We start from the raw sequence: 57,671 nt of genomic DNA on the forward strand, positions 1-57,671 counted from the left end.
CAAGCACAACAAACGAACCCACATCCTCCCCCTGCTGCTCGCCGGCGCCCGGGCCCGCGGGCGGCCGGCCCCCCCGCGGGGCCCCCCCCCCCCCCCGCCGCCATCCTCATGACGCTCGTCGTGGCGATCTTCGTCGGCGGCCTCATCCCACTCTCATCGTCGCCTCCGCCCTCGGTGACCACGCTCGCTGGCCGGCGGCGCGACGGAGTGCCCAGCCGCCCGCCGTCGTGCCGCGTCGGTGAGGCGTTCGCCGGCGTGCGACAACAGGCGGCGGGGGTGCCCGGACCGGGCCGGACTCGGTCGTGCTCATGTCGGCAGCGAGCTGATGGGCGGCAACCCCGGTACGGGAACCCGGGGACCGACAACTCTCTCGTTGCCAAACAGGCAGTTATGGCTGATCATGGCCTTGATCACTCGTCGACCGCTGGCAGCGGCTCCTTCCAGCCCTCGGGTTCGACCTCTTCACGATGTCGGAGCCAAGGAGGAACCGAGTCCTTCCACTCCGTCGACAGCCACCTTCGACCAGGCGACCCGTTCCCGGTCGCTGTCAACTCCTGCACGCCGATCACCGCTTGCTGCGCCAGTTGGAGGCAGACCATGTCCTGCTCCTGTCAGCCTCGGCCGACGTCGACCCGCTCCTGCCACGGCACGCCGCACCACCTGCGCGTCGCGACCAGGGCAGGGGGCGCCTGATGGGCTCCACCGGCCCGGTGTTCCTGGGCACGCACCCTGGTGCTGGTCACCCTCTACGGCGGCAACGACGGCCTGAACACGGTCGTCCCATACGCCGACCCTGCCTACCACGACGCCCGGCCCGAGTTGGCGTACACCGGCGAGGAGATTAAGCGGCTGGACGACGAGGTCGGGCTCAACCCGGCCCTGGCCGGCCTGCACCGGTTGTATGGCGAGGGCCGGCTGGCGGTGGTCCGGGGCGTCGGCTACCCGGAGCCGGACCGTAGTCACTTCCGCTCGATGGACATCTGGCAGACCGCCGAACCGCAACGGCCCGGCAACACCGGATGGCTCGGGCGTTGGCTCGACCGGGCCGGAAGCGACCCCCGGCTCGCGGTCTCCTTCGAACCGGCGATGCCACCGCTGCTCGCCGGGGAACGCAGTGCGGGAGCGTCGGTGCCGGTGACCGAACGCAAGGCGTCCCGGGTGCTGCCGGAGGCCACGATCGCCGAGCTCGCCGCCGCCGCGCCGGAGGACACCCCGGCCCGGGCCCGCGCGGCGGCGTGCTTCGCCGACCTGCGCAGCGTCGATCAGATGATCCGCGAGGTACGCGACGCCGAGGCGGCAGCCGACCAGGAACCGGACGGCGAAGCCGCCCCGGCCACCGCGACCGGTGGCTCCCGTACCCCGCTCGACGCCCAACTGGACCTGGTCGCCCAGTGCGTCGAGGCCGAGGTCTCGACCCGGGTCTTCTCGGTGTCACTTGGCGGCTTCGACACCCACGCCGACGAGAAGCAGTTGCAGGAGGTCCTGCTCGGTCAGGTGGACAGGGCGGTGAGCGGATTCATGGACCGGATGGCGCGTACCGAGGCGGGCCGCAAGGTCGTGGTGGCCGTCTACTCGGAGTTCGGCCGCCGGGTACGGGCGAACGCCTCGGACGGCACCGACCACGGCACCGCGTCCAACACGCTGCTGCTCGGCGCCGGCGTGCGGTGCGGGTTGTACGGAGAACCGCCGAGCCTCACCGACCTCGACGACGGGGACCTGCGAGTCACCACCGACTTCCGGGACGTCTACGCCACCCTGCTGGAACGGGTGCTCGACACCGACGCGGGCGCGGTGCTCGGCGGCTGGCGTGGCCGGCTCGGCGGCGTTCTCTGAGCCTCGGTCGCTCCCGCCGGCTGCATCGACCGGACACTGCGCGGTCGTCGGTCATCACCGCTCTTCGAGGTTGCAGAAGCGGCACGTCAAGCGGCACCGACCGCCTTCACTCTCAACGCTCAACGATGCGGCTGACCTGACACGGTCCATCGCCTGTGCCGCGGGCAGGGCAAACCCGAACAGGTCCGGGGCACGCCGACGCTCCGGACCCGGCCGAGCCCGACCACGGGTGGCGGCGATGGCGGCCGCCGGAGGGCCGCGGTCGCCGCCTCCGCACGTACGCGCGACCCGCGCCCGGCACCGCCGCCGTCACCGCGATCTATCCGATACCTGACGAAGATTGCCGGGATCATGACAGTCGCTTGTGGAGCCATCGGGATAGGTTGTCGTGCGGGCGGCGCGGCTACTGGGAGGCGGTCCGGCATGACGACGGTGGTGTTCGTCCACGGCACCGGGGTCCGTAAGCCCCACTTCGACGCGACGCTCGCCCGGATCCGTGCCGAGGTGGCGCACGTCGAAGGCGCGATAACGGTGCGGCCGTGTTACTGGGGTGAGCCGTTCGGGGCTCGGCTGTCGCGCGATGGAGCCTCCATCCCGGACGGCATGCGCCCGCGAGGAGTTGACGAGGACGCGCCGGACGACGTCGAGGTGCGGCGATGGGCGCTGCTCGAGCTCGACCCGCTGTTCGAGCTGCGGCTCATCGCTGCCGCCGGCACCGGGGCGCATGAGGTGGCTCCGCACCTGGAGCCACCCGGGAGGCGCATCCGGCAGGCGGCACTGGAGTTGTCCACCAGTCCGCACGTGCGCGTGGCCGCTGGCGAGGCCGGGGTGGCGGAAACGTTCGACTCCGCAGTCTCCACCGTCCTCGCGGCGCCGGTCACCGTAGACGCGCTCGCCGTCGGGGAGCAGACGGAGCTGGCCGCGGCCCTTGCCGGCGCCATCGTGGCCGAGGCACTGACCCGCGCGGACCAGCAGGCCGGCGCGCCGCTTCCGCTGACCGGACAACTGCGTGACGCACTCGTCGAGCTGTTGGTCGGGCAGTTGCAGGGAGACGCTCGTGCGGTGGCTCGGCGGATCGTGCTGGCCGGCGCGCGCCTGGCCGCCACGCTCGGAGCGACCCGCCCGGCCGAACGACGTCGGCTCGCCCTGACCAGTGCGGCGAGCCCGGCGGCCGGCGACATCATGGTCTACCTCGCCCGGGGCGCAGCGATCAGGGAGCACATCGCCGACACCGTGGCGGCGGTGGACGACGACGTCATCCTGCTGGCGCACAGCCTCGGCGGCATCGCGTGCGTGGACATGCTGGTGGCCGCCCCGCCCGCGAACGTACGGGGCCTGGTCACGGTCGGCTCGCAGGCCCCGTACCTGCACGAGCTCGGTGCGCTGCCGAGCCTGCCGCCGTCGGCACCCCTGCCGGACACCTTCCCCGCTCCGTGGATCAACATCTTCGACCGGCGTGACCTGCTGGCGTTCCTGGCGGAGCCGATCTTCGGCGAGCGGGTACGCGACGTCGAGGTGGACAGCCGCGTGCCGTTCCCCCGCTCGCACAGCGCCTACTTCGCCAACCCCGCCGTGTATGCCGTCCTTCGGCACGTCGTGTCGGCGGTAGGAGAATGATCGAACCCGCGCACAGGGTGCGTGCGGTCGTCGTCGGCGTCGAGCGCTACGACGTGGGCCCCGAGTGGGACCTCGACGGACCGGTACGCGACGCGTGCCGGTACGTGCAGTGGCTGCGCGGGCACGGCGTCGACGACGGGTCGATCACCCTGCTCGCCACCCCGCTGCCGGCCAACCAGGCGCTTCTGGCACAGGTGGGCCTGCCGGTGCGCCCGGCGCAGCAGGCGGTCGTGTACGACGTGCTGACCAGGGAGCTGCCCGCCGACCAGGCGGACCTGCTGATCCTCGTCTGGGGCGGGCACGGCGTGGTCGACGGGGACGGCAACGGCAGGCTGTTCTACGCCGACGCCTCGGCTGCGGACAAGCGCAACCTGGACGTCAACGCGCTGATGCGCGCGCTGATGACGGCCTTCTATCCGCATCAACGCCGGCAACTGATCGTGGTGGACGCCTGCCAGAACCTCGTCTCCGAGTTGCAGTACGTCAACCGCCTGCCTCACCAGACGCTGCCGGCCCATCCGGCGTTGATGCCCGGCCGTGACCAGCACGTGCTCTTCGCCGCCAGCCCGGGCGAGCTGGCCCTGAACGACTCGGCCCGCCGTACGGGCCTGTTCTCCGACGAGCTGCTGCACGCGCTCGCCGATCCGGCCGCCGCGTGGCCGCCGGACGCCGACCAGCTCGCCACGCACCTCGACGGGCGGTTCGCCCGGCTGCGGGCGGAGGGCGCCACGAGCCAACGCCCCCCCTATCTGTGGCGACGCACCCCGGCCCGCGAGGGGGTGGTGTTCGACCTGGGCGCCGGTCGGTCCGCCCGCATGCCGCTGGCGGCGCTCGGCGCCGTCGTCGACGTCATGCTGGGCGCCGACGAGCTGGCGAGCGTGCCGAACCTCCAGCACTTCGTCAGCCTGCTGCCACCGGAGATCCGTGGCGCGGTGTCCTACGCCGGCAGTCCCCGGATGGACCTGGTCCGGCTGCTGCGCACCTGCGAGGCGTACGAGAAGGGACGGCAGGCCCTGACGACCGTGCTGAGCGTGGCCATGGCCAACCGCGCCGACCTGGCCCGGACCCTCGACGCACTGGACCGGCATTGGCCGGCGTAGCCGATGCCGCCCGCGCGGCGTGGGAGTCGCGATCCTTGAACGCGCTGGTGGCGAGCCTGGAGAACGTCGACGAGTTGGTCGAGCCGCACGCGAGGTCCCTCCTGATCAACCTCATCGAGACGGAGCTGCGGACGGAGGAACCGGCGCTGTGCCTCTCGGTGGCACGCAGTCCCGTACGCCGCCTGGACCTGGTCGCGTTGATCCGTGAGTGCCTGCGGGTGCGGGGCGGGGTGCGCGCGTTGCGGGCCGCGGCGCTGGTGCTGTTCGACCGGGCCGGGCCGGCCGGTGCCCTGCTCGCCGAGTGTGAACGGGCTCTGGAGCTGGAGCCCGGTCTCCTCACCGAGGACGACCGGGCCGAGCTGCTCGATCTGCTCGACGGTGTCTCACTCACCGTTCACGCGGACGTACCATCGCTCTTCGTCGAAGCGACCCGACCGGTACCCGTGCCGACGACCGCCTCGACCATGGCGGGCGCGGTACGCCAGCTGGAGCGTCGCGGCACGGCCGTGCCGCTGCTGCGCTTCCTGGAGCTGCTGGCCAACCACAGCCACCGCAACGTCGCGGTCGTGGACCTCCGCGGCTGGATCGACGCGCATCTGGATCTCGTGGAGGCGCACCGCCGGGCCGAGGTTACCGCGCTGCGCGACGCCGTCCGGTCCGTCGACGCACGGGCCCGCACCTGCCTGCTGGTGCGGGTCGAACCGGCCGAGGACGACACCTTCGTGGTGATGGCGTGGCTGGGGCAGACCGACGCTCCCTTCGGGCCCAACTGCGGCCCCGAGGAGGTCGTCACGCTCGGCGAGTTGCAGCGGTGGCTGCGGGAGTTCGTCGAACGCTACGCCCACGGTGCGCTCGATCCCCGGCGGCGACCGGTCATCGAGTTCGCGCTGCCGCCCAGCCACCTCAACGAACCGGTCGACACCTGGAAGCTGGCCGGCGGCCGTCGAATGGGAGCGCTGTACCAGGTCGTCGTCCGGCCGCTGACGCGGCCGGCCTCGGCCCTGCCGCTGGTGGCGGACCGCTGGAAGGTGCTGGTCGCCAGCGCGGGTGTCGAGAGCCCCGCACCGGAGTCGATGCGGTGGCTGCACTCGACCGACGACGTGCCGGCGGAGACCGCGGACTGTGCGGCGTGGGCGTGGATCGCCGTGACCTGCCCGCTCGTGGGGCGGCAGCCGGCTGCCGTGGACGCGGTGCTGGCCACGGGAGCGCCGGTGGCCGTGTGGTTGCGGGGAGAGCACGCCGAGACGGCGCGCCGCGCGGTGCTGGAGGGGCTGTCGCGCGGCCGGCTGGTCACCCAACTGCCGGACGCCGTACGCAAGTTCCGCGCGAACGGCTGGCACGACGGCAGCCACCACCGCGACCTCGTCCTGCTGTGGGACGACCCGACCCGACCACCACCATCGAGTTACCTCGTCAACGCTCCCGAGCGAAGGACCTAGTGTGCCCACGGACAACTGGTGCATCTATCGCGGCCACGGCGAACCGCACGACGGCATCCACCGGCTGCCCCCGCCGCCGAACTGGCGCCGCTTCGACGGCGGCCCGCCGATGCCCGTCCCGGCCGATCGTGGCACGGGGGCGCTGCGGCGCCTCGGCGTCACCGACGCGTCGGCCACCCCCCGGCAGAGCGTGGTGGAGATGGTCAACGCGGCGCTCTACCTACGCCGCCCGCTGCTGGTGACCGGCAAGCCGGGGGTGGGCAAGTCGTCCCTGGCCTACCAGGTGGCACACGAGCTGAAGCTGGGGCCGGTCCTGAACTGGCCCATCTCCAGCCGCTCCACGCTGCGCGAGGGCCTCTACGAGTACGACCCGATCGGCCGCCTGCGCGACGAGAACATCCGCCAGCTCGCCGCCCGTGACCACCCCGACCCGGACGCCGAGGGCGACGCCACCATCGGTGACTACCTGACGCTGGGCCCGCTGGGCACGGCGCTGCTGCCGTTCGAGCTGCCCCGGGTCCTGCTCGTCGACGAGATCGACAAGAGCGACGTCGACCTGCCCAACGACCTGCTCAACGTGCTGGAGGACGGCGAGTACGTCGTCGCCGAACTGCGCCGGCTGGCCGGGCGTCAGCCCGACCTCGAGGTGCAGACCGCCGACCAGGACGGCCGGGCGGTGGTCCGCGAGGGCCGGGTGCGGTGCCGGGCGTTTCCCTTCATGGTGCTCACCAGCAACGACGAGCGGGAGTTCCCGCCGGCGTTCCTGCGCCGCTGCCTGCGGCTGACCCTCGCCGAGCCGGACACCGAGCAGTTGTCGGCAATGGTCGCCGCCCATCTCGGGCACGACGTCGCCACCCGCGCCAGGCAGCTGATCGAACAGTTCGCGGAGCAGCGCAACGGCCCCGGCTCCTTCGCCACCGACCAGCTCCTCAGCGCCGTCTACCTGCGGTACTCCTCGACGGACGCGGACCATGACAGCGGGATGCTCGACGCGGTCACCCGGCACCTCCTGCGTGACCTCAACGGGCCAGGGCCGGCGTGAGCCCGCATGACCGCGCTGCCTGACCTCGTCGCCGCGCTGCGCTCCGCCGGGCTGCACACGACGGCGGTCGATGTCGCCGAGACGCTGTGGCTGGCGCAGTTCGTCAACGCCCCCGTCTCGTTCCTCAACCAGACCCGCAGCGACGCGTCGCAGCACGCGCCGCCGCCGGCCGACAGGGTGGACGACATGCCGGTGACCGCGACGCCGCCATCGACCGACCCGGGCGCCGAACTGCACCCCTCCACCGCGGACGACGACCCGGCCAGCGGGGCACCGGGCCTGGCGCTGCGCAGCCCCGGTGTGTCCGCCCTGCCGCACGCCCTCGCGCTCGGGCGGGCGCTGCGTCCGCTACGCCGCCACGTGCCCTCGTCCCGGGTCTTCGAGCTGGACGAGGAGGAGACCGCCAACCGCATCGCGCACGAGCGGTTGTGGATTCCGATGCTCCGACCCATGCCGGAGCTGGCAGCCGACCTTGCTCTGATCATGGACTCGTCCCCCTCCATGGCGGTGTGGGAGCCCACGCTCCGGGAACTGCTGCTGCTGATGCAGCGGCTCGGCGCGTTCCGCGTCATCCGCGACTACCGCATCGAGAGCGACCGGGACGGTGAGCTGCTGCTGCGACCCCGCGGCTCGCGGGTCGCCTCCGCCGTCAGCGCCGACTCCGTCACGGACCCCACCCGCCGCAGAATCCTGATCGTCGTCACGGACGGCGTCGGAGCGGCCTGGCACGACGGCCGGATGGATGCCCAACTACAGCGGTGGGCCATGGTCAACCGGCTACAGGTGCTGTGCGTGCTGCCGCGCCGGATGTGGAGCGCCACGGGGCTGCGCACCCGGACCGCCACCGACGACCGGCCGGCCCACCGGGGGGCCAGGGCACCGGTCCCCGTCCTGGAACTCTCTCTGTCAGCGATCCGCCGGCGGGCCCCGATGTTCGGTTACGCCCAGGGAGCGGCCACCCTGCTGCCGCCCGACGACAGCGCCGCCCGACAACCCCACCCCACCGGCCCCGCCGAACTACTCCGGCGGTTCCTGACGGTGGCGTCTCCCACCGCACAGCGGCTGGCGGGCTACCTTGCCGCCGCGCCGTTGACCCTGCCCGCGATGCGACTGGTCCAGCAGGTGATGCTGCCCGACTCGGCCCCCACCCACCTCGCGGAGGTCTACCTCAGCGGGCTGATCCACCAACTCGCCCCCGCCGGCCCGGACGACGACATCGACACCGCGCGGTTCGAGTTCCTTCCCGGCGTACGCGAGCTCCTGCTCGACTCCACCGACCGGGCCGAGACGGTACGGGTCCTCACCCTGATGTCGGCGTACGTGACCGACCGGTTCGGCCGCCAGGTCCTCGACTTCCCCGCGCTGCTCCGCGCCCCTGACACGGCGGAGGTGCCCGAGCTGACGTCCGGCACGCTGCCGATCGCCCGGATCGCCGCCCCGGTGCTGCGGGGCTTCGGTCCGCGCTTCGCCGGCCTCGCCGACCGCCTGGAGGCGAAGGCGGGCGGCGGCGCGCGGGCGGCCGGCGTCGTCGGGCAGCAGGTCGGCGAGGCGCCGCAGGCTCAGACCAGGCGGGTGGTCTTCAGCATCGACATCGTCGGCATCGCCCGCCTCGGCACCCGCCAGCAGCGCAACTCCTTCCGGCGGCTCAGCAACCTGTTCGACGCCGTGTTACGGGAGGTGGTAGCGGAACTCGACGACGCCGATCGCCAGATGGTCGGCGACGGATGGATGGTCGTCCTGCCGCCGCACATCGAGCCGGCTCCTGCCCTGCGGACCGTGCTCCGGTCGACGGCCGAGCACCTGCGTCGCAACAATCGTCGCCACGCCGAGCCGCTGCGGCTGCGGCTGGGCGCCGCCATCGGTCGGTTCGCACGCGCCGACCACGGCTTCGTGGGCACCGCGCTGGTGGAGGCCGTCCGGCTGCGGGACTGCGAACCGGTGCGGCAGGTGATGGCGGACCACCGAGACCTCCAGTTCGTCGCCGTGGTGTCCGACCAGCTCTACCACGAGGCGGTCAACGCCGATGCCAGCCAGGCGGTGGAGCAGGGCGGCGAGGCGGCCCTGGATCCGTGGGAGTTCCGGCGCATCGACGTGGACGCCAGGGGGCACCAGGGCAAAGCCTGGCTGTGGACGGACGGCGTCCGGGTCGCGGCGTCCTCGTCGACGACCACCGCACCGGCCGCCGCGACAGTGGGGTCGGCGGACATCGGCTCACGGGCGGGGCTGACTGCTTTCGAGTTTGACGTCCTGTCCACGCTGACGCCCCGCGAGCGCCAGGTGCTGGTCGCCCTGGCCGACGGGCTGACCGATCGCGAAATCGGCCGACGGCTCGTCGTCAGCGAGAGGACGGTGCGCGTGCACGTGAGCCACATCCTGACCAAGCTCCGGGTGCGGACCCGCGTCGAGGCGGCCTCGATCTACCTGTGGCGTGAGCAAGGGGCGACCCGCGAAGGGCCGGTTGCGCCGCCGGGCGCCTCAACACCGCAAGGGTCGGCGGGCAGGCCGAGCTGGCGGGCCCAGTTCGTCGCCGCGCTCAACGCGCTGCACGACGCGGCGGACCGGCCGTCGCCGCACCGGATCGCCACCGGGATCCGTAACCGCCACGACATGCCCGACACCGTCTTCGCGCCGACCGTCGACGCGCTGCTGCGCGGGCAGACGCTCTCCGACTGGCCGACGGTGGACGCGGTCGTCCGGGTGCTGGCCTCGATGGCGTCCGGCCCCGACCACGACCCCGAAGAGGAGGTCCTCCGCTTCCACGACCTGTGGATCGCGGCTGCCGACCATCCCGAGCTGCCGGCGACGACCGTCAGTCGGGACCGGTCGTTCCTCGTGCCGCACCCGGACGTTTACGCCCTCCGGACTGGTTCCACCAGCGAGCCCGACATGCTCGACGAGTTGCTGGCCCTGCCCGACGTCCACCTCGTGGTGGACGGCCACCACGTCGTCGGGCTCGGGCCCGGCGAACCGGTGGAGCAGCGCAATCAGCTGATCGTCGACCTGGGGCGACTCGCCGCTCGGACGGACGCCGAGGTGACTGTCGTCTTCGACGGCGCCGAAGGCACCGACCGGCTGCCCCGGGCGCCACGGGGCGTCCGGGTCCTCTTCACCCGCAGGGGGGACGCCGTCGGCGAACTCATCGACCGGCTGGTGCTCGGGGAGCCCGCCGACCGCCCCGTCGTGATCGTAGGCTCCAACCGCGAGGACGCCGACAGCGTGCGCCGCGACAACACCCACCCGTACAGATCCCACGCCCTCCTGCGACTCTTCGCTCGGCAGGGCTCGGAAGACTAGGGATCCGATGGAACTGCTGCCACGCGGATACACCAACAACGCCAGCCGGCACGGCGACCTCGTGACGAAGTCGTACCGGGGACCGGGCTGGCCGCGACGGCGTGCCCGCGAGGCCCAGGCCGTGCGCGCGCTGGCCGGCGCGCTGCCGGTGCCGAGGTGGGTGGGCGGGACCGGTGCCAGTTCTACGTTCACCTTCGTCGCAGGCGTGCACGCCCAGGACCTGATCGACGCGGGCCAGGCCGGCGCGGTGCTCGGCGCCTGCGGGCGGACGCTTCGTCAGCTGCACGCCGTCGACCCGGCCGGCGTGTTCGCCGACGGCACGCCCCGTGCCGGCGACACCCTCGTGCACGGCGACTACGGCCCGAACAACGTGCTGCTCGACCCGGGGCGCCTGGAGATCAGCGGGGTGCTCGACTGGGAGTGGGCGCACGTCGGCGATCCGCTGGAGGACCTGGCCTGGAGTGAGTGGATCATGCGGATGCACCACGGCAGGCACCTGGACGCCCTCGACGCGTTCTTCATCGCGTACGGGCAACGGCCTGCCTGGGCCGATCGGCACCGGATGATGGTCGCCAAGTGTCAGAGGCTCGTCGCCTTCTGGACGGAGTGGCAGCCGGACGCCGACATCACGAAGCGGCGCCACCAGCAGCTCGCCGACACACAGGCATGGACCGAATGAACACCGCGGTGGTGACCCGACCGGCGATCGGGACCGGCCGGGCAGTCACGCTCCGTTGAGCTGTTTGCGCTGAGTGAGCCGCCTCCCGCGGCCGTGAACATCCGGCCGCCGGAGAGGAGCGGACGGCTGGCGGGGGAGACGGGGCGGCGACGTCGCGGGGACACCCGACAGGCACGTTCAGGTGTGGCGGCGACCGTCTCTCAGCGGGGAGCCACGGCGGCGCCGAACTCGAGCTCGCGACGACCAAACAGCTCGCACCACCGCCCGTTCCCACGCGTCAACCGTCCAGGGTTCACGGGATCGTTGCGTCGCCGCTTCGGCCGGGTCAGTGCTCAGCCGGCCCGGCCTCCGTGCTGCCGGTCGTGACGGCGTCGGCGGCCATGCGGAGGGTGTCGGCCTCGGACTCGAGTCGCAGGGTGTCAGCGGGTAGCGCGCGCTCGGCGGAGAGGCCGTTCATGACGGTCGCCAGGAACCGGGCCCGTCGCTCGACGTCGTGCGCCGGGATCGCGCCCTCGTCGGCGAGGACGGTCAGCCATCGCTCGATGCGGTGCAGCCCCAGCCGCTCGAGCGAGCGGTACGCGGCGACCTCGTCGTCCGTCGGGTCGGACGCGATGTACGTCTCGTGGATCGCGCGCCAGTGCTCGCGCGCCCGATTTCCGGTACCGATCTGCGAGAGCAGCTGTCGCAGGCACTCGACGAGACGCTCTGCCGGTGCTCGTGCGGTGTCGAGGATGGGATCGCCGGGGATGTCGACGTCGTAGATGCCGGCGACGACGGCGTCGATGAGCGCTCGTTGCGTCGGGAAGAAGTGACGGAGCGAACCCGTGCTGACGCCTGCCCGCGCGGCGACTGCTCGCACGCTCAGCCGAGCGGTCGGGTTCTCCCCGAGCATGGTCGCCGCGGCGATCAGGATCCTGTCTCGGGTGTCTCGTCTCGCTGGTCGGTCCGGCATCTCAGAACCTCCTCACACCTGATTTCTAGCACAGTGTGCTAGCTTCGCAGGGAGTAGCACGGCGTACTAGTGGCGCGGTGGTCGAGGACAGGAGGTTCTCGGATGGCGTTTAGAGGGTTGCGCAACCGCCGTGCGGCATGGCGCGTACGCCCTGGCAACGGTGAGCCGCTGCCGCGCTTCCGCTGGTGGCAGCTGTTGAGCCGGTCCGTGCGTACGCTGACGCTTCGCGCACCGGACGGCTCCTCCTCCACCTACGCGGTCGACGTCCGGCAGTTGGGCGATCACGACGACGGCGCGGTACGCGCGCGGCTCTACCGCGACGGTGCACTCCTTTCGGTGTCGACGAGTGCCGGCTCGTTTCCCCGTGCCGGGTGGTCACATCGAGGTCGCCGTCGGTGCCTACGGCCTACGACGCTGCCACTACGTGCAGGCCGACGGTGCTGCGACGCAGCTGACGCCCCATGCCGCCTCCGCTGAGGGCCGGCGGGCCCACCTGCACCGCACACGCCCAGGACTGAGCCGCCTCGTCGGCGTCGTCTCGACCCTGCTCGTGCTGGTCGGGATCTGCGTCGCCGTGCCACAACTCGTCGAGACGATCTCGCACGCTCCACCCGTGGCGGATTCCCTCGGGACGTTCGATCTCCCCGTGCACCTCCCGCTCGCGGCGAACCTCGTCGCCGGCATCGCGGCGGTCGCGGGCAGCACCGAGCGCGCGCTGCGCCTGCGGTCGAACCGGCTCGACACTCTCGCGAGCTGACCACGCGGCCCTGTGCTCCGCCGTGCAGGGGGCGACCGTCCTGGCCCGGTGTCGGGCCAGGACGGTGGCCCTGGCAGCGTCCCGGTTCATCCCTTGGCTGGGTGAACCGGTGCCGTGCGTCGGGTGTGGAGGTGCTCACTGCGAGACCGCGGTCGCCTCCAAGCCGTACCCCGGCCGGATGTCAGCAGTACAGGTTGGCGCCCGGATCCACGCCCAGGATCTGCGCGAACCGCTGATACGTGGTCACCCGGTTCTGCACCGTGGCCGGGTTGCGGCCGTCGCACTCCAGAGCGCCGTTGATGCTGCGGATGGTGCCGCCGAAGCCCTGTGAGCCGAGGATCGCCGAGTGCGCGGTCTGGCTGTTCGGGCCGTTCTGGGTCATCCAGTACCAGACGCCGGTCTGCCACGCCACCGACGCCTCGTTCTTGACCCGGTCCGGGTTGTTCAGCAGGTCGATCCCCAGCGCGTCACCGGCGGCCTTGTAGTTGAAGTTCCAGCTGAGCTGGATCGGGCCCCGACCGTGGTAGGCCGACTGGCCCGCCGGGCAGCCGTAGGGCCGGGAGCGGTCGCAGTACAGCGGCCAGTTGTTCTGGTTCTGTTCCTCGACGTAGCGCAGTTGGCCCGACTCGTGGTCGATGTTGGCCAGGAACGCCGCCGCCTCACGCTTGCGCGCGGTGGTGTCGCCGGTGCCGGTGAAAGCGGGATACTTGCGGGCCGCGTCGATCAGGCCGGCGTACGAGTAGAACGGGATTCGCAGCGGGAACATCTGGTTGTACTGCGCCTCGCTGACCGGGAACCCGCCGGTGCCGCCGGGGGGCGGAGTGGTGCCGCCCCCGCCGGAGCAGGTGTGCGGCTCCCAGTACCAGGTGCTGACGACCGGGTCGTACCCGGGATTCTCGTGCTTCGCCCGGTAGAGGTTGCCGTTGGTGTAGCGCACGATCGAGCCGGCCGGGTAGAAGGTGCCCGCAGCCCAGTTCGGGGTAGGTGCAGGTGTCGCCGCCTCCGCCCCCACCGCAGGGGCCGTTGTCCTGCCACACCCCGGAGCCACCGGTGCTGGGCGTCTCGTACTGCGTCCACCACTTCGCGGTCCAGTTCCGGCCCTGGTGCGAGGCGCGCATGGAAGCGGTGTAGACCGCACTGTTGTTGTACGGCGCCGCGCAGGCCTCGGCCGCGGCCGACGGTGTCGTTGGCAGCAGCGCTGCGGCAGCACCCGCGACGGCCATGCTGACCGTCGCGATGATCGCCATCAGGCGTCTTCTGAGCATGGGTGGGGTCACCTCTCGGCAGGGTCGTGGAACGACGGAGGTAAAAGCATCGGGCCCCTTGGATATACCGCAGCCTAGACCTTACTGTAAACAAAGCTTCGTAATTACTTCCGCGTCGCCTGGTGAACCGCGGGACGGGCCGGCCAGGACATCGTCCTCCATGCGGTGGCTCCCGACGCGACGTGCCCGGCCTGCTGGCACCGATCGACAACCCTGACTGCCTCGTTGACCTGCCCTACGGCCTGCCGTAGCGTTGCCGATCAATGTCGGCCATGGGACCACCGGCATCATCCCTAGGAGCAGCGTTGGCCATCCCTGGATTTTCCGTGCCCAGACGCAGGATGGCGGCCACTGTCGCCGCCCTGGTGGCAGCAACAGTCGGCGTGGTGGCGGTAGCTGACCCTACCAGCGCCGCCCCACCGTCCACGTCGAAGACAGGCTCGTGGATCGTACGGCTCGACGAACCGTCGCTGGCCGCGCACCAGGCGAAGTCCGGCAAGGCGAACGCCAGGTCGGCTGAGGCCCGCACCTACACCGACCGGCTCGCCGCCCGGCAGTCGGAGGTCGCCAGGCTCATCGGCAAGCGGCTGGGCCGCCAGGTGAAGGTGAGCAGCTCCTTCCGCAACGTACTCAACGCCATCGTCATCAAGGCGGACGCGGGGGAAGCCGCGAAACTGGCGAAGGTGGCGGGTGTGGCCGCGGTCGAGCCCGAGGAGGTGTACGAGCTCACCAGCGACGCCAGTCACGAGATCATCGGCTCGCCCGCGGTCTGGGCGGGGGAGACCGGCACGAAGCTGGCCACCCGGGGTGAGGGTACGGTCGTCGGCATCCTCGACAGTGGCATCAACGCAGGCCACCCGGCCTTCGCCGCCACCGACGGAGAGGGCTACACGCACACCAACCCGTACGGCCGGTACCTGGGTGTCTGCGACCCGGCGCACCCGAACCACGACCCGATCTGCAACGACAAGCTCGTCGGCGCCTACAGCTTCGTGTCGGGTAACTCGGCCCGGGACACCAACGGCCACGGCAGCCACACCGCCTCCACCGCCGCCGGCAACCGGCACCAGGTGAGCCTGAAGTACGGCCCGGACCAGCCGGTGCGGACCGTGCAGGGTGTCGCGCCGCGCGCCAACGTGGTGGCGTACCGGGTGTGCGTCGAGAGCTGCCCGGTCTCGTCCATCCTGGCCGGCATCAACCAGGCCGTCGCCGACGGTGTCGACGTGCTCAACTACTCCATCTCCGGGGCGGACCGGCCGTGGACCGACTCGGTGAGCCGGGCGTTCCTGGAGGCGTTCGGGGCCGGCATCTTCGTGTCGGCGTCGGCCGGCAACAGCGGCCCCGGTGCCGGTACGGTGGCGCACACCTCGCCCTGGACCGCCTCGGTCGCGGCGACCACCACCGACCGTACCTGGGCCAAGTCCCTGTCGGTGGTCGGCCCGACGCCGGTGCCGCCGGCGCTGGCTAACCTGAAGGGCTGGCCCGGCTTCGGTCCGGGCAACTCCAGCCCGATCGACGCCGAGCTGCGCTACTCCGGCGAGGTGGGTACGGCGACGGGCTGCTCCGCGTTCCCGGCGGGCTCGCTCGCCGGTGCGATCGCGCTGATCCCGCTGGGCACCTGCACGTCGGCCGTCAAGATCACCAACGCGGCCAACGCCGGTGCCGTCGCGGCCGTCCTGTTCGAGCGGCAGCCCGGCCCGCCGCTGTTCCTCTCCGGCGTGGAGAAGACGACGATCCCCGCGATCAGCGTCACCCAGACCGACGGTGAGGCGCTGCAGAGCTTCGCCACCACCACCGCCGCGCCGGTGACCGCCCGCCTGGGCGCCACCACGGAGTTGGCCCGCGACGCCGGCAGTGCCGACCTGGTGGCGTGGTTCAGCTCCCGGGGCCCGAGCGACTACGACCTGCTGGCCCCGACCCTCGCCGCCCCCGGGGTGAACATCCTCGCGGCCTACCGTGAGGTCGACGGGGACCCGAACCAGTACAACATCATCCGTGGTACGTCGATGGCCTCGCCGCACGTGGCGGGCGCCGGAGCGCTGCTGGCCGCGCTGCACCCGGGCTGGTCCCCGGCGCAGATCCGCGCCGCGCTGGCCGGCACCGCCGACCCTGAGGGCGTACGCGCGGGATCCGGCACCCCCGCGAACCCGCTGGACGCCGGAGCGGGCCGCCTCGACCTCGCCGCCGCCGGCCGGGTCGGCCTGGTGATGGACGAGTCGTACGCCGACATGCTGGCGGCCGACCCGGCCACCGGCGGTGTGCCGCGCGAGCTGAACGTGCCGTACCTGGTGAACCGGCAGTGCAGCCTGGCCTGCTCGTGGACCCGTACGGTGACCAACGTCGCGGACACCACCGCCACCTACTCCGCGTCGGTGACGGCACCGGCGGGGCTGACGGCGACGGTGACCCCGGCGACGTTCACCCTCGCTCCCGGCGCGAGCCAGCAGCTGACCGTCGACCTGAACGTCTCGGGCAGCTCCGGCGGCAACTGGACCTTCGCCGACCTGCGGGTGACCACCGACGGCCAGCACGCCAACGGCGCGGCCATCGCCGGGGTGCACTACCCGGTGGCGGTGATCCCGGTGGCTCCGGGTATCTCGGTCGACCCGACGACGCTCGAGGTGACGCAGAAGCCGGGCCTGTCCACGACCCGCGGCGTCACGATCCGGAGCACCGGCAACGGCCCGCTGACGTGGCACCTGGCCGGCGGCGACGGATGCGTCCTCCCCGACCAGGTCGACTGGCTGTCGACGGACACCACGTCCGGCACGCTCAACCCCAACAGCTCGACGCAGCTCCGGTTCACCGTGGACTCGACCGGCAAGGCACCGGGCAAACTGCAAGCCACGCTCTGTGTGGCGAGCAACGACCCGGCCAAGCCGAGCGTCCCGGTCACGGTGACCCTCGTCGTCTCCGACCTGCCGACCATGGAGGTCACGCCGGAGCTGGCCGTGAGCCAGCCGGCGGGAACGGTCACCGGCACGAAGCTGACCATCGGGAACACCGGCACCGCGCCGCTGGAGTGGACCATCGGCGAGGCGCCGGTCGTCGCGAACCGGGCCGCGCTGGCGACCACCGATCCGAAGCGACGCGAGCTGCTGCGCAACGGCGTCCTGCTGGTACCCAACACGGCGCTGCCCGGTGTGGCGGCCTTCGACCCGCAGGACGGTGACCTCCTTGAACCGGCGTTCATCACCTACCCGCCGGAGACCGAGGTGGACCTGGGTACCACCACGCACATCATCCTCAACCAGGCACAGGATGGCTTCCTGGTCTCGTCGCAGAGCACCGGTGCCGTCTACTCGTTCGACCTCGACGGGCAGTACCAGGGGGTGCACGCGCCGGTCGGTGGACCGAATCCGGGCATCATGGGCAACGTCCGGGGCATGACGCTCTCGCCCCGGGGCACCCTGCTGGTGGCCTCCGGCAACGGCAACAAGGTGGTGGAGTTCGACGCCAAGGGCAACTACCTGCGTGACTTCATCGCGTCCGGGTCCGGTGGGATCTCCGGTCCGTGGTACCTCACCTTCCGGGAGAACGACCTGCTGGTCTCCGCCAGCGGCGGCAACATCTACCGGTACGACCACTCCGGTCAGCCGCTGTCGGTCTGGGAAGACACGATCAACTTTCCGCAGCAGATGCACCGGCAGGAGAACGGCAACCTCCTCGTGGCGGCCTTCTCCAGCCCGCAGGGCGTCTGGGAGATCGACCCGAACGGCGCACCGGTCGACCGGTACACCGGGGCGCTCAGCAACCGTGGGGTGCACCCGCTGGGTAACGGGAACATCCTGACCACCAACAGTGGCGGGGTGCATGAGATCGATCGCGGGTCGGCGCTCGTCGAGACCCCGCTCGCCACCAACGGTGCCCGCATGATCAGCGAGATCGCGCGGTCCCAGCCGTGTGACGAGGCGGCCGACGTGCCGTGGTTGCGGGTGACCACGCCGAAGGGCAGGACCCCGGCGGGTGGCGGTAGCAAGGTCACCGTCCTGGTCGACTCCACCGGGCTCAAGCCCGGGGCGCACGAGGCGCATCTCTGCGTCGCGGGCAACGACCCGGACAGCCCGCTGCTCGGCGTACCGGTCAAGGTCACGGTCACCGACCAGACCTGTGCCCGTACCGTCACCGGAGCGCACCTGGGCCCACTGACCGCGTCGGCCGGGCTGACCTGTCTCGCCCACAGGTCGTCCGTCGCCGGCAGGGTGACCGTGGCGCCGGGGGCCAGCCTGCACGCCGACGGTGCGAACATCGTCGGGCCGATCTTCGCCGAACGCGCGGCCGGCGTGCAGCTGTCCGACACGACCGTCGTTGGCGCGGTCACCCTGAACGGCGGGACCGGCCCGCTGTCGCTGACTGGTAACCACGTGACCGGCCTGGTGTCGCTGACCGGTAACAAGACCTCGGCAGCACCGCTGGTCTCCGGCAACACCGTCGTCGGGCCGCTGAAGTGCAGCGGTAACGAGCCGCCGCCGACCAACGGTGGCGTGCCCAACACGGTGTCCGGAGTCGTCACCGGGCAGTGCCGTGGTGGCCTCTGACCGATAGCGCGACGTAGGCACCAACCGCCGGATGGCCGGGCACCCCGCCCGCCATCCGGCGGCTTTCTGGCCGCGTGCCGGCACCGGGGCACCGATCCCGCCGGTTGGCTATTCTGGCGAATCGTGGCTACCACCCCGACCCGGCCCGACGGGCGGCCGGCCGGCTCGAAGCTGGAGCGGCGGGTCGTCGCCGCCGCACAGAACGCTCTGGCCCGCCATCGGCATGTCTCGCCGCTGGCCCTGCTCGGCGCGCTCGGTTGGCTGCCCGGCGATGTGGTCGACCGGTGGCGTCAGGGCCGGCTCCCGGAGTTGGAGCGGGGTGCGGCGGTGCCGCCGTCGCGGCTGCTGGAGGCGCTGGAGATCCTCGGTCGCTGGGCCAGGGGAGAGGGGCTGCACCCGGGCGAGGTCGACTATGTCGGCGCGACGCGCGACCGGCGCCCGCTCCGCTTCACCGCCAGCGGTGATCCGGAGGTCGAGCGGGTCTACCGGACGCACTGGACATCGGCCGCGCTCTCCGAGTCCGCCCGGGAACGGCTGGTGCAGCGGCAGAGCGCCCCGCCGGATCTGGTGGTGCACTCGACGCTCACCGACTGGACGTGTGCCGACTGCGGCGACACCGGCGACCTGCTCGTCCCCGAGGACGGGCGGACCCTCTGCCTGACCTGCGCCGACCTGGACCATCTAATCTTCCTGCCGGCCGGTGACGCGGCGCTGACCCGGCGGGCCAAGAAGTCCAGCACGCTGTCCGCCGTGGTGTTGCGGTTCAACCGGCCGCGCAGGCGGTACGACCGGTTGGGGCTGTTGGTGGAATCGGCAGGGCTGGCCAGCGCCGAGCAGCAGTGCCTGGGCGACGAGGCCGCGCGGTCGCGTCGCCGGGAGCGGGACCGGCAGCGGCGGGCTGACCAGGACGTGGCGTTGATGGCGCGGATGGCCGAGGAGATCCGCCGGCTCTTCCCGCGTTGTCCGGCGTACCGGGCCGAGGCCATCGCCGGGCACACCGGCCTGCGGGGCAGCGGGCGGGTCGGGCGTTCCGCCGCGGGCCGCGCGGTGGACGAGGACGCGATGACCCGCGCGGTGATCGCCTCGATCCGGCACGAGGACACCGAGTACGACCGGCTGCTGATGGCCGGCGTGCCGCGCAGCGAGGCGCGGGAGCGTATCCGGGCCGACATCGACCGCGTCCTCGCCGCCTGGCGCTGACCCGGGATCCTCGTCACCGTCGACAGCATGACCCGCCCCGGGCAGGTGACACCGCCCGCCTCTGCCGCGTCGGCCCGGGGCCGTCACCGGCGAGGACGGCTGAGCTCGTCGGTGACGGTCGCCGTGGCCGGGCCGCAGCCCTGGCCCGCTGCGCCGGACCGGTCGGCGGCAGTGCGGTGGGCCGACGTGCGGCGCGTGCGACAGGAACCAGGTTGCCTGGTCTCCGCACCTGCGGCAGCCTTCGGAGGGTGATCGAGACGCGTGTGCTCACCGAGGGCGACTGGAAGACCTGGCGGGATCTGCGGCTCGCCGCGCTGGCAGAGGCGCCGTACGCCTTCGGTTCCCAACTGGCGGCCTGGCAGGGCGACGGCGACCGGGAGGAACGCTGGCGCGGTCGGCTGGCCGTTCCCGGCTCACACAACGTCGTGGCGACGCTCGACGGGCATCCCGTCGGCATGGCCAGCGGCGTGCCGACCGATCAGGATCGCGTTGTCGAGCTGATCTCGATGTACGTGGCGCCGGTGGGACGTGGCCGGAGTGTGGGCGACCACCTCGTGCGGACGGTCGAGCAGTGGGCTCGGCTGGTTGGCGCGAGGACTCTGCGCCTGGCCGTGGCGGAGGGCAACAGCAACGCCTGGGCGCTCTACCGGCGCAACGGCTTCCGTGACACGGGTGAGCTCGGCGACCTCATGCCCGACGGTCTGCGGAGGGAGCACATCATGGCCAAGGAACTCACCGCCTAGCGGACCGGCCCGACGGGTCGGTGCCGTCAGGGGATGAGCCGGTCGAGCAGCTCGAACCGCTCGTACGGCTGGTCGTAGTCGCCGAAGTGCCCGTCGTCGCGCACGATCTGGGTGCCGCCGAGCCGCTCGAACATGGCGCGTCCCTGCCGGTCGTCGCAGCCGTACGGATCCTCCCGGGAGTTGATGAAGTAGACGTCGCGTACGTGCGACCGGATCGCGGCCCAGTCGTAGTCCTGCTGGAGAACCGGTTCCTCCTCGGTGTTGGGCCGGGTGCAGTATCCGGCGACCAGGATCGCCTGGGCGACGGTCACGTCCACGTGTTCCAGGAGCGCGAGCAGGAGGGCCGCGCCGCCGGAGTGGCCCACGAGGACCGTGTCCTCGTCGAAGCTGTGTCCGCTCAGTACCTTCGGCAGGAACGTGGCGATCGGCTCGACGTTGATGCCCGGGTGGTGCGGCACCTCGACGGCGTACCCCCGGCCCGCGAGCCGCCCTGCCAGCCAGGGATACCAGCACGCGTCCGGGTTGCCGCCGGTCCCGTGGAAGATGATCGCCCTGCGCCCCACCGTGCCCCCTTGGATCGACGTCCTGATCACACCACCTCTACCGCTGCGCTTCGAAATGCTCCTTCATCGCGGGGTAGTAGTCGTCGAAGTCCGGTGCCGGCCGGCCGTCGCGCGAGGCCGTCAACGCGTCCAGGTAGTACTCCCAGCCGGGTCCGACCTCACCGACGCCCTCCGTGCCGGTCAGGTGCTGCGTGAACCGGAGCTCGGTCACGCCCGCGCTCTCGGCCAGCACCAGGTCCAGATGCCATTCGCCGTGCTCGTCGACCGCCGAGACCGCCAGCCGGTGCGGCGGTTCGCACGCGTCGATGGTCATGTCCATCCAGGGCTCGCCCTCCTCGTACGCCATCTGGACCTTGATCGTGCGTCCCGGCGCGGCGTCGCCCTGCCACGGGCCGAACCAGCGTGCCGTGCGCGCCGGATCGGTGAGGCTGGCCCAGACGTCCGCCGCGGGAGCGCGGAACGTGCGGGTCAGCACGAGGTCGTCGCCGATCAGTCGGCCGGTGGGTGTGGGGCTCATGCGGTCTCCTTCTTCGATGGGTGCCGCCCGGCGGCCGTCTGCCGCTCGCGGCGGGTGCGGTAGACCTCGGTCTCCAGCGCGTCGAGGCGGTGCTGCCAGCCGGACGGGCGCATCAGTCGTCCCAGCCACCCGGTCAGCTCGTCGAGCGGCGCGGTGACCAGCGTGTAGACACGCCTGCGTCCGTCGGCCGTGTCACGCACCAGGCCGGCCTCTCGTAACACGCGCAGGTGACGGCTGACGGCCGGCCGGCTGATCACGAACCGGTCGGCGATCTGGCCGGCCGAGAGCGGCCCGTCGCGCAGCATCAGCAGGATCTCCCGCCGAACCGGATCGGCGATCGCGGCTGCCACCTCGTCCACGCCGGAAGGGTAACCAGGTTGTTACGCTTTTGGCAACGTCACGTCCATGGGTGGATCGGCTCACGCGTTGTCGCGCACGAACGCCCGCATGAGCTCGGCGCACTCCGCCGCGTGCGTCTCCAACAGGAGGTGGCCACCGTCGTAGATGTGCGCGTCCAGGCGATCGAGAACGCGGTGGTAGGCGAGGACCTCGTCGACGTCGAAGTACGCATCGTGCCGTCCCCACAGCACGAGCGCCGGCGGCTGGTGAGCGCGGTGGTACTCGGTAAGTTCGTCGAAGCGGGCGACGTGGTTGGCGTAGTCGGTGAACAGCGCGAACTGCGCGTCGACGTTGCCGGGCCGGCTCATGCGCTCCCAGTCGAGGTGCCACGCCTCGGGGGCGTGCAGGGCGCGCAGCCGTTCGGGCAGCCCGGCCAGGTACTGGTCGCGGGTACCGGCGAAGTTCAACCAGTCCGGCAGGTCGGCGCGCGTGGCGTCGGTCGGGTCGGCCCAGTAGGCCCGGGCGCTGTCCCACTGCTCGCCGAGGCCGTCCTGGTGCGCGTTGCCGCTCTGGACGATCAGGCCGCGGATGCGGGTCGGGGCACGGGTGGCCAGGTGGTATCCCACCGGCGCGCCGAAGTCGTGCAGATAGACGAAGAGGCGCTCGATCCCGAGCTGCTCGAGAAGGTTCTCGATCGTCCAGGAGAGGTTCTCGAACGTGTAGTCGTAGTCGTCGACGGTTGGCGACGCGGACATCCCGAAGCCGGGCAGGTCCGGCGCGATCACGTGCGCGACGTCGGCGAGGGTGGGCATGACCTCGCGGAACGTGTGCGACGAGGAGGGGAACCCGTGCAGCAGCAGCACCGCCGGCTGGCCGGGACGCCCGGCCTCGCGGAAGAACACTTCCAGTCCGTCGACGTCGGCCCGTCGATGGCGGACCTTCTGGACGGCCCGCATGGCGTCCTCCTCCCGGCTGCATCGGCTCCGAGTCTGACGTGCGTGGTGCCGGTGGTCACCGTCGCGTCCGGCTACGGCCGCGAGGATCAGATGTACGCCGGACAGCAGCAGGACACCGACATCGCCCAGCCCATCGTGCCGGACCCGAACCGACCTCGCCCGGCCATCCCGACATCCGTAGCTCGTCGAGGTTGCCGGCGTACCGGTAGGCGGTGCGGTGGTCCGGCCGCGCGAACAGCTCCGACTCGCCCGAGCACACAGCAGCGAGCAGGCCCGGCCGGTACCACCAGCCGTTCGCGCCCTCGGCGGGCAGCCGATTAGCTACCGTGCGAGCAGGGCGCGCAGGACCTTGATGATCTCGTCAGGCGCTTCCTCGGCCATGAAGTGCCCGGCCGACGTGGTGCGGTGGTCCAGATCAGCAGCCCAGGTGTGCCACAGCGCGGCGGCGTCGTAGCCGAGTGCGGCTCCCCAGTCCTGCTGGACGACGGTGGCCGGCATGGGCAGCCGGTTCCCGGCGGCTCGGTCGGCCTGGTCGTGTTCGATGTCGATGCCGGCCGAAGCGCGGTAGTCGGCGACGATGGAGGGGACCGCCTCGCGGGAGGCATTCAGGTACTCCGCCCGCAGGTCCGCAGGAATTGCCTGGGGATTCTTGGCCCATACGTCGAGGAAGTAACCGAAGAAGGCGTCCGCGCTGGCGCTGATCATCTGCTCGGGCAGGCCGGGCGGCTGGGCCATCAGGTACAGGTGGAAGGCAACGGCGGCGGAGGACCCGTGCAGGATGTCCCACATGTCCAGCGTCGGCAGGACGTCGAGGATGGCGAGGTGGGTGATCGTGGCGGGATGGTCGAGGCCGGCGCGGATGGCGACGAGGGCCCCACGGTCGTGTCCGGCCAGGGCGAAGCGCTCGTGGCCGAGCCTGCTGGCGAGGGTGACGATGTCGGCGGCCATGGTCCGCTTGGAGTACGTGTCGACGTCGCGCGCGTCGGGCTTGTCGCTTGCCCCGTAGCCGCGCAAATCAGGACAGATCACGGTGTGGTCGGTGGCCAGGTCGACGGCGACGTGCCGCCACATGACGTGGGTCTGCGGAAAGCCGTGCAACAGCACGATCGGGCTGCCCGTACCCCCCACCGCCACGTTCATCGTCACGTCCCCGTCGACCGCGACGCGCTGGTAGTCGAAACCGGGAATGGTGATAGTCATGGTCGTCCTCTTCTCGTTCGGTGGGCGGTTCCAGCGTGCCGGTCGCGGATGAGCAAACGATGAGCGCGATACGTTGGACCGCGCAGGCGCGGAAGGGCGGTTCGATCGGTGCAGGTCAGGTTCGGTGTTCTCGGGCCGGTCGTCGCTTGGGACGGCGTCGGCGCGCCGATAGACCTGAAAGGGCCGAAACACCGCGCGGTGCTGGCGCGACTCCTCGTCGGGCGCGGTCGGGTGGTACCGGTCGACCGCCTCGTCGATGACCTGTGGCAGGAGCCCTCACCAGGTGCGGTGGGCAGCGTCCGCACGTTCGTGGCGGCGTTGCGGCGCGCGCTGGAGCCGCAGCGTGCACCGCGCGAGCCGGCTCGGTTGCTGGTCACCGAGGGCCCGGGCTACGCGCTCAGGGTGGCGCCGGACGCGGTCGACGCCTGGCGGTTCGAGAACGAGGTCGCCGCCGCGTCCACCGCGCCGCCGCAGGAGGCACTCGAGCGGCTCGATCGTGCCCTGGGCTGTTGGCGGGGGCCCGCGTTCGCCGGCATCGACGACGAGCCGTGGGCGCGCGTCGAGCGTTCCCGCCTCGAACAGCTACGGCTGAACGCGATCGAGCAGCGGGCCGAGGCGCGACTGACTGTCGGGCGCGCCTCGGACGTCGTACCCGATCTCGACGCCCACGTAGCCGAGCATCCGTGGCGGGAGGAGGCGTGGCGGCTGCTGGCGCTCGCCCTGTACCGCGCGGGACGCCAGGTTGATGCGCTTGCGGTACTGCGCCAAGCCCGCAGCCTGCTCCTGGAACAACTCGGCGTCGATCCGAGCCCGCGACTGCGTCGCCTGGAGACCGACATCCTCCGCCAAGCCGATCGGGTCGGCGACGGGCTGGGCTCACCGGAACCGCAACGGATCTGGGCGGAGACCGCAGCGGCATACGACCGTACGGTGGCGTCCGGCTCCGCGTCCCGACTGGAGTCGACGGTCGGCCTGCTGCGAAGTCTCGCCGTGACGGGGGCGAGGGGACTTGAGGCGGCGCGGGAACAGCGGATCGCGGCCATCGCCGCCGCCGAGCAGTTGGGTGATCCCGACCTCACCGCCCGGGTGATCGGCGGCTACGACGTACCCGCGATCTGGACGCGCTCGGATGATGCGGCGCAGGCGACGCGGATCGTGACGGCGGCCGAGCGGGCCCTGGCTGCCCTTCGTCCTGGCTCGTCCGAGGCCACCCGAGCCCGACTGCTGGCCACGATCGCGGTGGAGTCACGCGGTACCCGCGCGGCACGCGGACCCGAGGCGGCCCAGGAAGCGGAGCGGATCGCGCGCCGGCTGGGCGACCCGGCACTGCTGGCCTTCGCTCTGAACGGCGTGTTCATGCAGACCTTTCACCGCGCGGGCCTGGCTCCCCAGCGGGACCAGGTCGGCGCCGAGCTCGTCGCGCTCTCCGCCCAGCACGGCCTGGGGACGTTCGAGATCCTCGGTCATCTCGTCCAGTTGCAGGCCCGCAGCGCGCTCGCGGACTTCGCCACCGCCGACCAGCACGCCACCGCAGCGGACCGGCTCGCCGAACGGCACGACCGCCCGCTGGCCGGCGTGTTCACCCAGTGGTACCGCGCACTGCGACTGGCCGCGACCGAGCCGTCGCCGCAGGCCGCGGAAGCGGCCTACCGCAACGGGGCGGCACAGCTCGCCAACGCCGGCATGCCCGGCGTCGAGCGGGGCCTCCTTCCACTGGCCCTGCTATGCCTGCGCGTGTCGCAGGGCGAACTGCTCCGCTTCGACGATGAGACCGACTGGGGCCCCTACACGCCCTGGGCGCGTCCACTCGTGCTACTGGGACGGGACCGCCCGGCCGATGCCACCGCGGCGCTGCGTCAGACCCCGGATCCGCCGCGCGACCTGCTGTTCGAGGCCGTGTGGTGCCTCACTGCCCAAGCTGCAATCGCCCTGGACGACCGGCCGGCGATGAAACGCGCCCGGACCGAACTCACGCCGGCTGCCAACGAGCTGGCCGGAGCCGGCAGCGGCATGCTCACCGTCGGCCCCGTCGCACGCCATCTCGATGACCTTGACGCGGCCCTCAGCCGCAGCCGATGAGCCGGAGAGCTGGGGCCGGGAAGTGCAGGTCGTCGCGGGTCGCCAGGCCACTACGAGCACGCCCTCCCGCTTCGCGTTCAGCCTGCCGCCGACGACCGACAGCATGCCTTGATCACCTACGCGTATTCCAGTCGTTCCAGCCGATCAAGTACCGCACGGGGCAGTTCGTGCGCCTCCAGGCGGAAGGGCTTCCAGCGATCGTTGGAAGCTTCCTTCATCGACGCACTGAAGCGATACCGCCCCCGTCTACTTGGGTCGCCGAGGGTACTGGCGTACGTCTTGCTGGGGACGAGCCACGCCTTCATCACGACCCCATTAACTACGTCGGTTGCCGCAGGCGGTCCTTCACGGCGTTGACGGCGGCGATCCGTCCCCTCGGGGTGGCCGGCCGGCAAGGTCGGACAGCGGCGGAAGGTAATTCCCGTCGATCCCTGGGGCCATTGGTCAGATGACGGCGGCCGTAGGATTCGGCAGTGAATGACGCCCCCAGCGCGGATCATCGACCTTCGGCGTTCATGACCGACTGGGCGCGGCTGCCGGTCAGCCATTGCCAGTACGAGGTCTTCACAGCGCCGGGTGTGTCCGGCATGGGGATCTACATCCTCGGCGACGACCTGCTACACGTCCGCGGGCCGAGTCAGTTCACCGGTTTCTGCGGTATTCACACCGGGTGGATCGAGGCACGCGTTCGTGTGCTGTCCGGGCCTGCGGCAGAGGCCGACGACGGCTGGGACGCGATCAGTGAAGTGACCCTGTGGAGTCCCAGCGGTCGGTTGTCGGTCATCGGCTTGATGGGTGGCACCACGGACGCCCTTACCGATGTGGCCGTCCCCCGTGGGCTTGTCAGGGTGCGGGTGCACGCACGCGACCGACTGCACGAGACGGTACGCACTGACGGTGACCCGCCCGAGCGGCACGAGTTGCACATCTGGGGAGTTTCCGAGGAGATGCCGTGGCGCACCGTGCTGGCCGACCCCGCAGGTCGCGACTGGGAGCAGCAGCCGGCGAAGGCCGCGGAGTGGGCGATGCTGTCGCTGGTACCTCGCCCGTCCGCCCGCCCGGGCATCCTGCCGCTGTTGCCAGCAGGTCACCCCTACGAGGACGACGCCGACCTGTCCCGGGTGGCGGTGGTCCGTCGTCGCCCCGCGCCGATCGAGGTCCCGGCCGAGGTGCTGCCCGTCGGCGACCTGGAGGTTCGTCTGGAGCGGGTCGACGACGAGACCTTCACCTGGTCGTGGGCCACCGCTGTCGAACCGATCTTCCCTCATCCGTTGACGACGCTGCCGGAGGACGAGCCGAGTGCCGTACGGGTGATGTCCGGCTCTGGCGGCTTCACGCTGCGGCACGAGGGAGTGTTGGGCCGGCACGCCTTCGCCCTCAGTCTGATCTGGGACCATCTGCTCGACACCGCCGGGTCGTACCCGTGGATTCAGACGCTGCGTGGGCAGGCCGCCGAGGCAACCGTGCTGGCGGAGAAATCCCGCCGTCTGCAGGCCGAGCGCGACGCCGAGCGGTGGGGAGGCGCTCCGCCGTCGGATCGTGTCCGTGGACTCCTCGGCCAGGCGCAGTCGATGGCCCGGATCGACCGCCGGCTACTCGACCGCATCGCTGCGCTGCCCGCCGCCCGCCAGCGGAAGGCAGCATGCTGGGCGGCCCGCCATGCGATGCGAGTGGCCGGGCTGGAGCAGATCGGGTGGATTGCCGACGCCCTCGCCGCGGCCGAGGGTGACCGTCCACTGCCCCGATCCCTCACCGAGCAGAGCGGCAGTGCCGCGTTCAACCGGCTCATGTCCGATCCCGAGATTCCGCACACCACCGTCACCCTCCGCCTGGGCCCGCCAGGAATCGGCACCCGCACCGTCGCAGGGGCACTTCAGCAGGCCGCCGCGTTTCCCGCCCTGATCGCCCTGGCGAACGACGATCCGCTGGCTGCTGCAATCGACGCCATCTACAACGCGGCGATCGCCCATGGCGAGGACCGCGACCGCTTCCTCACCGACACCCACGCCGCCCTGAGTTGAGCTTCCGATTCGGCAGGCCAGGCAGGAGGCGCGACGTGACCTACGACGACGCAGGCCCTGGCCTGGTTACGTCACGGAGAGGACTCGCGTGACGTCCCAAGGCGATCGCAGGCAAACCCTTGCCCTCCAACGGAAGTAGCCTTAGGTTGCATCGATAATCCTCAGCGGGGAGCCTCGCCCTGACCCTCCTCAGAATGTCAGTCACGGCGATCTGCGGCCCGAGGATCTCGGTGGCATCGCCTATCTGCGTGGACTTTCGAGACGGGGGTTCATCACAGGCGCCGCGTTGGCGGCATCCGGGGTGTCGGCCGCCTTCGCTCTGTTGCCCGGCTCCGCTCAGGCTGCCGGCAGCTATCAGAGGCCGTGCGGAAGCGTCCGGATTTCGAGCTCGTGGCAGGACCACCGGAACCGGAGGCCACCCTCGGGTGAGCCGGGCACCGACTATGCGGTCGGAACCGGCACTGCCGTCAAGGCCGCGGCGAACGGCACCATCCGTTACGTGAAGACCGACACCTCCACCGCGACCGGGCGCGTCGTGGGGATGGCCCACGACGATGGCAATTACACCCGGCACCTGCACCTGTCGAGGATCGCCGTCTCGACCGGTCAACGTGTGTCGCGAGGCCAGACGATCGCGTACTCCGGCGCCTCGACGCACGGCAGTGACCGTGGTGTCGGGCCGCATGTGCATACGAGTCTCTGGCTGAACACCGGCAGTCCGACGGATTTCCGCGCGACGGTGGATTTCGAGAACTACGTCGGAGACGTCGCCAACCCGAACCCGTCCGACCAGGAGGTAGATGAAGTGTTCATCGCGAATGTCAAGGGCAACTGGTACCTCGTAGTCCCCCAGGGCACCGGTAAGCCGCGGGCGGTGGTCCTTGGTGGCGACAGCAATGCCGGCGCTTCCGGCCTCCCCGTCCTGAACTTCAGCTGGGACCCGTCGATCAACGCACTCAGGGCCGCGGTCGACGGCATCGGCTGATCTGGCCTGACGCGTCACGGCGGCCCGGGAGCCACGCGGCGCAGGAAGACGGCAGCGTTGTCGTGCGTCGCCACCCAGGTCCGTTCAGCGTCGGCGATCTCGTCGTCGACCCGGACGGTACGGACGGGTGCGAACGCGACTCTTGCCGCGCCCCGTACGCCGTGCGCATCTGCCGCGATCCGCACGGCCCGCGACCTCTAGCCGGGAGGCCCCGCGATGCCGAGGGCCTCGGTGAGTTCGACGATTCCGTCCCCGAACGGACCCGGGCGCTCCTCGAGTGCGCTCGCGAGTCGATCAGGGCTGGCGACGAGGCCCGCCTTCCCGGCCCAGCGCAGCAGTCCGGCGGCGGCCTGGCTGTTGAGCGGCTCGAACCTGTCGTCGTCGACGAGGGCCCGGACGACCTCCTCGTTGAGGTAGAACTCGACGGCCTCGCCGGACGGGTCGGCTGCCGTGGCAAAGGCGCAGTCGCTGTCGAAGACCGACAGCGCGATGGCCGGTGCCGTCGTTTCCCGCGCGAGGTCGTTGACCAGGTCGTCGGGCGAGGCGTCGTCAACCGGGCCGAGTAACCCGATCCGCCAGCCGCCGGCGCGGACGTTGTCGGTCACGGCCACGAACAGGTCGTCGACGCACGCCAGTTCGTCGAGCCGCGTGTCGCCGGTGCGGGCGATGATGACAAGACCGGAGTAGCCCACGATCATCCCTGCCGTTCGGTGAGGCGCTGGCTGGCGAGTGCCAGGGCGTCGGCGGCCAGCGAGTCGGGGCCTTGGTCGCGCCAGCCCGCGGTCTCGGCCGTGACCGCGTCCACGTCGCCGCGCTGAGCGTGCGCGTAGGCGCGGATGACGCGGTCACTCCAACTTCCGTCCGACCAGCGGCCGGCCTTCCACCGCCCGCAGGCGAGCTGCTCGGCGCGGGCCCGGGCGGATCGTTCGCGGTCCTCCTCGATGGCGGCGAGCATCGCGTCGAAGTCGCCCAGCCAGCTCTTCATGCGGGGCAGGTTCCCCGCCAGCCAGGTCCGCACGATGGTGGCGGCGCGTTCCACGTCGGCTTCCGTCAACAGCGAGAACGTGTGGTCGGGCAACTCCGCGGTGTCGTCGGTCGCCACCAGGCGGTGGTCCCAGACGCTGTGGTGCGGCATGGCGTCACGGCGCGGATCGTTCTCGCCGAAGTAGTACCGCAGGTGCGGGGCGAGCAGCACCCCGACGTTGATGAAGAACTCGATCTCTCCCCTCAGCGCGGTGGTGCGCTGGATGCCGAGGGCGATGCCGTTGCCCTCGGGGTCGAAGTACCGGAAGACCGGCCCACGGCGGATGAAGCCGGCGGCTGCCAGGTCGGCTTCGATGAGTTCCACGAACCGTCGTAGCAAGGCGTTCACGAGGCGGCACGGTATCGCGCGCCCCCGACAGGCCGCAGATCGTCGACCGACCTCCTGCACGCCGAGACCGGGACGAAGATCGACCTCGACGCGATGGCCCGGAGAGCGTTGCTCGATGCCGCGCAGCGTGGGCGCGGCTCGCCGGACGTCAGATCGTCCGACCGTGGGCCGGACCGCTCACGACTGCTGCGTTCCCGCTGCGCGCCGTACGATGTCGCCGAGCTGCTCCCACGCCTGCTCCGTCGGTTCGGTGAGCGCGTACGAGGTCGGCCAGAACCCGCCCTCCTCGTCGAGGGCCGCCTGCGTGCTCACGCCGAACGTCGAGTAACGCTCCTTGTCCATCTGCCCGCTGCGGAAGAAGACCACGACCTTCCCGTCCCTGGCATACCCGGGCTGGCCGTAGTACAGCTTGGGGGCGAGATCCGGCGCGACGGTCGTGACGATCGCGTGCACACGCTCCGCCATCTCCCGGTCTCCGTCGGGCATCCGCGCGATCTTCGCGAGCAGCTCCGCTTCTTCGGCGGCGGCCTTTTCCGCGCCCTTCGTGCGTCTGGCCCCAGCTCTCAACTCCGCCGCACGCTCCTTCATCGCGGCCCGCTCCTGCGTGGAAAACCCTCCTGCGGCAGCGTCCTTCTTCGTCATGGTCGTTTCTCCTCGTCGCCGTGTGGCTCGTGTGCCGTCCACGCTAACGGCGGTGCGTTCGACATCACTTCTCGATTCCTGACCACTCACATCAGCTCTTCTTCGCAGGCTCTCCGGCAGCATGAGGACAGGTGTGCGCAGAGCTGATCGCAGGCTCGCAGAACCGGTGCATCGAGGTCGAGGTGCGCGGATCTGCCGCAGAGATGGCGTCGTGATGCGAGTACCCGGCGACGGGTGTTGCCTGGTCCTGCGTCGTGGTCCGTCCGGACGCCGAAACGTGCTCGTGTGGCTCGCCGGGCAGGGCCACCATTGGCTCCGTGACCAGCTTTCCTGCGCAGGCGTGCCGCGTCCACGACAGCACCCTTTCGCCACAGCGTCGGCTCTACGCGTTGCGCGAGTGCACGCTGCACTGTGCCCCATACGGATTCCGCGCCACCTGGCACCACCTGATCGTCTCCGCACGTATCCCACGCAGGCTCACCGATGACCTCGGCGCACTCGTGCGTGCCGCCGAAGAACTGCAGCGGGCTCGCGACGTGGTCCTGCCACGTGCGCAGGAGTACGCCGTCCAGCGGCGTCGAGAGAAAGCGGCTGGCAGGCGGACACCACGGACGCCGCCACCCTGGAACTCGTGGGGCTGGCACCGGATCGCCTACTGCCCTGACCCTCAGCACCACCCGACGGCACCTCTCGCCACGGTCGTCCAGGCGGTCCTCGATCGCTACGCTGCCGGAGTCAGCTCCGACACACACTGCCTCGCATGCGGCAACGAGCGGCGCCGCCCGGGCCGCGCATGCCCGACCTGTGGCGTCCACCCGGACGGCCCCGCCGCGCGCTGGCGTGACTCCCCGGCGGAGGACCACTGGCAACGGATCTGGCACCGCGACCTCGACGACCGACCAGGATCCCTCGCCGATGACTCCGGCGGGCACTGATCTGCCGCCGAGCGAATCCACGACGTGTCCTCGTACGCGGCTGCCGCCGGCGGCATACGCGCCTTCAGCCCGACGAGCAGGGCCGTCCCACAGGCTGAGGCCGCAGTCACAGTGCAGCGATAGCCTGCCGTCATGGTGAGCGCCGAACTGGATGAGTTGATCGTCGTGGACGCCGAGTCGCTGCGCGCGTGGTTGTCGGCCAACCATGCCACGTCGCCCGGTGTATGGCTCGCCCTGACCAGGAAGGGCGGCACGGTCACGACGCTGACCTGGCAGCAGGCGGTCGACGAGGCCCTGTGTTTCGGCTGGATCGACGGGCAGGCCCGTAAGCGGGATCAGGAGACCTCCTGGATCCGGTTCACCCCGCGCAGGCCCCGCAGCTCCTGGTCGCAACGCAACGTCGCCCACGTGGCGCGGCTGGAGGAGCAGGGGCGGATGCTGCCCTCGGGCCGGGCCGCGGTGGAGGCCGCGAAGGCGGACGGGCGGTGGGCGGCCGCCTACGCCCCGCCGTCGGAAGCCGAGGTGCCGGAGGACCTCCTCGCCGCCATCGCTGCCAACCCTGCCGCCCAGGCCATGTTCGACGTACTCGCCAAGACCAACCGGTTCGCTCTCATCCACCGCGTCAATGCGGTCAAACGGGCGCAGACCCGCGAGCGGAAGATCAGCGAGTTCGTTGCCATGCTGGCCCGTCACGAGACGATCTACCCGCAGAAGGCCAAGCCGCCGCACTCGCCATGATCGGCTTTGTCATGATCATGGGCACTCGTCTGGCCGGGAACGGTGCTGGGATGGGCTGACTCCACGTGTCGGTCAGCCGGCGACCTGGTCGCGGCGGCGGGTGGGATGGGCCCGCTCCGCGACGCCGGACACCCGTGACGAACAGCAGGATGAACGCCAGCATCCACCAGCTACGCATGCGTCACCCTCTGACCGGATTGCGCCAGCCCCAGGTCGCGATGAGCCGCGACGCCGGCAGGGGCAGTGGCGGGGGAAGTCCTCGCCGTCCGGGAGGTCGGAATGCGCGACCGCCCGCACGCTCGGTAGTCGCGGGGCTGCTTGCAGTCAGCGTCATCGACGGAGCCTGGAGTTCCGCTTGAAGGGGACACGTGCAGGCAGGAGCTGTCCCGCGTCGGCTGACGAGGGGGCGAGGTCGACCACATTCCCTGACACGCTACGAGCTTCCACGCGCCAATGGCACTCGTTCGTCCTGGCCGTGAGCCTGCCAGCAGTATCGATGGCCGTGGGTGGCCCCGGACGAGGGAAAAGCTCCCACCATCGTCAGGGTGTCCGGGCGGGTGCTTCGGAGCCGGGTGCTGGGAAGAACAAATGCGACCTGTACCAGACATAGCGCGCGAAATGCAGTCCCTTGCGAGGCATGAGGCACGCGGCTAATCTCGCCCCATCGAAGACCGCGTATTGGCGCGAACTGCCGATTCATGCTCCGTTGCCTGCACGATGTCGTAGTCGCTCCACGGGGGAGTTGGTTCCATGTCTGCTGACGGCAAGCGTCGAATTCGTCCAGCGCCGCCGATCGCGCCTTCCTTGTGAATCTTCGCACCCACCTCAGGTGACTGTCCTTCATCGAGGCGGTCCGATCCGCAGGCGATGTCACGCGCCCCCAGGGTGCGGATTCGGGTTGCAGTCCGGCCGTGCAACTCCGTAACGGGGGTCTTCAGTTGCAACTCGTTCCCGAGGGCTCCGCCCTGATGTCAGGACGGTTGTCCAGCGGTCCGTCCCGTCAGGTGCACGACGAAATCCTCCGACCCCAGTTCGAGTTCGACATGACCCATCTGCTTCCTCACTATCTCGCTGTGGAAGTGGTTCTCCTGCTCGAGTACGAGCGGATGGGGGTCATCACCGGCGAGCAACGGCGCGACATCGCGGACAGACTTGGCAGGATCGACGAATCCACGCTCAGCGCCGACCCCGCCACCAACATGTCCGACACGTCGATGGCCATCGAGCAGTGGGTGCATGGGCAGTTGACCGAGCCGGTCCCGGCCTGGCACGTCGACCGCAGTCGTAACGACTCTCAGGCGACCGCACACGCTCTCGCGGCACGCGAGTGGTTGGGTGGGGCGGCGGAGGACCTGTTGGGCCTCGGTGAGGCTGTCCATCGACTCGCCAACGGCACGACCGACCTGCTGATGCCGGGATACACCCACCTCCAGGCGGCCCAGGTGATCACTCCCGGCTTCTACCTGGCCGCCCTCTCCCAGCAGATCCTGCACAACCTGCGCCGCTGGCTCGCCACCTACGACGGCAACGACCTCTCACCGCTCGGCGCGGGCTCGATGGCCGGCCAGCAGTTGCCCTGGGACCGTCACCGCATGGCGCACCTGCTCGGCTTCGCGGGACCGGTTCCGCACGCCCTGACCGCCGTGGCGTCCCGGTCGCTGGCCTTGGAGATGATGGCGGAATTCTCCATTCTGGGTGCCGAACTGAGCCGCTTCGTCACCGATCTCATGACCTGGGGCAGCAACGAGTACGCCTTCATCGACCTGCCTGACGAGCTCTCCGGCATCTCGGCGGCGATGCCGCAGAAGAAGAACTTCCCGATCCTGGAGCGGATCCGCGGAAAGCTGGCGCATCTCGGCGCCTTCGGTGTGGACATCGTCCTCGCCCAACGCTCGACGCCCTATTCCAACATGGTGGAGGTGTCCAAGGAGGCGACCGCGAACCTCCATGTGTCCGTCTCCACCACGCGGACGGCCCTGCGGCTCTTCTCGACCGTCGTCGACAACCTGCGTTTCCGGTCCGACCGGATGCGGGAAGCCTGCCGGCGGGAGTATCTGGGCGCGTTCGCACTGGCGAACGACCTGACCCTCAACGACGGGATCCCCTGGCGCGACGCCCAGATCGTCGTCGGGCAGTACATCGCCGCCGCCATTTCCTCCGACATCCCGCCCCATCCCGGAGACCCCGGGCTGTTGGTCGAGGTCGCCGGCCGGCACGGATACCAGGTCTCCGACGCCGCACGCGTGCTCGCCGACGCCTTCGACATCGAGAACGCAATTCGTGGAAAGCGGTCGACGGGCTCGGTCAACCCGCAGGAGTTGGCCGACCTGCTCGCCAGCCAGGCGGACGAGTTCCGGCTCCTCCGGCAGCAGTGGGACGACCGTCGTGAACGGCGAGGTTCCGCTCGGGCACTGCTCGGGCGTCGATGAGCGTCGAATCGGGGGAAGAATGACGATCTTTAGCGGAGCAGCCCGGGTGGGCGCGAGCGACGTCGGCACCCACGGACGATCGGGGGCCAGCGCGTGATCTTCCAGAACGTCGTCGACGCCATCGGGCACACGCCGTTGATCAGGCTGAGAATGGATGTCGACCCGCGCGTCGAGGTGTACGCCAAACTCGAACTCCAGAACCTCTTCGCGATGAAGGACCGGGTCGCCCGCCACGTGATCCTCGAGGCCAGACGGCTGGGCGTGCTCCGACCGGGCGCGCCTATCCTCGAGAGTTCCTCCGGCACGATGGCGCTGGGAGTCGCCCTCGTCGGCACCGCCCTGGGCCATCCGGTGCACGTCGTCACCGACCCCCGGATCGACCCCGTGACCCTCGCCAAGCTGCGCGCCCTGGGCTGCCAGGTGCACGTCGTCGACCGGATGTCCAGCCAGGGCTGGCAGGGTGCCCGCCTCGAACGGCTGCACGAGCTCCTCGAAGCCCTGCCGGGTGCGTTCTTTCCCGAGCAGTACCGGAATCCGGACAACCCGGGTGCGTACCGGTCCCTGGCGGGGGAGCTGCTGGGGGACCTCACCTCCTTCGACGTCCTGGTCGGGGCGGTCGGCACCGGTGGTTCGCTGTGCGGCTCGGCCCGGGCGCTGCGACGCGCGCTGCCCGAGCTGCGAGTGGTGGGGGTGGACTGCGTGGGCAGCGTGCTGTTCGGTCAGCCGGACGTGCCCAACAGGTTGCAGGGCGGCCTCGGCAACAGCCTCGAGCCCGCCAACCTGGACCGTCGCCAGATCGACGAGGTGCACTGGCTCAACGACCGGGAGGCGTTCGGCGCCACCCGTGACCTGGCCCGCGAGCAGCAGATCTTCGGCGGCAACACGTCGGGCTCGGTCTACCAGGTGTTGAAGGACGTGGCTCGCCGGGCGGAGCCGGGGACCCGGATCGTCGGCATCTTCCCCGATCGCGGCGACCGGTACGCGCAGACCGTCTACGACGACGGATGGGCCGCCGACCGCCTGGACGAGATGGACGCGGCGGACCGGCCGCGTCCGATCAGCCCCGGCGAGGTCGCCGTGAGCTGGTCGCGGACGGACGACGTCCCGCGTACGGACGGCGAGCGGTACCTGTTGTTCCTGGAGGCGAACACGAGCGGGACCGGCGTGCTCGCCCTGAGCGTCGCACGACGGATGGGGCTGCGTCCGGTGCTGCTCACCGACCGTCCCGACCGCTACCCGGGGCTCGCCGACACCGACTGCGAGGTCCTCGTCTGCGAGACGCACGAGCTGCCGGCCCTGCGCTCGCTCATCCAGGGCAGGTTCCGTCGTGAACAGCTCGCCGGGGTGACGACGACCAGCGACTTCTACACCGTGCTCGCCGCCGAGCTGGCCGACTGGCTGGGACTGCCGGGCAACCCGCCGGCAGCCGTGGCCGCCTGTCGGAACAAGGCCCTGCTGCGGGAGGCGCTGCGGGACAGCGGGATCCGACAACCCCGCTTCGTCGCGGTGACGGACCCGGCGCGGGCCGCTGCCGCGGTGCGCGAGGTCGGACTGCCGTGCGTGGTCAAGCCCGCGGACGACTCCGGCTCGAACGCCGTGCTGCTCTGCGCCACCGTCGAGGAGGCGACCGCGCACGTGGCGGCGGTCCTGGCGACGCGCGTCAACGTCCGGGGCATGCCGACCGCCCGCTGCGCGCTGGTCGAGGAGTACGTGCGGGGTGCCGAGTTCAGCGTCGAGGTGTTCGGCGAGAGCACCGGGAACCGCTGTCTCGGGATCACCGAGAAGCGGGTGACCGGTGGGCCGTACTTCGCGGAGCTCGGTCACGTCTTTCCCGCGGACCTGCCGGCGGATCAGGCGACCGAGGTGGTGGATGCCGTCCTGCGGGCGCTCGCCACGGTCGGGATGTCACACGGGGCGACCCACACCGAGGTACGCCTCACGCCGTCCGGCCCGGCCATCATCGAGATCAATCCCCGCCCGGCCGGCGGGATGATCCCCGAGCTCTACCGCCTCGCCACCGGCTCCGACCTGCTCGCCGCGCAGCTGGCAGCGGCCGTCGGGGGACCGACCCGGCTCTCCTCGACCACCCACGGGTACGCCGCGATCGAGTTCCTGGTGGCTCCCCGGCCCGGGACGCTCCGGGGTACCGCGGCCGGGGCGGAGATCGAGCACCTCGACGGCGTCGAACAGGTGACCGTGACGGCGTCCCCCGGCACGTCCGTGCGACCACCGCGCAACGGCTACGACCGCCTGGGGCACGTCATCGCCACGGGCTCCAGCAGAGCGGAGGTCGTCCGCCGGATCCGTGCCGCCGTGGACCAGGTCCAGCTGCTGGTCGACGAGGACAGCCCGGACGCCGTCAGCGACGAAGCGTCCCTGGCCCCGGCCCACTGAGGGACGACCATGACGCACACCTCGCTCATCGCGGCCCTGTCGGCCTGGGCGGACACCCGGGCGGACGACCCCGCGCTGACCTTCGTCGACAGTGCCGGGACGACGACCACCACCACGTACGGGCAGGTTGACGAGGGCGCTCGTACCGTGGCCGGCCACCTGCGGTCGATCGCTGAACCGGGCGACCGGGCGCTGCTGCTCTTCCCACCCGGCCTCGACTACGTCACGGCCTTCCTCGGCTGCCTCTACGCCAACGTGGTCGCGGTGCCGCTCTACCCGCCGGGCCCCCACGCGCGCCTCGACCGCGTCACCACCGTCGTGCGCGACTGCGGAGCCACCCACGCGCTGACCACCGCGAAGCTGGTCGGAGCGCTGTCGGGGCTGGCGGCCGAGCCGGGCGGACCGGCGGTGCACCCGATCGAGGCGGTGCGGGCGCAGGCCGCTCCGGTGGGCCCCCACCGGCCGGCGCCGGACGACCTCGCCTTCCTCCAGTACACCTCCGGATCGACGGGCGATCCCAAGGGGGTCATGGTCGGGCACGGTAACCTCACCGACAACCACCGGGCCATCGCGGCCGGCTTCGGGATCGACGCCGACGACGTGGTGCTCAGTTGGCTGCCGATGTACCACGACATGGGTCTCATCGGCACCACGTTGCTGCCGCTGTTCATGGGCGTACCGGCGGTCCTGCTCGACACGTTCGCGTTCGTCCGCAATCCGCTGCGGTGGCCAACGGAGGTGTCCCGGTTCAGGGCGACCCTCTCCGGTGGACCCAACTTCGCCTATCAGCTCCTGGCGGACCGCTTCGACGCCGGGCTGCTCGACGGGATCGACCTCAGCTCGTGGCGGGTCGCGTTCAACGGCGCGGAGCCGGTGGACAGGCGGACGATGGACGCGTTCTCCGCCGCGTACGCGCCGCTCGGGTTCGACCGCCGGGCGTTCTATCCGTGCTACGGCCTGGCGGAGGCGACGCTCTTCGTCAGCGGCCCCGAGGCGTCGACCGGTTACCGCACCGGCACCTTCGACCGGCACGCCCTCGAGACGGGCCGGTTGACCGGGGCGACCGGAGCAGCGGGGACGGAGCCGGTCACGCTGGTCTCCTGCGGCACCCCGCCACCGGGTACGACGGTCGCCGTGCGCCGCGCGGACGGCGCACCCTGCGCGGCGGGCGAGGTCGGCGAGATCTGCGTGAGCTCCGGCGGGGTGGCCGCCGGGTACTGGGGCAGGTCCGACTCCGCCGCGACGTTCGCCGCCACCGTCGGCGGCCGGCAGGGGACCTTCCTGCGTACCGGGGACCTCGGCGCGATGTACGACGGCGAGCTCTACGTCGCGGGGCGCCAGAAGGATCTGATCATCCGCGCGGGCCGCAACTACCACCCGCACGACATCGAGGCCGTCGCCACCGCGGGCGACGCGCACCTGCGCCAGGGCGGCGCCGCGGCGTTCCAGCCGGAGACCGGTGACCAGCGGGTGGTGCTGGTGGTCGAGGCCTCCCGCAGCGGGCTGGCGCGGCTGCTCGCCGACCCCGCGCTGCTCGCGTCGTTGACCGGCGGGCTGCGGCGCCGGGTGGCCACCGAGTGCGGGTTGGACCTCGACGACGTGGTCGTCGTCATGCCCGGCGCGATACCGAAGACCTCCAGCGGGAAGGTCCGCCGGCGTGCCACCAGGGAGCAGTTCGTCGGCGGGCGGCTCAAGCTCGTCGTGCCGGCGGTCCCGTCCGTGGTGCCCGAGCGGGCTGCCGCCGACACCCACCCCGGCGACCGGTCCGCAGCGGTGGAACAGCTCGTCCGGCGGTACGCGAACCTCGACGGGTCCGAGTGGGACCCGTCGCTGCCGCTGGCGGCGCTGGGACTCGGTTCGCTGCGTCTGATCGAACTCAAGGCGGCGGTCGAGCGGTTGGTGGACGGCACCCTGGACGCCGAGCTGTTCTTCGGCGACCGGTCGGTGGCCGAGATGGTCGCCGCCGCCGCGAGACCCGGCCCGGCCGCCGTACCGCTGCCGGCGGAGACCGGGGCGGTGAGCCCCGCCTCGGCCGGCCAGGTCGAGCTGCACTTCTACGACGAGGTGTCGCGCGGCAACCGGGCGAACAACCTGGCGATCGGCCTGCGCCTCTCCGGCCGCGTCGAGGAGGACCTGCTGCGGGCCGCGATCGACGAGGCCGTCGCTCGGCACCCCGCGCTGCGCACGACCCTCGGACCGCTCGGGTCCGGCACCCAGACCGTGCACGAGCAGGGCACTGTCGACTGGGAGTGCCGGACCTTCCCGGACGGCCCCGACGAGGCGGTACGCGCCTACCTGCACGAGCGGGCCTACCGCCCCTTCGACCTGGTGACGGGCCCGTTGGTGCGGGCCGGGGTGGCGTACCCGCCGGACGGCACGGTGCTTCTCGTGGCGTGTCATCACGCGGTCGTCGACCACTGGTCGCTCCAGCTCCTGCTCGCCGAGATCCTGCCCCGGATCACGGGCGGCGACGCCCCGCCGGCCCAGGTGGGACCGGGCGCGGCGGACGCCACCGACTGGGCCCGGCTACAGCAGCAGGCGCGACTCGATCCCGACCGGCGCGACCGGGTCACGGCCCTGGCGGAGAAGTGGCGGCCACTGCGTGACCTCGTACTCTTTCCGCAACGACCTGCTGGCGGCGGGTCTGCACGACGACGGCCGGACCCGGACCGGCACCGGGCCGGCTGGCTCGACTTCGAGGCCGACCCGGACGTCGTACGGGCCCTGCACCGGCACGCGGCCCGGCGCGGCTTCACCCCGTTCGTCCCCCTGCTGGCCGCCTACGTCCAAGCCCTGCACGAGGTGACCGGCGAACCCAGGATCGTGGTCGGCGCGCCGCACCACGGGCGCACCGACCAGCGCTTCGCCGGCACCGTCGGCTACCTGGTCAACATGGTGCCCATCCTCGGTGACCTGACCGACCGGCCCGACCCGTCGGCACTCGAGGAACGCCTGTGGCGGGAACTGCGGGCGGCACTGTCGACGGCGGACGTTCCCTTCAGCGACCTGGTCCGGGCCCTCGCCGCGGACCGGCACGGCCAGAATCCGCTCTTCCAGGCGACCTTGACGCTCCAGCAGCCGGTGGACGGCGGCGACGTCGGGCTGTCCGTGCCCTGGAGCCGCCGGCGGCGACGGATCGGGTCCCACGACGTCGAGACGGTCGACGTGCCGCCCGTGGACGTCGCCTTCGCGACGAGCCTCTACGGCGCCCTCGACGCGGGCGGACTCGCGTTCCGCCTCGTCCACCAACGCACCCTCGTCTCCGCGGAGACGGCAGCCGAGGTGTGCCGGCGGTTCTCCGAGAACCTCGCCCGGCTGGTCCGGCGGCCGTCCACAGCACTCGCCCACGACCCGGTTCGACTCAGCTAAGGCGGAGATGATGACTGCTTCCGATGGTGCCGTCGGTAATCTGGTGGAGTCGTTCGACGAGGTCGTCCGCGCTCACCCGGACAGCATCGCGGTGTGCTGCGGAGACCGGCGGATGTCGTACGCCGAGGTGGCCGCCCGCTCGACGGCGCTCGCTGCGACGATCAGGGCGCGGGTCGACGACCCGGCCCGTCCGGTGCTGCTGCTCCTGCCGCGCTCGGTGGACATGGTGGTCGCGAGCCTGGCCGTGCTGCGGGTGGGCGCGGCGTACGTGCCTGTCGATCCGTCCACCCCCGCCGCCCGGCTGAGGCTGATCGTGGCGGACGCGGCGCCCTCGGTGGTGGTGACGACTCCCGAGCTGGCGCAGCTGCTGCCGCCGGACACCCCGGTGCTGGGGCCGCAGGACGTCGCGGAGGAGCGCGGCGGCGACACCGGCGGGCCGTGCCCCGCGGCGTGGGACACCCGCGCATACGTGATCTACACGTCGGGCACCACCGGGCGGCCGAAGGGCGTGGAGGTCAGCCACGGCAACGTGCTGCGCCTGATCCGGGCCACCCGGCCGCAGTTCGGCTTCGGCGCCGGGGACGTCTGGACGATGTTCCACTCGTTCGCCTTCGACTTCTCCGTCTGGGAGATGTGGGGCGCGCTGCTGTCCGGTGGCCGGCTGGTCGTCGTGGGACAGGACGTCGCACGGGACCCCGTGGCCTTCCGGGCGTTGCTCGCCGACGAACAGGTGACGATGCTCAGCCAGACGCCCACCGCCTTCAACAGCCTGGTGGCGCACGAGGTCTCCCGGCCCGACAGGCTGCCGCTGAAGTGGGTGGTCTTCGGCGGTGAGGCGCTGCGCTTCGGTGACCTCCGGCCGTGGGTGGCCAGGTACGGCGACCAGCAGCCGCAGCTGGCCAACATGTACGGCATCACGGAGACGACGGTCCACTCCTCGTACCGCAGGGTCCTGGCGGCCGACCTGACGAGCACGGCCAGCCTCATCGGTCGTCCGCTGGCGGACCTCGGTTTCCTGCTCTGGGACGGGCAGGGCCGGTCGGTGCCCCCGGGCCAGACCGGCGAGATCGTCGTGACCGGACCGGGGGTGGCCACCGGATACCTGGGCCAGCCCGGAGCGACCGCTGAGCGGTTCCTCGACCTGACCGTCGACGGCAGGCCCGTGCGGGGATACCGGTCCGGTGACCTCGCCCGCCTGACTCCCGCCGGGGAGTACGAGTACCTGGGGCGGGCCGACGACCAGGTCAAGATCCGTGGGCACCGGGTCGAGCTCGGGGAGATCCACGCGGCGCTGACCGCGGTGCCCGGCGTCGGGCAGGTCGCGGTGACCGTCCGGCGGGCGCGGCCGCAGCGCAATCCGGTGGTGAAGCAGGAGGCGGTGTCCGGGCAGATCTCCTCGGTCCGCAGTCTCGTCCGGGCCGGGCAGCCGGCGTCGGACGTCGGCAACGACCGGATGCAGATCGTCGCGTACGTGACCCACGACCCCGGCTGCGAGCTGGGCGAGATTCCGGAACTGCTGCGGGCGAGCCTGCCCTCGTACATGCTCCCGGCGTTCGTCGTACCGGTGCCGGAGATCCCCGTCAACGCCAACGGGAAGGTCGACTTCACGCTCCTGCCCGCACCGACCCCGGCCAACCAGCTCCGGGCGCCGATGGCCACGGAGGCGGTCGCCGACGCATCGACGGCGACGGTGGAGCGGGCGATCTGCGCGCTGTTCGAGGAGGTGCTCGGCGTCGAGGGGGTGGGACCCGACGACTCCTTCTTCGGCATCGGCGGGGACTCCATCATCGCCGTGCAGCTGCGTGCGGCGGCGGCGAACCGCGGGATGACGCTGGACCTGGCCGACATCTACGAGCTGAAGACGCCCCGTGCGCTGGCCGCGTACGCCGTCACCACGGACGAGTCGGTCGACCCGCCGGTCGAGCCGTTCAGCCTCATCGACCCGGCGGACCGGGCGCACCTGCCGGCCGACGCGGTGGACGCCTACCCGTTGGCCACCCTCCAGGCCGGCGTGCTGTTCCACAGCGCGTACGCCGAGGGCGTCAACATGTACTGCGACATCTTCATGTTCCGGTTGCGCGCCAGGTTCGACCACGACGCCATGAGCCGCGCGCTCGCGCGGGTGACCGAGCGCCACGAGATCCTGCGGACGTCGTTCCACCTGTCCGGTTTCTCGCAACCGCTCCAGGTCGTCCACGCGCGGGCCCGGACCCCGCTGAACGTGACGGACCTGAGCCGGTTCGACGAGGACCGGCAGCTGGCCGAGTTCGAGGCCTGGCAACGCCGGGAGATGAGCAACCCGTACGACTGGGCGCAGCCGCCACTGGTCCGGTTCACGGCACACCTGCTCGGCCCGGACGAGTTCATGTTCTCCATGAGCTTCCACGACACGATGTTCGACGGGTGGAGCGAGACGTCGCTGCTCGCGGAGATCCTCGTCGACTACTGGCAGGACCTGCAGGGCATCGCGTCGCCCGACCGTGCCCTGCCCGTGCGCCGGTACGCCGACTTCATCGCCGAGGAACAGGCCGTGCTCCGCGACGAGGCGGTCCGGGAGTTCTGGCGGCAGGAGCTGGCCGACGTCGAGCCGAGCCTGCTGCCCCGCCTCGCCCGGGGCTCCGGCGCCGTCCACGAGGGGCGGATGGGCTTCCTCAGCGTGGACCTCCCGGCGGAACTCTCCGACCGCCTGCACCAGCTCGCCGCCGCCTGCGGGGTGTCGGTCAAACACGTGGTGATGGCCGTCCAGGCGCGGGTGGTGATGGCGCTCACCGGACGCGACGACGTCGTGCTGGGCGTCGCCGCCAACGGGCGGATCGAGGAGGAGGGCGGCACCGAGGTCATCGGCCTGCACCTCAACCTCGTACCCTTCCGGTTCCGGCCGCGGGGTCGCACCTGGCGCGACCTGATCGCGGCGACCAGCGACAAGGAGCGGGAGCTGCTGCCGGTGCGGCGCTTCCCGCACGCCGAGATGCTCCGGCTCGCCGGCGTGCCCGAGCTGACCGACATCATGTTCAACTACACCCACTTCCACGGCTACGAACGGCTCGCCCACGCCACGGGCATCGAGGTGGTCGACGGCTTCGGCTACATCCAGACGAACTTCACCCTGCGGGCCGAGTTCAACAAGGACCCGTTCAGTCGACTGCTCACGCTCGACCTCGAAGCGAACATGGAGCGGATCTCGGAGGACCAGCTCCACGAGGTGGCGGACGTCTTCCTGCGGGCGCTGACCAGCGTCGTCGACCAGCCCGACGACGAGCCGACGCAGGTCGCGCTGCTCGGTGAGCAGCGGTACCGGGCGTTGGTCGAGATCTCACGCGGGCCGGTCGAGCCGGCGACGGCGACGGGTTTCCTCGAACGGATGGCCCGTTCGGTGGAGACGTTCCCCGACGAGGTGGCCGCCGTCTGCCGTGGCCGCGAGGTCACCTACCGGGAGCTCGCCGCGCACGTCGAGCGGGTGGCCGGATGGTTGCGTGACCGGCAGGTGGGCCACGGCACCGTGGTCGGCCTGGCCAGCGGCCGGAACATCGACTACCTCGTCGTCACCCTCGCCATCCTCCGCCTCGGCGCGGTGTACCTGCCGCTGCCGCAGGGCCCGGCCGCACGCGTCGCCCGCATGGTCGGGCGGGCGGAGGCGAGGCTGGTGGTGTGCGACGAGACGCACCGCGCCGCGTTGGCCGCGATCGATGAGGTCGAGCTGGTCGAGCTGGCGGACGTCCTCGCCGCTGCCGGCACGCCGGTCGCGCTCGGCCCCGCACCCGGCGGTCGGGACAGCGCGTACGTCCTCTTCACCTCGGGATCCACGGGCGACCCCAAGGGCGCGCTGATCCGGCACGACGGCATGCTCAACCACATCGACGCCAAGATCCAGCAACTGGATCTGCGGCCCGGCGACCGGCTGGCCCAGGACGCCGCCGCCACCTTCGACATCTCCGTCTGGCAGCTCCTCGCGCCACTCGCCGTCGGCGCCACGACCGTGATCTATCCGGACGAGATCGGTCAGGACGCGGCGTCGCTGCTGCGGGCCGTGGCCGAGGACGGGGTCACCGTGCTGGAGGTGACGCCCTCCGTGCTCAACATCATGTGCGCCGAACTCGCGTTCTACGGCGTCGACGCGTTTCCCCCGTTCCGCCTGCGCTGGGTCGCCTCGCAGGCGGAGACGCTGACCCCGCAGTCCGCCAACACGTTCCGCCGGCTGTTGCCCGGGGTGGGGCTGCTGAACATGTGGGGGGCGACCGAGACGTCCGACGACGTCCTGCACCACCTCGTCGCGGCGGACGTGGACGAGCGGGACGCCTCCGTCCCCCTCGGACGGCCCGCGCGCAACACCGCCCTGTACGTGCTGGACGGCGCCCGGGAGCCGGTGCCCACCGGCACGCCGGGCGAGCTGTACGCCGGCGGCGTCTGCGTCGGCGGCGGCTACGTCAACGACCCCGACCGGACCGCCGCGGTCTTCGTCAGCGACCCCTTCGCCATCGACGGGGACGGCGTCATGTACCGCACCGGCGACCGTGGCCGCCGGCTTGCGGACGGCTCGGTCGAGTTCCTCGGCCGGATCGACAACCAGCTCAAGATCCGAGGGAACCGGGTCGAACTGGACGAGGTCAGCCGCGCCCTCGCCGGCGTCGAGGGCGTCCAGGAGAGCGTGGTGATCGTCCGGCAGTCCGCCGACGGCGGCAAGCAACTCGCCGGGTTCTTCGTACCGGAGGTGGTCTCCGGCGGCGCCGACGGTGCGACCGAGGGCTCCCTGGTCCGCCGGGACCTGCGGCCCGAGGAGGTCCGCTCCGGGCTCAGCCAGGTCCTGCCCCGCAACGCCATCCCGGACTTCCTCGTCCGCATCGACCAGTTGCCGCGGACGAGCCACGGCAAGGTCGACACCCGCGCGCTGGCGGCGACGGCCCTGTCCCCGGTCGACGAACCGACCGGGGAGGGCTCCGCCCCGATGACCCCGACGGAGGAGGCCGTCGCCGAGATCTGGGCCTCCGTGCTCCCCGGTCGCCGGCCCGGGCCCCAGGTCAGCTTCTTCGACCTGGGCGGGCACTCCCTGCACGCGACGCAGGTCCTCGCCCGGCTGGGGGACCGCCTCGGGGTCCGCCTGCCGATCCGGGAGCTGTTCGAGAACCCGACGCTACGGGGCTTCGCCACCCGGGTCGAGGCGGCGCTGACCGACGACCGGGAGTCGGAGGTGCCGATCCCGGCGAGGCCCGCCGGCCTGCGGGAGTTCCCGCTGTCCATGGCGCAGTCGAGCCTCTGGTACCTCGACCAGCTCGACTCCGACGGCGCCTACACCGACGGCTACCTCCTGCATCTGCGTGGTGACCTCGACGTGACCGCGCTGCGGGCGGCCGTCGACCGGCTCGTCGCGCGCCACGAGGTGTTGTCCAGCCGGGTCGTCGAACGCGACGGCGTGCCGCTGCTGGTCGTGGACCCCGATGCGAAGCCGCGCCTGCGGATACGGGAGGCCACCGACGCGGCGGTCGCGGAGGGGGACACCGAGGCGATGCTGGAGTACGTCCGGCAGCGGGCGACGCGGCGCATCGACCTCGGCGGCGTGCTGACCCGGGCCACCCTGTACCGCTTCGCCGACCGGGACCACGTGCTCGAATGGACGAGCCACCACGTGGTCACCGACGGCTGGTCCAACGAGCTGATCCTGCGGGAGATCGCGGAGTCGTACGCGGCCCACCGGGCGGGTCGGGAGGCGGACCTGCCCCCGCTGCCGATCCAGTACGGCGACTACTCCCGCTGGCAGCAGGACCACCTCGAATCGGCGCCGGCCCGACGCGACGGCGACTTCTGGCGGTCCTACCTGAAGGGCTACGACGGGGAACTCGCCCTCGCGACCGACCTGGAGCGGACCGAGGACCGTACGCGGACCGCGGGCCGGCGCCACCGGGAGTGGGACGAGAGCTTCTCCGCCGAGGTGCGGGCGTTCGCGCAGCAGCACAACGTGACCCTCTTCATGGTCGTGCACGCCGTCAGCGCGGTGCTGATGGCCAAGCTCGCCCAGCAGTCGGACGTGGTGATCGGCGCGGCCGTCGCCGGTCGGCACCCGGCGGAGACGAGGGACCTCGTCGGCTTCTTCGCCAACACCGTGCCGTTCCGCTACCAGGTCGACCCGGAGCACAGCGCGCGGGCGGTCGTCGCATCGGTCCGGGACAGCGCCCTGAACGCCCTGGACCACCAGAGCCTGCCGTTGCAGAAGATCGTGGACCTCGTGGGAGCACCCCGCCGACCCGGGGTCAACCCCCTGGTCCAGGTCGTGGTCTCCGTCGCCCGGTCGATGCACGGTGTCGCCGCGCTGCCGGGCCTGGACACGAGCGTGACCCCGCTGGGCGCGCAGACGAGTCGCTTCGACCTGTTGCTGCACTTCACCGACGAGGACCGGATCGGGCTGACCATCGAGTACGACCGGTCGCTGTTCACCCCGGAGGCCGTCGACCGGCTGGCCGGGGCGGCCGACCGGCTGCTGAGGTTCTTCCTGGGCAGCCCGGACCGGCCGGTGGAGGAGGCGACCCTCGTCGACGACGGGGACCGCGGGGCGCTCGGGGAGATCTGGCGGGAGGTGAGCGGCCAGTCCCTGGAGATCGACCACCGCGCGACGGCGACGCTCATCGACTCCCCGCACTGGGGCGCGTACGTGTCGCGGGTCGAAGCGGCAGGGCTGATCGTCCCGCTGGTGCTCGCCCTGTGAGGACCGGCGGGACGAGACCTGGGGAGAGATGCTCATGACGTCGACCGATCGCGCGCTACGGCTGCGTCGGCGGCTCGCCGGACGCCGCGAGGTGTCCACACCGGAGGTCGGCCCGGCCGCCACCGCACCGGTCACCGCCGACGACCTCGTCGCCGCCTTCGACGAGGTCGCCGATCGGCACCCCGACCGGGTCGCCGTCCGCTGCGACCGGCAGGCCCTGACGTACCGGGAGCTGGCCGCCGCCTCCCGGGCCCTGGCCGGCCGGATCGCGGCCGTCGCGTCGCCCGGCCGGCCGGTCGGCGTGCTGCTGCCGCGTTCGGCGCGGATGATCGTGGCGGCGCTGGCGGTGCTCCGCACGGGTGCCGCGTACCTGCCGCTCGACCCGGAGGCGCCCGCCGCCCGTACCGGCACGATCGTCGGTGACGCGGCGCCGTCCCTGGTGATCACCACGGGTACGCTTGCCGGCTCCCTGCCCGCGACGGTCGCGGCTGTCCTGCTCGACGCGCCGGACGGCGGCGCGGAGCAGCCGGACCCGCCCGCCGCACCGGCCCGACCGATCGCGCCCACCGACCGGGCGTACGTCATCCACACCTCGGGCACGACCGGCCGTCCCAAGGGAATCGAGGTCTCCCACGCCAACGTCCTGCGCCTGATCGGCACCACGCAGCCACTGTTCGGGTTCGGGCCGGGCGACGTGTGGACCATGGCCCACTCGTTCGCCTTCGACTTCTCGGTGTGGGAGATGTGGGGGGCGCTGCTCACCGGCGGGTGTGTGGTCGTCGTCGCGGGCGAGGTCATGCGGGACCCGGTCGCCCTGCGGCGCCTGCTGCGGGCGGAGCGGGTCACGATGCTCAGCCAGACGCCCACCGCCTTCAGTGCGCTGGCGGCCCAGGAGGACGAGTACGACGACCGGCTGCCGCTGCGGTGGGTGGTCTTCGGCGGTGAGGCGCTCCGGTTCGCGGACCTGCGGCCGTGGGTCGCCAAGTACGGCGACGCCGCGCCCGAACTGGTCAACATGTACGGGATCACCGAGACCACCGTCCACGCGTCGTACCGCCGGATCCTCGCCTCCGACGTCGCCGGCACGACCAGCCTGATCGGCGCGCCACTTCCCGACCTCGACTTCCTGCTGTGGGACACCGACGACCAGCCGGTCGCCGACGGTGGGATCGGGCAGATCATCGTCACGGGCGCGGGCGTGGCCCTCGGCTACCTGGGACAGCCGGAACTCACCGCGCAGCGGTTCGTCACCGTCACCGACGCGCAGGGCCGGGCCGTACGCGGATACCGCTCCGGGGACCTCGCCCGGCGGACGCCCTCCGGCGAGTACGAGTACCACGGGCGCAACGACGACCAGGTCAAGATCCGCGGCTACCGCCTGGAGTTGGGGGAGGTGCACGCCGCCCTGCTCGCCCTGCCCGGGGTACGGCAGGCCGCGGTGGTGCCGCACACCGCACCCGGCACGGGAACGCGGCTGGTGGCGTACGTCGTCGGTGACGCCGGCCCGGCACAGCTGCGCTCCCGGCTGGAGGACCGGCTTCCGGCGTACGCCGTCCCGTCCGCGTTCATCCCCGTCGACGCGCTGCCGCGAACCGCCAACGGCAAACTCGACCGGGCAGCCCTACCCGATCCCGGCCCCGTCCTGACGCCACACGTGCCCGCAGGCGTCGACGACGTCACGCGGTCCCTGCTGGCGGTCCTGGCCGAACTGCTGCCCGGCACCGAGGTCGATCCGGACACCGACTTCTTCCGGCAGGGCGGGAACTCCCTGCTGGCGACCCGCCTGCTGGCCGCCGTACGCCGGCAGTTCGGTGTCGTCGTCCCGCTGCGCGACTTCCTGCGGGCGCCGACGGTGCGGGCGGTGGCGGGCGCGGTCCGCCGGGCGCGGCAGGCCGGACCGGGTGCGGTGTCCCGCCGCCCGGTCGATCTGTTGCCGCTGGGGGACTCCGTGGCGGGCCGGGCGCCCGTGGTGGCGCTGCCCGGCGTCTTCGGGATCGCCGCCTCGATGGCGCGGCTGTCGACGCACGTCCGGGGCCGCCCGTTCCACGCCCTGCACACCCGCGACCTCCTCCGGGCGCAGGACGGCACGCCGTCCGCCGCCGCCGCCGCGCAGGCGTGCCTGACCGAGCTGCTGCCCGTCGTCGATCCCGGGGTCCACCTCGTCGGACACTCCCTGGGCGGGGCGATGGCGCTGCACCTCGCCCACGCGGTGCGGGCGGCCGGCCGCCGGGTGCGGAGCATCACCCTGCTCGACGCACCGAGCCCGCGCTGCCTCCACCAGCGCCTCTCCGAGGATGACCGGACCCAGCTGGTCGCCTTCCTCTCCGACGTGGCCCTCGCGTTTCCCGAGCACACCCGCCGGTGGCGCGAGCTCTCCCCGCAGTCCGGCGCCGGGATGGCCGACACGGAACTGCTGCGGTGGGCCGCCTCCACCGCGGCACCCGCGCTGGCTGCCACGATCGGCGGGCTCGCCCACGCCTTCGAGGACTACCGGACGATGGGACGGATCATGGCAGAGCCCGCGCCCGCACTGGCCGTGCCCGCACTGCTGCTGGTGGCGGGCCTGGAGAGGTCCAGCGACGACGACGGGCACACCGAGGGCTGGCACCTGGTGCTGCCGGACCTGACCCGGACGGTGGTGGCCACCACTCACGAGGGCATGCTGCGGGACCCCGACGCGGCGACCGTCGCCGAGACAATGATCGAATTCCAGCGCCAGCAGGACAAGACGGAAGGAAATCCGAGTTGACCCGGGAACCGGCTGCGAGCGCAGCGTTCCGCCCACCGCGACTGGCCAGGATCCTCGTCGGCGGTTCCGGCGTGATGAGCCTGGCCAACGGCGTGACGATTCCCTTCCTCGCCATCTACCTCCGCAACGAACTCGGCCTGTCCGTCTCGACGGTCGGCCTGGTCATCGGCTCCTCCGTGCTCTTCGGCATCTCCGGTGGGTTCCTCGGCGGCGCGCTCTCCGACATCGTGGGCCGCCGCCGGGTCCTGCTCTCCTGCCTGCTGGTGGTGATCGGCAGCTTCGTCGGGTTCTACTTCGCCCGCGACGCCGTGACGGCGTTCGCCTTCAACGCGTCCATGGCGTTCGCCACCAGTGCCTTCAGCCCGGTCGCGAAGGTACTCATCAGCGATCTGCTCCCCGTCGCGCTGCGGGTGAAGTGGTTCTCCTACCAGTACCTCGCGATCAACGCCGGCTACGCCGTCGGTCCGCTGATCGGCGTGGCCCTCGGGTTCACCGGCGCCCGGATATCCTTCCCTGCCGCCGCCGTCGTGTACCTGGTCTACCTCGCCGTCCTCTGGGCGGCCACGCGGCAACTGCCACGACCGTCCACGGGGGACGGCGGGCTGACGACGCTCGGCCGCAGCACGGGCGCCATCGTCCGGGGACTGGGCGAGTCGGCCCGGGCGGTGATGTCGGACCGCCGCCTGCTTCTCCTGCTCATCGGCGCGATCCTGTTGGAGACGGTGCACAGCAGGATCTCGGTGCTGCTCGCCCAGAACTTCGTCATCGACTTCGCCGACAGCGCCCGGGTGCTCGCCGCGGTCATGACCACCAACGCGGTGGCGGTGATCGTTCTCCAGCTCTTCGCCGCCGGCTACGTGCAGCGCTACAACCCGCTGAACGCCATCACCCTCGGTGGGATCCTCACCTTCGTCGGGATGGCCGGCTTCGCGATCTCCGAGCAGATGTGGCACTACATCGTGGCGATGGTGGTGTTCACCGTCGCCGAGACCCTGATCGTGCCGTCGGAGTTCGCGCTCGTCGACCGCATCGCGCCCGAGGAACGGCGCGGAGCCTACTTCGGCGCACAGACCTTCGCGCAGGTCGGCGGGTTCACCGGACCGTTCCTCGGCAGTCTCGTCCTCGCGTCCTTCGGCGGGCCGGTCATGTTCCTCGCCATCGGCTCCCTGGCCCTGGTGAGCGTCGTGCTCTACCTGCTGGTCGGCCGGCGCATCCCCGACCTGAGCCGCCACGACACCCTCCCGGAGGCGGAGACCGAAAAGGCGTCATGAGAGCCGCGGCGGGCATCCTGCGCCTGGCCGCCTGGCCGAGCAGTCGTGCGCTCCGGCGCACCCGCGTACTCTCCGTGGCGGCCCTGCACGGCACCGTCGACATCGACCGCGACGAGCGCGGCATCCCGTGGATCCGTGCGGGCGACGAGCGTGATCTCTACGTGGGCGTCGGGGTCGCGATGGCGTACGACCGGCTGTGGCAGATGGACGTCCTGCGCCGGCGGGCGACCGGACGACTGGCGGAGGTGTTCGGCGCTCGTGCCGCCGGTTCGGACGTCCTCGCCCGTACGCTCGCCTTCGAGCGGGCCGCCGGCCAGAGCGAGGCCCTGCTCTCGCCGCCTGCCCGCGCCAACCTCGCGGCCTTCGCCCACGGGGTCGACACCGCGGTACGCCGGATGCGGCGCCGCGGGCAGCTCCCGCCCGAATTCCACCTCCTGAGGTACCGGCCGGGCCCGTGGTCGGTAAGCGACTCGCTGGCCGTCGTCAAGCAGCTCGGCTTCCACCTGGGCCGTAACCTGCAGCAGGAGGTCTTCCGTAGCCGCCTGCTGGCGGAGCGACCGGAGTTCGTCCACAGCTTCCTCGCGCCGAAGTACCCGCCCGGCGGCAGCGTCACCATCAGGGCCGACGCCCCGGCGGGGCCGGCGGCACGGCGCGGCGACACCGCGCTGCTCTCCGCGGCCGGCGCCGCCCACCTCGGCGACCTCTTCGCGGGCCGGCAGGGGAGCGGCTCGAACGCGTGGGCGGTGTCCCCGGCCAGGTCCGCCACCGGCTTCGCCGCGCTGGCCAACGACCCGCACATCCTGTTCACCCAGCCGAGCCTCTGGTACCAGCTGGGGCTGGATCTCGACGGCGAACGCGCGTACGGGGTGACGGTGCCGGGCGTGCCCGGACTGGTGATCGGCGCCAACCCGGATCTCGCGTGGGGGGTGACCAACTCCACCATCGACACCCAGGACCTGGCCGTGGGGGAGCGGCCGGACCCGACGGGAGAGCCACGGTGGTCGCAGGCCAGCGTCGTCCGGGTGCGCGGCGGGACCGAGATCTCCGTGCGCGCGTCGGGCGGGACGGGATACGTCGACCTGCCGGGCCCGCGCGGCGCGGAAGTGGAGCCGGTGGCCCTCTACTGGAGTGGTCTGCACCCGTCCACGGAGGCCGAGAGCTGCCAGCGGATGTGGCGGGCGCGCGACTACCCGGCGTTCCGCGAAACCCTGCGGGGCTTCGGTGTGCCCGTGCTCAACCTCGTCGTCGCGACCCGGGACGGTACGGTCGCGCTGCGGACGGCCGGAATCGTGCCCCGCCGGGACCGTCGGGAGGGCCTCGCCCCGGCCGGCGCGGCCGAGGTGGCCGCTCGCTGGAGCACCACGCTCGGGTTCGACGAGCTACCGGAGGTCGTCGATCCGCCGGCGGGCTTCGTGGTCAGCGCCAACCACCAGATCCTGCCCGACGGGGTCGTCCCGCACCTGGGCAGCGACTGGGGCGGACCGTACCGGGCCGACCGGATCGAGGAACTGCTGACGGCGACGCCGGCGGCCCGCCCGGACGACTTCGGCGCGTGGCAGATGGACCTGTGCAACGGCCGGGCACGACGCATCCTGCCCACCCTGCTGAAGGCGCTCGACGAGAATCCACCGGAGTCGCCGCTGGCCGTGTTCGGCCACCAGTCGCTGGCGACCTGGGACGGCAGGGACGACGCCGACCAGGCCGCACCTCTGGTCTTCGGGGCGCTGACCCGGGTGTTGACCGAGCGCTGGATCACCAGCCGGCTCGGTGCGGCCGTCGCCGACGCCATGACCGACGTGACCCTCCAGGTGGATCACCTGGTGATGGACGCGGACGCCCGCCGGCGGCTCGGCGAGACGGAGGAACTGCCGGTCGTCGTGGCCGACGCCCTCACCGAGGCGGCGCGTCGACTCGCCGACAGATTCGGCGACGACCCCGCCGGCTGGCGCTACGGCAGGTCGAACCGGATCGCGGACCAGCATCCCCTGGCCGCGGTGTCGGACACGCTACGTTCGCTGTACGGCTCGCCCCCGACCCCGGTGGGCGGCGGCGGGCAGAGCGTCTGTCTGATGTATCCCGACCGCGACGGCCAGGTGGTCGAGGGTGCGCCGTGGCGCTTCGTCGTCGAGTTCGGCCCCTCCGGCGGCACCCGCATCCGCGACGTGCTCCGCCACGGCAGCTCGGGACATCCTCTCTCCTCGCACTACGCGGACCAGACGCCGGCGCACGCCGAGGGGCGGCTGTACGAGGTACGCCTCGACAGCCCGCCGGAGGTGCGTAGCCGCCTGACCCTGGCCCCCCGGACGGTGGGGTGACCCATGCTCCCTGCACCCGAGGGGATGTCCCCTCCGACGTCAAGACGCAGCGCATCGTCCGAGCCTGGAGTAGCCACTGGAACGGCGGCGCCGTGGTGCTTGATGAGCCGGAGGCCCTGGCGGACATGGCAGCGCTGTGGGACGCCCAGCGAGCGGCGGCCGAAGCGGTGGATGGGAAGCTGGCGCGGCTGTGTTCAATACTGTGCCCGGTTCCCCGGATAGCCGGGTCAGGTGGGAGGCGCCATCCCGAGGCGCTGGTAGATGGCCCGTGCCTCCCGCAGGTGCTGCTCGCCACGCTCGCCGTGACCGAGTTCGCGTTCGGTACGGCCGAGATGGTGCAGATCGCTCGCCTGCATGGCGAGGTCGTTCATCTCGCGGTGCATGGTGAGCGCGTCACTGAGGTGCGTGAGCGCCTCGCGGTACTGCCTGCCGGCGACGAATGCCTGGCCCAGGCAGCTCAGCGTCATCGCCTCGCCCCAGCGGTCGCCGATGTCGCGGCGGATCGTCAGGGCGACGGTGAAGTGGTGGCGGGCCGAATCGAGGTCGCCGTTGACGAGGTCCTCCTCACCGAGGTTGCACACGGTGATCGCCTCGCCCCAGCGGTCGCCGATCTCCCGGCGGATCTGCAGCGACCGCCGCAGGAACTGTTGGGCGAGACGGCTCCGGCGCATGTCCCCGTAGACGGCGCCCAGGCCGTTCAGTGCCTGGGCCTCGGCCCAGCGGTCCGCCGTGCGCCGGCTGATCCGCAGCGCAGAGTGGTGGCACCGCCGGGCCTCGGCGAATCGGCCCAGCTCCCGATAGGCCGTGCCGAGACTGCTGTGCATGGTGAACTCGGCCGGGGTGTCCTCGCAGGCCTGGGCACAGGCCAGGCCGACGCGATAGGTGGCGATCCAGTCGTCCCAGTATTTTCCCAGGTGGAACAGCCCCCAGAGCAGGTTCGCCAGCCGCCAGCCGGTGGCGTGCTCGCCAGAGTCGTGCGCGAGACGTACGGCTGCGGTGAGGTTGTTCCGTTCGGTCTCCAGCCAGCCGAGGGCCTCCAGGTGTCCCGCGAAGCGGGGCAGTTCGTCCAGGGGTGACACCGGTTCGGGCAGGGGGGTGCGTCGTCGGTGCGGGGTGACGAGTACGTCGGCGGCCGCCGCCGCGTACAGGTAGTAGGCGAGCAGTCGACGGATCGCCCGCTGCCGTTCGGCTTCGCTCTCGTGCGTGGCCACCAGCTCGCCCGCGTAGGCGCTGAGCAGGTCGTGCATGGCGTAGCGGCCCATGGTGTGTTCGTTGACCATGTGGGATCGGGCGAGATCGGTGAGGAGTTGCCGGGTGTGGACGGTGGGCCGGCCCGCCAGGTACGCGGCGGCCGTCGCGGTGATGTCGGTGCCGCCGTGCAGGCCCAGCAGCCGGAACATCTGGGCGACGGGGGCCGACAGGCGTTGGTAGGACCAGGAGAGCACCGAGCGTATCTGGGTGAACTGGTCCCCGCCGTCGACGGCGTCGAGCCGGCGTTGCGTGCCGGTCAGCTCGCCGGAGAAGGTGGACAGCGGGAAGGTCGGGTGCGCGGCGGCCCGGGCCGCGATGATGGTCAGCGCCAGGGGCAGTCGGGCGCAGCAGGCGATCAGTTCGCTGACGGCCTGTGGATCGGTCGTCAGCCGTTCCTCGCCGAGCCGGCCGGTGAGCAGTTGCCGTGATTCCTCGACGGACAGCAGGTCGAGGGTGAACGGGCGGGCGCCCTCGACAGCGACCAGGCTGGTGAGTTCGTTGCGGCTGGTGGCGACGACCATGCAGCCGCCGCCGCCGGGCAGCAGCGGCCGGATCTGGTCGGCGCCGCGGGCGTTGTCCAGCACGATGAGCATCCGGCGCTCGGCGAGCAGGCTCCGGTAGAGGCTGGCCCGTTCGTCCACGTCGGCGGGGATCTGTTCGGGGGTGACGCCGAGGGCGCCGAGCAGCGAGCGCAGCGCGGTGGCCGCGGGTAGTGGTTGCCGGTGCGGATCGAAGCCGCGCAGGTTGACGAACAACTGTCCGTCCGGGAAGAGCGTGGCGGCGCGGTGCGCCCAGCGTACGGCGAGCGCGGTCTTGCCGATGCCGCCGGTGCCGTCCAGGACTGCGATGGCGCCGCCCTGGGCGTCGGCCTGCTCGGCGAGGGTGTCGAGTTCGCGGAGGATCGGCTCGCGGCCGACGAAGTGCCGGGCCGGTACGGGAAGCTGCCGCGGGGCGGTCCTGCGGGGTGCGGCGGCCGGGCTGGCGGGGGCCGAGTTGCGCAGGATGCTGGCGTGCAGTTCCTGCAGGGTGGTACCGGGGTCGAGTCCCAGTTCCTCGCCGAGGTGGTGGCGGAGCCGGTCGTAGGCCTGTAGCGCCTCGCTTCGCCGGCCGGAGGTGTGCAGTGCCAGCATGAGCAGCCCGACCATGCGTTCCCGCAGCGGGTTGGCCGTCACGAGATGCAGCAGCTCTCCGATGATCTCGTTCTGCCGGCCCTGGGCGAGTTCGAGTTCGAGGCAGGTCTCGAGCGTGGCCAGTCGCTGTTCGTCGAGGCGGTGGCTGCCGGCCTCGATGGCACGGCCCTTGATGCCTGCCAGGGCGGGGCCGCGCCAGAGCTCCAGGGTGCCACGCAGGCCCGCCGCGGCGGCGGCGACCCGGCCCGCCGCGGCCTGCTCGGTGGCGACCGCGACGCTGGCCTCGAACACCTGGGCGTCGAGTTGCCCGGCCTCCAGCCGGATGCGGTAGCCGGCTGATTCGGGGACGATCGGGTGCTTGCCCCGGTTGCCCGCGAGGCGTTGACGCAGCTGTGAGACGCAGTTCTGGAGCTGCCGGGCGGCGGTGGCGGGTGGCGAGTTGTCCCACACCGCGTCAACGAGGTGGTCGCGGCTGACCATCCGGTTGGGCGACAGCAGCAGGACGGCGAGGATCCGGCTCTGGCGCCGGTCGAGTAGGCAGGGCTGGCCTTCGCTATCGACGACCCTCAGCGCGCCCAGGATGCGGTACCTCATGCTGCCCCCAAGCTGCATGGCAACTCGATCAGCGGAGTTTAAGTTGATCAATTTGATCGCCGCAAGCGGAACCGGCCGGTAACGTCACCGCATCCCTGGTGACGTGCCCGAACCGGGCGGTCGTTCCGGGCCGTGCCCGGCCGGTGATGCTCCCGCCCGGCCGCCGAGGGCGGCCGAGGCGATCGTGAACCGTCGATGAAGAAGTGCGTGCGGTTTCGATGAACCCTCCCGGTGATCCTGGGCACATGAACACCGTGGTCGATGCGCTCGTCGGGAACGCCGCCTCGCGCGCCACTCTCACCGTGACCGGGATCGACGCCCGGTCCGACACCTGTCACACCTGGGCCGAACTGCACGACCAGGCTCGGCGAATGGCCGGTGTCCTCGCCACCCGGGGCGTCGGCCCGGGTAGCCGGGTCAGCCTGCTCGGCGACACCACGGCCGCCCTCGTCGCGGCCCTGCGGGCGGTGTGGCTGCGCGGGGCCGCCTTCACCGTGCTGCCACTGCCCGGCCGTACCGAGCGGCAGCCGCACTTCGCCCAGCTGCGCCGGATCCTCGCCGACGCCCGGCCGGGACTGGTGATCGTCGACCCCACGGCGGTGTCCGACGGAGCCGTCGAAGTCCCGTCGGCGCTGGCCAGCCCGCCCGGCACCGAGGTGCTGACCCTGG

Annotated in this window: 35 protein-coding genes (1 of these 35 running past the window's edge); 23 read left to right on the top strand and 12 right to left on the bottom strand. The window is 71.6% G+C overall.

Annotated features, from left to right (window positions below; all coding sequences use genetic code 11):
• Positions 1-732: 732 nt before the first annotated feature.
• The 7 genes from ACGFNF_RS21105 (at position 733) to ACGFNF_RS21135 (ending at position 11,004) form a co-directional block, all read left to right on the top strand.
• Positions 733-1,833 carry a DUF1501 domain-containing protein gene (locus ACGFNF_RS21105; protein ID WP_393170025.1) on the top strand — a complete coding sequence of 367 codons (1,101 nt, stop codon included), beginning with the start codon at positions 733-735 and terminating at the stop codon, positions 1,831-1,833.
• 423 nt (positions 1,834-2,256) lie between these two features.
• Positions 2,257-3,450 (top strand): hypothetical protein, encoded by a 1,194-nt coding sequence (locus tag ACGFNF_RS21110; RefSeq protein WP_393170027.1) that lies wholly within the window; start codon positions 2,257-2,259, stop codon positions 3,448-3,450.
• On the top strand, positions 3,447-4,550 hold the full coding sequence (locus tag ACGFNF_RS21115; protein WP_393170029.1) for a hypothetical protein: 1,104 nt from the start codon (positions 3,447-3,449) through the stop codon (positions 4,548-4,550). Before ACGFNF_RS21110 ends, ACGFNF_RS21115 begins: the two co-directional genes overlap by 4 nt.
• A gap of 35 nt (positions 4,551-4,585) precedes the next feature.
• Positions 4,586-5,989, top strand: a complete 1,404-nt coding sequence (locus ACGFNF_RS21120; RefSeq protein ID WP_393170031.1) for a hypothetical protein — start codon at positions 4,586-4,588, stop codon at positions 5,987-5,989.
• Between the two features lies 1 nt (position 5,990).
• Positions 5,991-7,031: an AAA family ATPase gene (locus tag ACGFNF_RS21125; RefSeq protein WP_393170033.1), complete on the top strand. Its 1,041-nt coding sequence runs from the start codon at positions 5,991-5,993 to the stop codon at positions 7,029-7,031.
• Between the two features lie 6 nt (positions 7,032-7,037).
• Entirely contained in the window at positions 7,038-10,325 is a 3,288-nt protein-coding gene (locus tag ACGFNF_RS21130) for an NYN domain-containing protein (protein WP_393170035.1), read from the top strand.
• A 7-nt stretch (positions 10,326-10,332) separates the two neighbouring features.
• Positions 10,333-11,004 carry a phosphotransferase family protein gene (locus tag ACGFNF_RS21135; RefSeq protein WP_393170037.1) on the top strand — a complete coding sequence of 224 codons (672 nt, stop codon included), beginning with the start codon at positions 10,333-10,335 and terminating at the stop codon, positions 11,002-11,004.
• Between the two features lie 325 nt (positions 11,005-11,329).
• On the opposite strand, the gene ACGFNF_RS21140 is transcribed toward ACGFNF_RS21135, so the two are convergent.
• Positions 11,330-11,956 (bottom strand): TetR/AcrR family transcriptional regulator, encoded by a 627-nt coding sequence (locus ACGFNF_RS21140; RefSeq protein WP_393170039.1) that lies wholly within the window; start codon positions 11,954-11,956, stop codon positions 11,330-11,332.
• A 424-nt stretch (positions 11,957-12,380) separates the two neighbouring features.
• Between ACGFNF_RS21140 and ACGFNF_RS21145 the strand changes: the two genes are divergently transcribed.
• Positions 12,381-12,713 (top strand): hypothetical protein, encoded by a 333-nt coding sequence (locus ACGFNF_RS21145; RefSeq protein WP_393170041.1) that lies wholly within the window; start codon positions 12,381-12,383, stop codon positions 12,711-12,713.
• 181 nt (positions 12,714-12,894) lie between these two features.
• Here the strand turns inward: ACGFNF_RS21145 and ACGFNF_RS21150 are convergent, their stop codons facing one another.
• Positions 12,895-13,725: a glycoside hydrolase family 19 protein gene (locus tag ACGFNF_RS21150; protein WP_393170043.1), complete on the bottom strand. Its 831-nt coding sequence runs from the start codon at positions 13,723-13,725 to the stop codon at positions 12,895-12,897.
• A gap of 579 nt (positions 13,726-14,304) precedes the next feature.
• On the opposite strand from ACGFNF_RS21150, the gene ACGFNF_RS21155 reads away from it, so the two are divergent.
• The 3 genes from ACGFNF_RS21155 (at position 14,305) to ACGFNF_RS21165 (ending at position 20,459) form a co-directional block, all read left to right on the top strand.
• Positions 14,305-18,516: a S8 family serine peptidase gene (locus ACGFNF_RS21155; protein ID WP_393170045.1), complete on the top strand. Its 4,212-nt coding sequence runs from the start codon at positions 14,305-14,307 to the stop codon at positions 18,514-18,516.
• Between the two features lie 123 nt (positions 18,517-18,639).
• A complete protein-coding gene (locus ACGFNF_RS21160; RefSeq protein ID WP_393170047.1) occupies positions 18,640-19,716 on the top strand; it encodes a DUF2293 domain-containing protein in 1,077 nt (358 codons plus the stop codon).
• A gap of 248 nt (positions 19,717-19,964) precedes the next feature.
• Positions 19,965-20,459 carry a GNAT family N-acetyltransferase gene (locus tag ACGFNF_RS21165; RefSeq protein WP_393170050.1) on the top strand — a complete coding sequence of 165 codons (495 nt, stop codon included), beginning with the start codon at positions 19,965-19,967 and terminating at the stop codon, positions 20,457-20,459.
• Positions 20,460-20,485: 26 nt separating this feature from the next.
• Here the strand turns inward: ACGFNF_RS21165 and ACGFNF_RS21170 are convergent, their stop codons facing one another.
• The 5 genes from ACGFNF_RS21170 to ACGFNF_RS21190 form a co-directional block, all read right to left on the bottom strand.
• Positions 20,486-21,022 (bottom strand): RBBP9/YdeN family alpha/beta hydrolase, encoded by a 537-nt coding sequence (locus ACGFNF_RS21170; RefSeq protein ID WP_393170052.1) that lies wholly within the window; start codon positions 21,020-21,022, stop codon positions 20,486-20,488.
• Between the two features lie 37 nt (positions 21,023-21,059).
• On the bottom strand, positions 21,060-21,539 hold the full coding sequence (locus tag ACGFNF_RS21175; protein WP_393170054.1) for an SRPBCC family protein: 480 nt from the start codon (positions 21,537-21,539) through the stop codon (positions 21,060-21,062).
• Positions 21,536-21,898, bottom strand: a complete 363-nt coding sequence (locus tag ACGFNF_RS21180; RefSeq protein WP_393170056.1) for a metalloregulator ArsR/SmtB family transcription factor — start codon at positions 21,896-21,898, stop codon at positions 21,536-21,538. Before ACGFNF_RS21180 ends, ACGFNF_RS21175 begins: the two co-directional genes overlap by 4 nt.
• A gap of 60 nt (positions 21,899-21,958) precedes the next feature.
• Positions 21,959-22,834: an alpha/beta fold hydrolase gene (locus ACGFNF_RS21185; protein WP_393170058.1), complete on the bottom strand. Its 876-nt coding sequence runs from the start codon at positions 22,832-22,834 to the stop codon at positions 21,959-21,961.
• A 321-nt stretch (positions 22,835-23,155) separates the two neighbouring features.
• The gene (locus tag ACGFNF_RS21190) at positions 23,156-24,034 is read right to left on the bottom strand and encodes an alpha/beta fold hydrolase (protein WP_393170060.1); all 879 of its coding nucleotides are present in this window, start codon (positions 24,032-24,034) and stop codon (positions 23,156-23,158) included.
• Between the two features lie 108 nt (positions 24,035-24,142).
• On the opposite strand from ACGFNF_RS21190, the gene ACGFNF_RS21195 reads away from it, so the two are divergent.
• From ACGFNF_RS21195 to ACGFNF_RS21205, 3 genes are all read left to right on the top strand, one after another.
• Positions 24,143-26,113, top strand: a complete 1,971-nt coding sequence (locus ACGFNF_RS21195) for a BTAD domain-containing putative transcriptional regulator (protein ID WP_393170062.1) — start codon at positions 24,143-24,145, stop codon at positions 26,111-26,113.
• Between the two features lie 473 nt (positions 26,114-26,586).
• A complete protein-coding gene (locus tag ACGFNF_RS21200) occupies positions 26,587-28,134 on the top strand; it encodes a hypothetical protein (RefSeq protein ID WP_357580505.1) in 1,548 nt (515 codons plus the stop codon).
• 301 nt (positions 28,135-28,435) lie between these two features.
• Entirely contained in the window at positions 28,436-29,119 is a 684-nt protein-coding gene (locus ACGFNF_RS21205) for a M23 family metallopeptidase (protein ID WP_393170064.1), read from the top strand.
• A gap of 14 nt (positions 29,120-29,133) precedes the next feature.
• Here ACGFNF_RS21205 and ACGFNF_RS21210 read toward each other — a convergent pair whose 3' ends face one another.
• The 4 genes from ACGFNF_RS21210 to ACGFNF_RS21225 form a co-directional block, all read right to left on the bottom strand.
• Positions 29,134-29,304: a hypothetical protein gene (locus ACGFNF_RS21210; RefSeq protein WP_357576550.1), complete on the bottom strand. Its 171-nt coding sequence runs from the start codon at positions 29,302-29,304 to the stop codon at positions 29,134-29,136.
• A gap of 12 nt (positions 29,305-29,316) precedes the next feature.
• Positions 29,317-29,811 (bottom strand): hypothetical protein, encoded by a 495-nt coding sequence (locus ACGFNF_RS21215; protein WP_357576551.1) that lies wholly within the window; start codon positions 29,809-29,811, stop codon positions 29,317-29,319.
• A gap of 2 nt (positions 29,812-29,813) precedes the next feature.
• On the bottom strand, positions 29,814-30,491 hold the full coding sequence (locus ACGFNF_RS21220) for a hypothetical protein (protein ID WP_357576552.1): 678 nt from the start codon (positions 30,489-30,491) through the stop codon (positions 29,814-29,816).
• A gap of 177 nt (positions 30,492-30,668) precedes the next feature.
• Positions 30,669-31,133 (bottom strand): DUF1801 domain-containing protein, encoded by a 465-nt coding sequence (locus tag ACGFNF_RS21225; RefSeq protein WP_357576553.1) that lies wholly within the window; start codon positions 31,131-31,133, stop codon positions 30,669-30,671.
• A 1,067-nt stretch (positions 31,134-32,200) separates the two neighbouring features.
• Here ACGFNF_RS21225 and ACGFNF_RS21230 point away from each other — a divergent pair.
• The 8 genes from ACGFNF_RS21230 to ACGFNF_RS21265 all read left to right on the top strand — a co-directional run bounded on the left by ACGFNF_RS21230 (position 32,201) and on the right by ACGFNF_RS21265 (position 54,027).
• Complete coding sequence (locus tag ACGFNF_RS21230; protein ID WP_393170068.1) at positions 32,201-32,806, top strand: YdeI family protein; 606 nt, start codon at positions 32,201-32,203, stop codon at positions 32,804-32,806.
• 1,004 nt (positions 32,807-33,810) lie between these two features.
• The gene (locus ACGFNF_RS21235; protein WP_393170070.1) at positions 33,811-35,235 is read left to right on the top strand and encodes an argininosuccinate lyase; all 1,425 of its coding nucleotides are present in this window, start codon (positions 33,811-33,813) and stop codon (positions 35,233-35,235) included.
• A 93-nt stretch (positions 35,236-35,328) separates the two neighbouring features.
• Positions 35,329-37,629: a pyridoxal-phosphate dependent enzyme gene (locus ACGFNF_RS21240; protein ID WP_393170072.1), complete on the top strand. Its 2,301-nt coding sequence runs from the start codon at positions 35,329-35,331 to the stop codon at positions 37,627-37,629.
• Positions 37,630-37,638: 9 nt separating this feature from the next.
• Complete coding sequence (locus ACGFNF_RS21245; protein ID WP_393170074.1) at positions 37,639-40,998, top strand: AMP-binding protein; 3,360 nt, start codon at positions 37,639-37,641, stop codon at positions 40,996-40,998.
• Between the two features lie 10 nt (positions 40,999-41,008).
• Positions 41,009-47,692, top strand: coding sequence for an amino acid adenylation domain-containing protein (locus ACGFNF_RS21250; protein WP_393170076.1), 6,684 nt, complete (start codon positions 41,009-41,011; stop codon positions 47,690-47,692).
• A gap of 34 nt (positions 47,693-47,726) precedes the next feature.
• Complete coding sequence (locus ACGFNF_RS21255; protein ID WP_393170078.1) at positions 47,727-50,441, top strand: amino acid adenylation domain-containing protein; 2,715 nt, start codon at positions 47,727-47,729, stop codon at positions 50,439-50,441.
• Positions 50,438-51,712, top strand: a complete 1,275-nt coding sequence (locus ACGFNF_RS21260) for an MFS transporter (RefSeq protein WP_393170080.1) — start codon at positions 50,438-50,440, stop codon at positions 51,710-51,712. The genes ACGFNF_RS21255 and ACGFNF_RS21260 overlap by 4 nt, the downstream gene beginning before the upstream one ends.
• Positions 51,709-54,027 carry a penicillin acylase family protein gene (locus tag ACGFNF_RS21265; protein WP_393170082.1) on the top strand — a complete coding sequence of 773 codons (2,319 nt, stop codon included), beginning with the start codon at positions 51,709-51,711 and terminating at the stop codon, positions 54,025-54,027. Before ACGFNF_RS21260 ends, ACGFNF_RS21265 begins: the two co-directional genes overlap by 4 nt.
• 227 nt (positions 54,028-54,254) lie before the next feature.
• On the opposite strand, the gene ACGFNF_RS21270 is transcribed toward ACGFNF_RS21265, so the two are convergent.
• Positions 54,255-57,002: a BTAD domain-containing putative transcriptional regulator gene (locus ACGFNF_RS21270; RefSeq protein ID WP_393170084.1), complete on the bottom strand. Its 2,748-nt coding sequence runs from the start codon at positions 57,000-57,002 to the stop codon at positions 54,255-54,257.
• Positions 57,003-57,247: 245 nt separating this feature from the next.
• Between ACGFNF_RS21270 and ACGFNF_RS21275 the strand changes: the two genes are divergently transcribed.
• Positions 57,248-57,671 carry the 5' end (the start) of an AMP-binding protein gene (locus ACGFNF_RS21275; RefSeq protein ID WP_357577328.1) on the top strand. It continues 1,328 nt past the right edge of the window, so only the first 424 of its 1,752 coding nucleotides appear in the window; its start codon is at positions 57,248-57,250; its stop codon lies beyond the right edge, outside the window.

Origin of the sequence: Micromonospora sp. NPDC048868 (assembly GCF_043198195.1) — a bacterium.
Classification (GTDB): domain Bacteria; phylum Actinomycetota; class Actinomycetes; order Mycobacteriales; family Micromonosporaceae; genus Micromonospora; species Micromonospora reichwaldensis.

Bases quoted from the DNA above. Each gene is read 5' to 3' on its own strand.
- ACGFNF_RS21255 (WP_393170078.1), top strand. From the start codon at position 47,727: ATGACGTCGACCGATCGCGCGCTACGGCTGCGTCGGCGGCTCGCCGGA.
- ACGFNF_RS21265 (WP_393170082.1), top strand. From the start codon at position 51,709: ATGAGAGCCGCGGCGGGCATCCTGCGCCTGGCCGCCTGGCCGAGCAGT.
- ACGFNF_RS21245 (WP_393170074.1), top strand. From the start codon at position 37,639: ATGACGCACACCTCGCTCATCGCGGCCCTGTCGGCCTGGGCGGACACC.
- ACGFNF_RS21185 (WP_393170058.1), bottom strand. From the start codon at position 22,834: ATGCGGGCCGTCCAGAAGGTCCGCCATCGACGGGCCGACGTCGACGGA.
- ACGFNF_RS21130 (WP_393170035.1), top strand. From the start codon at position 7,038: ATGACCGCGCTGCCTGACCTCGTCGCCGCGCTGCGCTCCGCCGGGCTG.
- ACGFNF_RS21250 (WP_393170076.1), top strand. From the start codon at position 41,009: ATGACTGCTTCCGATGGTGCCGTCGGTAATCTGGTGGAGTCGTTCGAC.
- ACGFNF_RS21115 (WP_393170029.1), top strand. From the start codon at position 3,447: ATGATCGAACCCGCGCACAGGGTGCGTGCGGTCGTCGTCGGCGTCGAG.
- ACGFNF_RS21190 (WP_393170060.1), bottom strand. From the start codon at position 24,034: ATGACTATCACCATTCCCGGTTTCGACTACCAGCGCGTCGCGGTCGAC.
- ACGFNF_RS21140 (WP_393170039.1), bottom strand. From the start codon at position 11,956: ATGCCGGACCGACCAGCGAGACGAGACACCCGAGACAGGATCCTGATC.
- ACGFNF_RS21175 (WP_393170054.1), bottom strand. From the start codon at position 21,539: ATGAGCCCCACACCCACCGGCCGACTGATCGGCGACGACCTCGTGCTG.
- ACGFNF_RS21230 (WP_393170068.1), top strand. From the start codon at position 32,201: ATGGTGAGCGCCGAACTGGATGAGTTGATCGTCGTGGACGCCGAGTCG.
- ACGFNF_RS21135 (WP_393170037.1), top strand. From the start codon at position 10,333: ATGGAACTGCTGCCACGCGGATACACCAACAACGCCAGCCGGCACGGC.
- ACGFNF_RS21110 (WP_393170027.1), top strand. From the start codon at position 2,257: ATGACGACGGTGGTGTTCGTCCACGGCACCGGGGTCCGTAAGCCCCAC.
- ACGFNF_RS21225 (WP_357576553.1), bottom strand. From the start codon at position 31,133: ATGACGAAGAAGGACGCTGCCGCAGGAGGGTTTTCCACGCAGGAGCGG.
- ACGFNF_RS21270 (WP_393170084.1), bottom strand. From the start codon at position 57,002: ATGAGGTACCGCATCCTGGGCGCGCTGAGGGTCGTCGATAGCGAAGGC.